The organism is Variovorax sp. P5_A3 (assembly GCF_056400665.1).
Genome location: NZ_JBFUKW010000002.1, coordinates 390660 through 445077 on the forward strand (window position 1 = coordinate 390660; position 54418 = coordinate 445077).

The 54418-nt window shown below is 66.1% G+C and carries 64 protein-coding genes (2 of these 64 only partly in view); 48 read left to right on the plus strand and 16 right to left on the minus strand.

Annotated elements, in window-relative coordinates:
* The 27 genes from AC1D3B_RS04000 to AC1D3B_RS04130 all read left to right on the plus strand — a co-directional run.
* A protein-coding gene (locus AC1D3B_RS04000) for an RluA family pseudouridine synthase (RefSeq protein ID WP_478189359.1) crosses the window boundary here: on the plus strand, positions 1–301 show its 3' end. 725 nt of this gene lie to the left of the window's left edge; the window shows 301 of its 1026 coding nt (coding positions 726–1026); its start codon lies beyond the left edge, outside the window; its stop codon occupies positions 299–301.
* Positions 302–428: 127 nt separating this feature from the next.
* Entirely contained in the window at positions 429–1283 is an 855-nt protein-coding gene (gene scpB / locus AC1D3B_RS04005) for an SMC-Scp complex subunit ScpB (protein ID WP_478189360.1), read from the plus strand.
* Positions 1280–3019: a pseudouridine synthase gene (locus AC1D3B_RS04010; protein ID WP_478189361.1), complete on the plus strand. Its 1740-nt coding sequence runs from the start codon at positions 1280–1282 to the stop codon at positions 3017–3019. Before scpB ends, AC1D3B_RS04010 begins: the two co-directional genes overlap by 4 nt.
* Positions 3020–3169: 150 nt before the next feature.
* The gene (ndk, locus tag AC1D3B_RS04015; RefSeq protein WP_028253692.1) at positions 3170–3595 is read left to right on the plus strand and encodes a nucleoside-diphosphate kinase; all 426 of its coding nucleotides are present in this window, start codon (positions 3170–3172) and stop codon (positions 3593–3595) included.
* A 20-nt stretch (positions 3596–3615) separates the two neighbouring features.
* A complete protein-coding gene (gene rlmN / locus AC1D3B_RS04020) occupies positions 3616–4764 on the plus strand; it encodes a dual-specificity RNA methyltransferase RlmN (RefSeq protein ID WP_478189362.1) in 1149 nt (382 codons plus the stop codon).
* 4 nt (positions 4765–4768) lie between these two features.
* Positions 4769–5599, plus strand: a complete 831-nt coding sequence (pilW, locus tag AC1D3B_RS04025) for a type IV pilus biogenesis/stability protein PilW (RefSeq protein ID WP_478189363.1) — start codon at positions 4769–4771, stop codon at positions 5597–5599.
* Positions 5592–6491 carry a helix-turn-helix domain-containing protein gene (locus tag AC1D3B_RS04030; RefSeq protein WP_478189364.1) on the plus strand — a complete coding sequence of 300 codons (900 nt, stop codon included), beginning with the start codon at positions 5592–5594 and terminating at the stop codon, positions 6489–6491. The genes pilW and AC1D3B_RS04030 overlap by 8 nt, the downstream gene beginning before the upstream one ends.
* An 11-nt stretch (positions 6492–6502) precedes the next feature.
* Complete coding sequence (gene ispG / locus AC1D3B_RS04035) at positions 6503–7795, plus strand: flavodoxin-dependent (E)-4-hydroxy-3-methylbut-2-enyl-diphosphate synthase (protein ID WP_478189365.1); 1293 nt, start codon at positions 6503–6505, stop codon at positions 7793–7795.
* Between the two features lie 8 nt (positions 7796–7803).
* Positions 7804–9102, plus strand: a complete 1299-nt coding sequence (gene hisS / locus AC1D3B_RS04040) for a histidine--tRNA ligase (protein ID WP_478189366.1) — start codon at positions 7804–7806, stop codon at positions 9100–9102.
* A gap of 6 nt (positions 9103–9108) precedes the next feature.
* Positions 9109–9789, plus strand: coding sequence for a YfgM family protein (locus tag AC1D3B_RS04045; protein ID WP_478189367.1), 681 nt, complete (start codon positions 9109–9111; stop codon positions 9787–9789).
* A 2-nt stretch (positions 9790–9791) separates the two neighbouring features.
* Positions 9792–10937: an outer membrane protein assembly factor BamB gene (bamB, locus tag AC1D3B_RS04050; protein WP_478189368.1), complete on the plus strand. Its 1146-nt coding sequence runs from the start codon at positions 9792–9794 to the stop codon at positions 10935–10937.
* 21 nt (positions 10938–10958) lie between these two features.
* Positions 10959–12299 carry a ribosome biogenesis GTPase Der gene (gene der / locus AC1D3B_RS04055; RefSeq protein ID WP_478189369.1) on the plus strand — a complete coding sequence of 447 codons (1341 nt, stop codon included), beginning with the start codon at positions 10959–10961 and terminating at the stop codon, positions 12297–12299.
* Between the two features lie 170 nt (positions 12300–12469).
* On the plus strand, positions 12470–12715 hold the full coding sequence (gene hfq, locus AC1D3B_RS04060; RefSeq protein WP_012747311.1) for an RNA chaperone Hfq: 246 nt from the start codon (positions 12470–12472) through the stop codon (positions 12713–12715).
* A gap of 53 nt (positions 12716–12768) precedes the next feature.
* On the plus strand, positions 12769–13938 hold the full coding sequence (gene hflX, locus AC1D3B_RS04065; protein WP_478189370.1) for a GTPase HflX: 1170 nt from the start codon (positions 12769–12771) through the stop codon (positions 13936–13938).
* Between the two features lie 76 nt (positions 13939–14014).
* On the plus strand, positions 14015–15358 hold the full coding sequence (gene hflK / locus AC1D3B_RS04070; RefSeq protein ID WP_478189371.1) for an FtsH protease activity modulator HflK: 1344 nt from the start codon (positions 14015–14017) through the stop codon (positions 15356–15358).
* 12 nt (positions 15359–15370) lie between these two features.
* Positions 15371–16270, plus strand: coding sequence for a protease modulator HflC (gene hflC / locus AC1D3B_RS04075; RefSeq protein ID WP_478189372.1), 900 nt, complete (start codon positions 15371–15373; stop codon positions 16268–16270).
* 45 nt (positions 16271–16315) lie between these two features.
* Positions 16316–16504 carry a DUF2065 domain-containing protein gene (locus tag AC1D3B_RS04080; protein WP_435518761.1) on the plus strand — a complete coding sequence of 63 codons (189 nt, stop codon included), beginning with the start codon at positions 16316–16318 and terminating at the stop codon, positions 16502–16504.
* Between the two features lie 46 nt (positions 16505–16550).
* Positions 16551–17714 (plus strand): ATP phosphoribosyltransferase regulatory subunit, encoded by a 1164-nt coding sequence (locus AC1D3B_RS04085; protein WP_478189373.1) that lies wholly within the window; start codon positions 16551–16553, stop codon positions 17712–17714.
* A 20-nt stretch (positions 17715–17734) separates the two neighbouring features.
* Positions 17735–19066: an adenylosuccinate synthase gene (locus AC1D3B_RS04090; RefSeq protein ID WP_478189374.1), complete on the plus strand. Its 1332-nt coding sequence runs from the start codon at positions 17735–17737 to the stop codon at positions 19064–19066.
* A 25-nt stretch (positions 19067–19091) separates the two neighbouring features.
* A complete protein-coding gene (locus AC1D3B_RS04095; RefSeq protein ID WP_028253707.1) occupies positions 19092–19616 on the plus strand; it encodes a phosphoribosyltransferase in 525 nt (174 codons plus the stop codon).
* 38 nt (positions 19617–19654) lie between these two features.
* Entirely contained in the window at positions 19655–20395 is a 741-nt protein-coding gene (locus tag AC1D3B_RS04100) for a glutathione S-transferase family protein (RefSeq protein WP_478189375.1), read from the plus strand.
* 4 nt (positions 20396–20399) lie between these two features.
* Positions 20400–20963 (plus strand): methyltransferase family protein, encoded by a 564-nt coding sequence (locus tag AC1D3B_RS04105; protein WP_478189376.1) that lies wholly within the window; start codon positions 20400–20402, stop codon positions 20961–20963.
* 124 nt (positions 20964–21087) lie between these two features.
* Positions 21088–22137: a DMT family transporter gene (locus tag AC1D3B_RS04110; RefSeq protein WP_478189377.1), complete on the plus strand. Its 1050-nt coding sequence runs from the start codon at positions 21088–21090 to the stop codon at positions 22135–22137.
* Between the two features lie 60 nt (positions 22138–22197).
* A complete protein-coding gene (locus tag AC1D3B_RS04115) occupies positions 22198–23142 on the plus strand; it encodes a chromate resistance protein ChrB domain-containing protein (protein ID WP_478189378.1) in 945 nt (314 codons plus the stop codon).
* Positions 23139–24500, plus strand: coding sequence for a chromate efflux transporter (chrA, locus tag AC1D3B_RS04120; RefSeq protein ID WP_478189379.1), 1362 nt, complete (start codon positions 23139–23141; stop codon positions 24498–24500). Before AC1D3B_RS04115 ends, chrA begins: the two co-directional genes overlap by 4 nt.
* A gap of 10 nt (positions 24501–24510) precedes the next feature.
* Positions 24511–24669 (plus strand): hypothetical protein, encoded by a 159-nt coding sequence (locus AC1D3B_RS04125; RefSeq protein ID WP_478189380.1) that lies wholly within the window; start codon positions 24511–24513, stop codon positions 24667–24669.
* The gene (locus tag AC1D3B_RS04130; RefSeq protein ID WP_478189381.1) at positions 24666–25118 is read left to right on the plus strand and encodes a chromate resistance protein ChrB domain-containing protein; all 453 of its coding nucleotides are present in this window, start codon (positions 24666–24668) and stop codon (positions 25116–25118) included. The genes AC1D3B_RS04125 and AC1D3B_RS04130 overlap by 4 nt, the downstream gene beginning before the upstream one ends.
* Positions 25119–25360: 242 nt before the next feature.
* Here the strand turns inward: AC1D3B_RS04130 and AC1D3B_RS04135 are convergent, their stop codons facing one another.
* The gene (locus AC1D3B_RS04135) at positions 25361–25798 is read right to left on the minus strand and encodes a VOC family protein (RefSeq protein ID WP_478189382.1); all 438 of its coding nucleotides are present in this window, start codon (positions 25796–25798) and stop codon (positions 25361–25363) included.
* A 57-nt stretch (positions 25799–25855) separates the two neighbouring features.
* Between AC1D3B_RS04135 and AC1D3B_RS04140 the strand changes: the two genes are divergently transcribed.
* Together AC1D3B_RS04140 and AC1D3B_RS04145 are read left to right on the plus strand one after the other, a co-directional pair.
* Entirely contained in the window at positions 25856–27445 is a 1590-nt protein-coding gene (locus AC1D3B_RS04140; protein ID WP_478189383.1) for a TIR domain-containing protein, read from the plus strand.
* Positions 27446–27585: 140 nt separating this feature from the next.
* Entirely contained in the window at positions 27586–28461 is an 876-nt protein-coding gene (locus AC1D3B_RS04145; RefSeq protein WP_478189384.1) for a 4a-hydroxytetrahydrobiopterin dehydratase, read from the plus strand.
* Positions 28462–28482: 21 nt separating this feature from the next.
* Here AC1D3B_RS04145 and AC1D3B_RS04150 read toward each other — a convergent pair whose 3' ends face one another.
* Positions 28483–28755 carry a helix-turn-helix domain-containing protein gene (locus AC1D3B_RS04150; protein WP_478189385.1) on the minus strand — a complete coding sequence of 91 codons (273 nt, stop codon included), beginning with the start codon at positions 28753–28755 and terminating at the stop codon, positions 28483–28485.
* A 51-nt stretch (positions 28756–28806) separates the two neighbouring features.
* On the opposite strand from AC1D3B_RS04150, the gene AC1D3B_RS04155 reads away from it, so the two are divergent.
* Together AC1D3B_RS04155 and AC1D3B_RS04160 are read left to right on the plus strand one after the other, a co-directional pair.
* Positions 28807–30000, plus strand: coding sequence for a PLP-dependent transferase (locus tag AC1D3B_RS04155; protein WP_478189386.1), 1194 nt, complete (start codon positions 28807–28809; stop codon positions 29998–30000).
* Between the two features lie 70 nt (positions 30001–30070).
* Positions 30071–30274: a hypothetical protein gene (locus tag AC1D3B_RS04160; protein WP_478189387.1), complete on the plus strand. Its 204-nt coding sequence runs from the start codon at positions 30071–30073 to the stop codon at positions 30272–30274.
* A gap of 83 nt (positions 30275–30357) precedes the next feature.
* Here the strand turns inward: AC1D3B_RS04160 and AC1D3B_RS04165 are convergent, their stop codons facing one another.
* Entirely contained in the window at positions 30358–31062 is a 705-nt protein-coding gene (locus AC1D3B_RS04165) for an arylesterase (protein ID WP_478189388.1), read from the minus strand.
* On the opposite strand from AC1D3B_RS04165, the gene AC1D3B_RS04170 reads away from it, so the two are divergent.
* From AC1D3B_RS04170 to AC1D3B_RS04185, 4 genes are read left to right on the plus strand one after another with little or no spacing between them, the layout of a single operon-like run.
* A complete protein-coding gene (locus tag AC1D3B_RS04170; protein WP_478189389.1) occupies positions 31025–31735 on the plus strand; it encodes an ABC transporter ATP-binding protein in 711 nt (236 codons plus the stop codon). The genes AC1D3B_RS04165 and AC1D3B_RS04170 overlap by 38 nt on opposite strands.
* A 58-nt stretch (positions 31736–31793) precedes the next feature.
* Positions 31794–31982 carry a hypothetical protein gene (locus AC1D3B_RS04175; protein WP_478189390.1) on the plus strand — a complete coding sequence of 63 codons (189 nt, stop codon included), beginning with the start codon at positions 31794–31796 and terminating at the stop codon, positions 31980–31982.
* Positions 31983–32019: 37 nt separating this feature from the next.
* On the plus strand, positions 32020–32763 hold the full coding sequence (gene rlmB / locus AC1D3B_RS04180; RefSeq protein WP_478189391.1) for a 23S rRNA (guanosine(2251)-2'-O)-methyltransferase RlmB: 744 nt from the start codon (positions 32020–32022) through the stop codon (positions 32761–32763).
* Entirely contained in the window at positions 32760–33617 is an 858-nt protein-coding gene (locus tag AC1D3B_RS04185; RefSeq protein ID WP_478189392.1) for an amidohydrolase family protein, read from the plus strand. Before rlmB ends, AC1D3B_RS04185 begins: the two co-directional genes overlap by 4 nt.
* Here AC1D3B_RS04185 and AC1D3B_RS04190 read toward each other — a convergent pair.
* The 5 genes from AC1D3B_RS04190 to AC1D3B_RS04210 form a co-directional block, all read right to left on the minus strand.
* A complete protein-coding gene (locus AC1D3B_RS04190) occupies positions 33614–34090 on the minus strand; it encodes a DUF3237 domain-containing protein (protein ID WP_478189393.1) in 477 nt (158 codons plus the stop codon). The genes AC1D3B_RS04185 and AC1D3B_RS04190 overlap by 4 nt on opposite strands.
* A gap of 43 nt (positions 34091–34133) precedes the next feature.
* A complete protein-coding gene (locus tag AC1D3B_RS04195; protein WP_478189394.1) occupies positions 34134–34304 on the minus strand; it encodes a hypothetical protein in 171 nt (56 codons plus the stop codon).
* 91 nt (positions 34305–34395) lie between these two features.
* On the minus strand, positions 34396–35364 hold the full coding sequence (locus tag AC1D3B_RS04200; protein ID WP_478189395.1) for an aldo/keto reductase: 969 nt from the start codon (positions 35362–35364) through the stop codon (positions 34396–34398).
* 19 nt (positions 35365–35383) lie between these two features.
* Entirely contained in the window at positions 35384–35983 is a 600-nt protein-coding gene (locus tag AC1D3B_RS04205) for a chromate transporter (RefSeq protein ID WP_478189396.1), read from the minus strand.
* Positions 35980–36570 carry a chromate transporter gene (locus tag AC1D3B_RS04210; RefSeq protein WP_478189397.1) on the minus strand — a complete coding sequence of 197 codons (591 nt, stop codon included), beginning with the start codon at positions 36568–36570 and terminating at the stop codon, positions 35980–35982. The genes AC1D3B_RS04205 and AC1D3B_RS04210 overlap by 4 nt, the downstream gene beginning before the upstream one ends.
* An 87-nt stretch (positions 36571–36657) precedes the next feature.
* On the opposite strand from AC1D3B_RS04210, the gene AC1D3B_RS04215 reads away from it, so the two are divergent.
* A complete protein-coding gene (locus tag AC1D3B_RS04215) occupies positions 36658–37560 on the plus strand; it encodes a YihY/virulence factor BrkB family protein (RefSeq protein ID WP_478189398.1) in 903 nt (300 codons plus the stop codon).
* Here the strand turns inward: AC1D3B_RS04215 and AC1D3B_RS04220 are convergent, their stop codons facing one another.
* The gene (locus AC1D3B_RS04220) at positions 37561–38106 is read right to left on the minus strand and encodes a DUF924 family protein (RefSeq protein ID WP_478189399.1); all 546 of its coding nucleotides are present in this window, start codon (positions 38104–38106) and stop codon (positions 37561–37563) included.
* 104 nt (positions 38107–38210) lie between these two features.
* Here AC1D3B_RS04220 and AC1D3B_RS04225 point away from each other — a divergent pair, with 104 nt between their 5' ends.
* From AC1D3B_RS04225 to AC1D3B_RS04235, 3 genes are all read left to right on the plus strand, one after another.
* Positions 38211–38660: a CHRD domain-containing protein gene (locus AC1D3B_RS04225; RefSeq protein WP_435518734.1), complete on the plus strand. Its 450-nt coding sequence runs from the start codon at positions 38211–38213 to the stop codon at positions 38658–38660.
* Positions 38661–38708: 48 nt separating this feature from the next.
* The gene (locus tag AC1D3B_RS04230; RefSeq protein ID WP_478189400.1) at positions 38709–39917 is read left to right on the plus strand and encodes a patatin-like phospholipase family protein; all 1209 of its coding nucleotides are present in this window, start codon (positions 38709–38711) and stop codon (positions 39915–39917) included.
* Positions 39918–40017: 100 nt separating this feature from the next.
* On the plus strand, positions 40018–40800 hold the full coding sequence (locus AC1D3B_RS04235; RefSeq protein WP_478189401.1) for a 3-hydroxybutyrate dehydrogenase: 783 nt from the start codon (positions 40018–40020) through the stop codon (positions 40798–40800).
* Here the strand turns inward: AC1D3B_RS04235 and AC1D3B_RS04240 are convergent.
* Positions 40790–41767 (minus strand): bifunctional helix-turn-helix transcriptional regulator/GNAT family N-acetyltransferase, encoded by a 978-nt coding sequence (locus AC1D3B_RS04240; RefSeq protein ID WP_478189402.1) that lies wholly within the window; start codon positions 41765–41767, stop codon positions 40790–40792. The genes AC1D3B_RS04235 and AC1D3B_RS04240 overlap by 11 nt on opposite strands.
* Positions 41768–41928: 161 nt before the next feature.
* On the opposite strand from AC1D3B_RS04240, the gene AC1D3B_RS04245 reads away from it, so the two are divergent.
* Together AC1D3B_RS04245 and AC1D3B_RS04250 are read left to right on the plus strand one after the other, a co-directional pair.
* Positions 41929–44283, plus strand: coding sequence for a YgiQ family radical SAM protein (locus AC1D3B_RS04245; protein ID WP_478189403.1), 2355 nt, complete (start codon positions 41929–41931; stop codon positions 44281–44283).
* A gap of 52 nt (positions 44284–44335) precedes the next feature.
* Entirely contained in the window at positions 44336–45247 is a 912-nt protein-coding gene (locus AC1D3B_RS04250) for a hypothetical protein (RefSeq protein WP_478189404.1), read from the plus strand.
* 1 nt (position 45248) lies between these two features.
* On the opposite strand, the gene AC1D3B_RS04255 is transcribed toward AC1D3B_RS04250, so the two are convergent.
* On the minus strand, positions 45249–45695 hold the full coding sequence (locus AC1D3B_RS04255) for a universal stress protein (protein WP_478189405.1): 447 nt from the start codon (positions 45693–45695) through the stop codon (positions 45249–45251).
* A 172-nt stretch (positions 45696–45867) separates the two neighbouring features.
* Here AC1D3B_RS04255 and AC1D3B_RS04260 point away from each other — a divergent pair, with 172 nt between their 5' ends.
* Positions 45868–46110, plus strand: coding sequence for an AbrB/MazE/SpoVT family DNA-binding domain-containing protein (locus tag AC1D3B_RS04260; protein ID WP_478189406.1), 243 nt, complete (start codon positions 45868–45870; stop codon positions 46108–46110).
* Positions 46110–46451 (plus strand): endoribonuclease MazF, encoded by a 342-nt coding sequence (gene mazF, locus AC1D3B_RS04265; protein ID WP_478189407.1) that lies wholly within the window; start codon positions 46110–46112, stop codon positions 46449–46451. The genes AC1D3B_RS04260 and mazF overlap by 1 nt, the downstream gene beginning before the upstream one ends.
* Before the next feature lie 9 nt (positions 46452–46460).
* Here mazF and AC1D3B_RS04270 read toward each other — a convergent pair whose 3' ends face one another.
* The 4 genes from AC1D3B_RS04270 to AC1D3B_RS04285 form a co-directional block, all read right to left on the minus strand.
* The gene (locus AC1D3B_RS04270; protein ID WP_478189408.1) at positions 46461–47093 is read right to left on the minus strand and encodes a glutathione S-transferase family protein; all 633 of its coding nucleotides are present in this window, start codon (positions 47091–47093) and stop codon (positions 46461–46463) included.
* Between the two features lie 13 nt (positions 47094–47106).
* Complete coding sequence (gene yghU, locus AC1D3B_RS04275; RefSeq protein ID WP_478189409.1) at positions 47107–47982, minus strand: glutathione-dependent disulfide-bond oxidoreductase; 876 nt, start codon at positions 47980–47982, stop codon at positions 47107–47109.
* 40 nt (positions 47983–48022) lie between these two features.
* Positions 48023–48469, minus strand: a complete 447-nt coding sequence (locus tag AC1D3B_RS04280) for a cyclophilin-like fold protein (protein ID WP_478189410.1) — start codon at positions 48467–48469, stop codon at positions 48023–48025.
* Positions 48470–48600: 131 nt separating this feature from the next.
* Positions 48601–49566: an AraC family transcriptional regulator gene (locus AC1D3B_RS04285; protein ID WP_478189411.1), complete on the minus strand. Its 966-nt coding sequence runs from the start codon at positions 49564–49566 to the stop codon at positions 48601–48603.
* A gap of 126 nt (positions 49567–49692) precedes the next feature.
* On the opposite strand from AC1D3B_RS04285, the gene AC1D3B_RS04290 reads away from it, so the two are divergent.
* From AC1D3B_RS04290 to AC1D3B_RS04310, 5 genes are all read left to right on the plus strand, one after another.
* Complete coding sequence (locus AC1D3B_RS04290; RefSeq protein ID WP_478189412.1) at positions 49693–50913, plus strand: helix-turn-helix domain-containing protein; 1221 nt, start codon at positions 49693–49695, stop codon at positions 50911–50913.
* Between the two features lie 49 nt (positions 50914–50962).
* A complete protein-coding gene (locus AC1D3B_RS04295) occupies positions 50963–51640 on the plus strand; it encodes a Vgb family protein (RefSeq protein WP_478189413.1) in 678 nt (225 codons plus the stop codon).
* Entirely contained in the window at positions 51637–52419 is a 783-nt protein-coding gene (locus tag AC1D3B_RS04300; protein WP_478189414.1) for a DUF899 domain-containing protein, read from the plus strand. The genes AC1D3B_RS04295 and AC1D3B_RS04300 overlap by 4 nt, the downstream gene beginning before the upstream one ends.
* Before the next feature lie 15 nt (positions 52420–52434).
* Positions 52435–53118: a hypothetical protein gene (locus AC1D3B_RS04305; protein WP_478189415.1), complete on the plus strand. Its 684-nt coding sequence runs from the start codon at positions 52435–52437 to the stop codon at positions 53116–53118.
* A gap of 64 nt (positions 53119–53182) precedes the next feature.
* On the plus strand, positions 53183–53917 hold the full coding sequence (locus AC1D3B_RS04310; RefSeq protein WP_478189416.1) for a hemerythrin domain-containing protein: 735 nt from the start codon (positions 53183–53185) through the stop codon (positions 53915–53917).
* 21 nt (positions 53918–53938) lie between these two features.
* On the opposite strand, the gene AC1D3B_RS04315 is transcribed toward AC1D3B_RS04310, so the two are convergent.
* A protein-coding gene (locus tag AC1D3B_RS04315) for a GAF domain-containing protein (RefSeq protein WP_478189417.1) crosses the window boundary here: on the minus strand, positions 53939–54418 show its final stretch. Its footprint extends 882 nt past the window's final position; 480 of the gene's 1362 nt are visible here — the last part of the coding sequence; its start codon lies off the right edge, out of view; it ends in the stop codon at positions 53939–53941.

Genomic DNA, 54418 nt, shown 5'->3' on the forward strand with positions numbered 1-54418 from the left:
GGCGCGCACGCTGATCGAGGCGCTCGATACCAACGACCTGGGATGCGCCGTGCGCTGCACGCTGGAGACCGGAAGGACGCACCAGATCCGCGTGCACATGGCCTCCATCGGCCATCCGCTGGTTGGCGACGCACTGTACGGAGGCGCCAATGCTGCCGGCCTGACGCGGCAGGCGCTGCATGCCTTCAGGCTCGGTTTCAAGCATCCCATGACCGGGGAGGCGATGGAGTTCCTGTCCCCGCCGCCACCGGATCTTGCTCAGGGTTTTTCCGAGTGGGGGCTGGATTACAATCGCGCCTGACGGTCCCGAGGGCCGCGCCGGCCATCCGATGCCGGCCTCGCGTTGCATACGCCGCGTGCCTGCAGCGCCTCCTTTCATCCATCTGAACAAGCGTCCCCGAGGCGCCTTTTCCCGGATAACGCGAACCATGAATACGGCGGATGCCAAGCGCATTCTCGAAACCGCCTTGATCTGTTCGACCCAGCCGTTGCCGGTGCGCGAACTGCGCGTGCTGTTCGACGACGAGTTGGGCGCCGACACGATCAAGTCGCTGTTGCTCGAACTGCAGGAAGACTGGTCGCAGCGCGGCCTGGAACTCGTGAGCGTCGGCACCGGCTGGCGCTTCCAGAGTCGCCCCGAACTTCGCGACCACCTCGATCGCCTTCACCCCGAGAAGCCGCCACGCTACACGCGCGCTGCCCTCGAGACGCTGGCGATCATTGCCTATCGGCAACCGGTGACGCGCGGCGACATGGAGGACATCCGTGGCGTCACGATCAATTCGCTCATCCTCAAGCAACTCGAGGACCGCAACTGGGTGGAGGTCATCGGCCATCGCGAGACGGTCGGGCGACCGGCGCTCTATGCGACAACGCGGCAGTTCCTGGACGATCTAGGCCTTGCTTCGCTGGACCAGTTGCCGGTGATCGAGTCGCCATCGCAGCAGGGCGCCCTGATCGACGCGCTGGACCGGGCGGCCGGTCAAGACCAGCCCACGCTGCCGATCGATGAGATCGCTGCAGAGCCCGAGGCGAAGGCTGCCGGGGCGGTCGCCGAAGTCGAGGAACCCACCCTGCAGACTGAAGCCGCCATGAGCGTCGCCGAAGTCAATGAACCCGAGACGGATGCCGAGACGCCGACCGACTTCGCCGCTGCGCCTGCAACCGAAGCCGAAGTCCTTGCTCCGACAGAATCCTCATCTCCTTCTCCCGTCGACGCGGATGCAGATGCATCGCCCGATGAGGCCGACACCACCGCTGTCCCTTCCGGAACCCGACCATGAGCCCCACAGATCCCGATGACGCAGCCACGCTGCCGGCCGAACCTGTTTCCGAGGAGCGCTTGGCGGACGTGCCGGCGCAGTCTGAAGATGACGCCGGTGCCCCGCCGGTCGCCGGCGACGCTGCCGAAGCGCCACGCAAGCGCCGTCCGCGCCGGCGCAAGCCTGCCGCGGAAGTGTCAGCGGAAGCAGCGTCCGATGAGGCCGTCCAGCCTGTCGAGCCGGTTGAGCCGCGGGCTACCGCCGCCGAACACGTGCCGGCGCCTGCCCCGGATGCGCCTCCGGAGGTGAGGGCCTCCGAGGCAGACGAGGACGACGAGGACGAGGAAGAGGAACCGGACGAAGAGGAAGACGACCTCGATCGTGCGCGCCGCGCCGCCGAGCGCGAGCAACGCAACGCTCCACCCCCGGAGCCGATCCGGTTCGCCGACGTCATTTCGGGTCAGTTCGATGCCGACGAGGAAAGTCCGGAAGTTCCACCGCTCAAACGGGTGCTGTTGCCGGAAGCCGATTCGCCGAAGCTGCACAAGGTCCTGGCGCAGGCAGGCCTGGGTTCGCGCCTCGAGATGGAGCAACTCATCCTGCAGGGTCGAATCTCGGTCAACAATGAGCCGGCCCACATCGGGCAACGCATCCAGTTCGGCGATCAGGTCAAGATCAACGGCAAGCCCATCCGCTATCGCATTGCACCGCCACCGGCGCGCGTCATTGCGTATCACAAGCCCGTCGGCGAGGTCGTCACGCACGACGATCCGCAGAACCGGCCGACCGTGTTCCGCAAGCTGCCGCGGCTGCAGCAGGGCAAGTGGCAGTCCGTCGGACGTCTGGACCTGAATACGGAAGGGCTTTTGCTCTTCACGAGTTCCGGCGAACTGGCCAACCAGCTGATGCATCCGCGTTTCGGGCTGGAACGCGAATACGCGGTGCGCGTGCTCGGCGCGCTCAGCAGCGAGGAAAAGCAGCGCCTGCTCGAAGGCGTTCGTCTGGACGACGGGATGGCCCACTTCGGCACCATCGAGGAAGGCGGCGGCGAGGGTTCCAACTGCTGGTATCGCGTCACCATTTCGGAAGGGCGCAACCGCGAAGTTCGCCGCCTCTTCGAGTCGGTGGGACATGCGGTCAGCCGACTGATCCGCATCCGCTACGGCGCCATGGTGCTGCCGCGCGGCCTCAAGCGCGGCGCCTGGATGGAACTCGACGAGCGCGACATCCGGGCGCTGTTCCAGGCGGCGGGCGGTTCCGGCGAGCGGCAGCAGCGCCCCGGCGCGGGTCCGAGGGGCCAACAAGGGCAGGGCCCGGAGGGCGGCGGTCGCAACAACCGCAATCGCAAACGACGCGGCAATCGCAACGGCGGCGGAGGTGGCCTCCAAGGGGAGGAGCGCGAGGCGCCCATCCCGAATCCGCTGGCCCACGGTCCGGGCGCTCGTTCAGACCGGGGCATGGGCGGCGGCAAGGGGCCGTCGCAGGGCCGCCGGAACAACCGTGGCGACCGCCAGGGCCAGGGCCAAGGCCAGGGGCAGGGGCAGGGCGGGCAGCAGGGGCGCAATCGCCAGGGGGACGATCGTCCGCCGGGCGGTGCCAACCAGCCGGACCCGATGAAGACCTCGCTCGGCTATATCGGCGCCGAGAGCTTCTCGCGCCAGCGCAAGGAACAACGCCAGGGCCCGCGGCGCGGCGGGCCGTCCGGCGGCGGCGGCAATTTCGGCGGCCAGGGTGGCGGTCGCCGCCGCGGTCGCTGAAAATCGATGCGACCGGCGGTCTTTCGCTCGCAAATTGCGGGTTGACCCTATCACGCTGGTTAAAATCGAAGGCTTTGTCAAAGACCGCGACGCGTGCGTTGCGGCATTGGCGGAACCCTTCCAGATTCAAGCTCTCAAGAAAGCACTCTCATGGCCATCGAACGCACCCTCTCCATCATCAAGCCCGACGCAGTCGCAAAGAATGTCATCGGCAAGATCGTCTCCCGCTTCGAGGCTGCCGGCCTCAAGATCGTGGCAGCCAAGCTGGTGCACCTGTCGCGCAACGAAGCCGAGCAGTTCTACGCCGTCCACAAGGAGCGCCCCTTCTTCAAGGACCTGGTCGAGTTCATGATCTCCGGCCCGGTGTTCGTGCAAGTGCTCGAAGGTGAAGACGCCATTGCCAAGAACCGCGACCTCATGGGCGCGACCGACCCCAAGAAGGCTGCCGCCGGCACCATCCGCGCCGATTTCGCCGACAGCATCGATGCCAACGCCGTGCACGGGTCGGACGCCCCCGAAACCGCGAAGAACGAAGTCTCCTTCTTCTTCGCCGGCCTCAACGTCTACGCACGCTGAGGTTCAGCCCGACTGACGCAATGACCTCGGCCAACCTGCTCGACTTCGATCTGGAAGGATTGGCCGCGTTCTGCGAACGGCTGGGCGAAAAGCGTTTCCGCGCGACGCAGCTCTTCCGCTGGATCCACCAGCGGGGAGCAAGCGAATTCGCGCACATGACGGATCTGGCGAAGTCGCTGCGCGAAAAGCTCGCGACCACGGCGCGCGTCGAGGCGCTGCCGGTCATCACGCAGCACGAATCCGCCGACGGGACCATCAAGTGGCTGTTCGACGTCGGTGATGGCAATGCGGTCGAGGCCGTGTTCATTCCCGAGGACGATCGCGGCACGCTCTGCGTGTCGTCGCAGGCCGGGTGCGCCGTCGGCTGCCGTTTCTGCTCGACCGGGCATCAGGGCTTCAGCCGCAACCTCACGACCGGCGAAATCATCGCCCAATTGTGGTTTGCCGAGCACTTCCTGCGCAAGCACCTCAAACGCGACGAGCGAATCATTTCCAATGTCGTGATGATGGGCATGGGCGAGCCGTTGCAGAACTATTCGGCCCTGGTGCCGGCGCTGCGCACCATGCTCGACGACAACGCCTACGGCCTTTCGCGTCGACGCGTCACGGTGTCGACGTCCGGCGTCGTTCCGATGATCGACCGCCTGGGCGGCGACTGTCCTGTCGCGCTCGCGGTCTCCCTGCATGCGCCGAACGATGCGCTGCGCGATGACCTCGTGCCGCTCAATCGCAAATACCCGATTGCCGAACTGCTCGAGGCCTGCAAGCGCTACCTTGCGCACGCGCCGCGCGACTTCATCACTTTCGAATACTGCATGCTGGATGGCGTCAACGACCAGCCAGAGCATGCGCGTCAGTTGGTCGAGCTGGTTCGATCGCAGGGCGTGTCCTGCAAGTTCAACCTGATCCCCTTCAATCCATTTCCGGCATCCGGTCTGCTGCGTTCGCCGCAGCCCCGGGTGCTGTCCTTCGCCAAGGTGCTGAGCGAAGCAGGCATTGTCACCACGGTCCGAAAGACACGCGGCGACGACATCGACGCCGCGTGCGGCCAGCTGGCGGGCGATGTCAAGGACCGCACCCACGCGGCCGAACGCATGGCGCAGCGGCGCACCGTCGTTTTGCATCCGGCCCGCACGAAGGTCGTCACATCCAATTCCGAGGAGCAATGATCCGATGAGCAAGGCCTTTCCGACCGCGCAGAAGCTGGTGATGCAGGCGCTCATTGGCGTTGCCGCCGTTTTCCTGCTGGCCTCCTGTGCCAGCAAGAATGCACCCGCACCGAGTTCTGCCGGTAGTGCCGCAGCCATCATGACGGAGTCGGACGAGACGAACGCGCGCATGCGCGCCAAGCTCCGCGTCGAGCTGGCGATCGGCTACTTCCAGGCAGGCCAGACCACGGTCGCGCTCGATGAGGTCAAGCAGGCCCTTGCGGCGGATCCGACCTTTCCGGACGCCTACAACCTCCGCGGGCTCATCTACATGCGGCTCGACGATCCCGCCTCCGCCGAGGACAGCTTCCGCCGAGCGATCGCCTTGAATCCGCGCGAGCCGAACGTCTTGCACAACTACGGCTGGCTCCTGTGCCAGCAGAATCGCTACGCCGACGCGCAGCAGCAGTTCTCCGCGGCGCTGGCCGTGACCAGTTACACCGACCGCGCCAAGACGCTGATGACGCAAGGCATCTGCCAGTTGAAGGCAGGCCAGCGCGCCGAGGCCGAGCGCAGTCTCACGCAGGCCTACGAGATCGACGCCGCAAATCCGGTGATCGGCTACAACCTGGCGTCGATCCTCGCGCAGCGCGAAGAGTGGTCGCGTGCGCAGTTCTACATCCGCCGTGTCAACAACAGTCCGGCGGCCAATGCCGAGACCTTGTGGCTCGGCATCAAGATCGAACGTCAGCTCAACAACCGTGAGGCGATCTCGCAATTGGCGAGCCAGTTGCAGCGGCGCTTCCCCCAGTCGCGGGAGGCGATTGCGTACGAGCGCGGGAATTTCAATGATTGAGCGGGCGAGTGAATTCGGGGCTTCCGCAGCGGTGCCCCTCGTCGGCGGCGACAGCACGCACATGACGGCCGGTGACATGCTGCGCGAAGCGCGCGAAGCGCACGGGCTGCACATCGACATGGTGGCGGCTGCGCTCAAGGTGTCACCGCAGAAACTGGCGGCGCTCGAGGCCGACGACATCGACGCGCTGCCGGACCCGGTGTTTGCGCGTGCGCTGGCCGCGAGCGTGTGCAGGGCGTTGCGTATCGATCCGGCGCCGGTGCTGGCCAAGCTGCCGGGCGCGCTGAAGCCGGGTCTTGCAGATGCCGACCGGACCATCAGCCGGAGCCTGCGTTCGGCTGCGCCGCGATCGGGCGCGGGGTCGAACTGGCTGCCTTCACGGCCTCTCCTGATCGTGGTGCTGTTGCTGTTGGTCGGGGCTGCAGTCCTGTTCTGGCTGCCGCAGTCGATCTTCGACCAGGTCGGTGCTTCGATTGCGCACCTGACGGCTCGCGAACCGAGCGACCAGGCGTCGAAATCGTCCACTGCGCCGTCCGGCGGTCCCGCCGGCACGGTGGCCGAATCCGTTGCGCCCGCGCCCGCATTGCCGCCGCCGGTGGAAGCCGCCCCGGCAGAGCCGGTGGCCGCGGCCCCAGACACGCCCGTCGCCAACGACCTGATCGCTTTCACCGCACGCGAGGACTCGTGGATCACCGTGACCGAGGCGGGCGGCAAGCAATTGCTGCGACGCACTGTCAAGGCGGGCGAGACCGTCGGCCTGACCGGCGCCTTGCCGCTGCAGGTGGTCGTCGGTCGCGCCTCGGGCGTGGACGTGCGGGTTCGCGGCAAGGCCTTCGACCTTGCGCCCCTCACGCGTGCCGGCGGTGTGGCACGCTTCGAGATCAAATCCTGAGGCCCAACACCATGACCGACGTCCCCGGCACCATCGGCTGCCTCCCGATCGAACCTGCCGCTCCCAAAGCGCGCCGCTCCCGTCAGGCGAGCGTGGTCTGGGGGCCTCGCACCGTTACCGTGGGTGGCGATGCGCCGGTGCGTGTGCAGTCGATGACCAACACCGACACGGTGGACGCCATCGGCACGGCCATCCAGGTCAAGGAACTCGCGCTGGCCGGCTCCGAGATGGTGCGAATCACCGTGAACACGCCCGAGGCGGCGGCGCAGGTGCCCTACATTCGCGAGCAACTGGATCGCATGGGCGTCGACGTGCCGCTGATCGGCGACTTCCACTACAACGGCCATCGGCTGCTCACCGACTATCCGGCGTGTGCCGAGGCGCTCAGCAAGTACCGCATCAACCCGGGCAACGTCGGCAAGGGCGACAAGCGCGACCGCCAGTTCGGCCAGATGATCGATGCGGCCATGCGCTGGAACAAGCCGGTGCGCATCGGCGTCAACTGGGGCAGCCTCGACCAGGAACTGCTGGCCAGCCTCATGGACACCAACAGCCAGCGCGCCCAACCCTGGGACGCCAAGCAGGTGATGTACGAGGCGCTGGTGACCTCGGCCATCGATTCCGCGAAGCTTGCCGAGTCGATGGGCATGAACGGCAACCAGATCATCCTGAGCTGCAAGGTCAGCGGTGTGCAGGACCTCATCTCGGTCTACCGCGAGCTTGCGAAGCGCTGCGACTACACCCTTCACCTCGGCCTGACCGAGGCCGGCATGGGGACGAAGGGCACCGTGGCCTCGGCCACTGCGCTGTCGATCCTGTTGCAGGAAGGCATCGGCGACACGATCCGCGTCTCGCTCACGCCACAGCCGGGCGAATCGCGCACCCAGGAAGTGGTGATCGCCAATGAAATCCTGCAGGCGCTGGGGCTTCGCGTGTTCGTGCCGAGCGTCACCGCATGCCCGGGCTGTGGCCGCACCACCAGCACGACCTTCCAGGAACTCGCCAAGCAGATCGACGACTACCTGCGCATGCAGATGCCGGTCTGGCGCACCAAGTACCCAGGCGTCGAGACAATGAAAGTCGCCGTGATGGGCTGCATCGTCAACGGCCCGGGCGAGAGCAAGCATGCCGACATCGGCATCAGCCTGCCGGGCACTGGCGAGGCACCCGCGGCGCCGGTCTTCATCGATGGCCAGAAGGCGCTCACGCTTCGCGGCGACAACATCGCCAACGAGTTCCACCAGTTGGTCGAAAACTACATCGAAAAGCGCTTTGGCAGCGAGTCCGCTGCGCAAGTCGCCTGATTGCATCCATGGCTGAAAAACTCAGTGCCGTCAAAGGCATGAACGACATATTGCCGCCCGAATCGGCGCGGTGGGAGTGGCTCGAAGCCACCGTTCGCGAACTGATGTCGCGTTATGCGTATCGCAACATCCGCACCCCGATCCTCGAACACACGGCATTGTTCGTCCGCGGCATTGGCGAGGTGACGGACATCGTCGAGAAAGAGATGTACTCGTTCGAGGACAAGCTCAACGGCGAGGCGCTGACCCTGCGGCCCGAGAACACTGCGAGCGTGGTGCGCGCCGTCACCGAGCACTCGTTGCTCTACGACGGCGGCAAACGGCTCTGGTACATCGGACCGATGTTCCGCCACGAGCGTCCGCAGCGCGGCCGCTACCGCCAGTTCCACCAGATCGGCGCCGAAGCCCTGGGCTTTGCCGGACCGGACGTCGACGCGGAACTGATCCTGCTGGCGAGCGCGCTCTGGAAGGCGCTCGGCCTGACGGATGTGCGCCTCGAACTCAACAGTCTTGGTCAACCCGCGGAGCGCGCACTGCATCGCGCGCAGCTCATCGCCCACTTCGAGAAGCACTCGGACCAGCTCGACGACGACGCGAAGCGCCGCCTGCACAGCAATCCGTTGCGCATCCTCGACACCAAGAATCCGGCGATGCAGGACATCGTCGAGTCGGCACCGAAGCTGATGGACTTCCTCGGCGCGGAATCCCTGGCGCACTTTGACGGCCTTCGCGCGATCCTGGACGCCAACGGCATCGGCTACACCATCAATCCGCGGCTGGTGCGCGGCCTGGACTACTACAACCTGTCGGTCTTCGAATTCGTGACCGATCGTCTCGGCGCGCAGGGCACCGTTTGCGCCGGCGGCCGCTACGACGATCTCATCGTGCAGATCGGCGGCAAGGCCGCACCGGCGGTGGGTTGGGCGCTCGGCGTGGAACGCGTGCTCGAACTCGTGAAAGAGCAGGGCACGCAGATCCCGTTGCCCGTGCCCGACGTCTACGCCGTGGTGCCGGACGCCGCGGCCATGCCCGTCGCGCTGCGTACCCTGCAGCAATTGCGCGATGCCGGGGTGCGAGCGCAGATGCACGCCGCCACCGCCGACGGGCTGGGCAGCTTCAAGTCGCAGTTCAAGAAGGCCGATGCCAGCGGCGCTTCGTATGCGCTGATTTTCGGCGCCGACGAACTCTCCCGAGGCGAGGTGACCCTCAAGGCGCTGCGCGACGGCAGCGGTGCGCAAACCACCCGCCCGCTCGCCGACGTGGCCGCCTGGGCCGCCACCCTACAATCCTCCGCTCCCAACAACTGACAGCGCATGGCCACCCATCTCGACCTCGAAGAACAGGAACAGCTCGACCAGCTCAAGCATTTCTGGAACACCTACGGCACCCTGATCACCTGGGTCGTGCTGCTTGCAGCCGGCGCTTTCGTGGCATGGAACGGCTGGCAGTATTTCCAACGCACGAAGGCAGTGCAGGCGGCCGCGCTCTATGACGAGGTCGAGCGCAGTGCGCAGTCGGGCGACACCGCCCGCATCGAGCGCGCACTGGCCGACATGAAGGACAAGTTCTCCGGCACGGCCTATGCGCAGCAGGCAGGCCTGCTGGCTGCGAAGACCCTGTTCGAGAAGGGCAATGTCGATGGTTCGCGCGCGGCGCTCGCGTGGGTTGCGGAGCATGCGGTCGACCCTGGTTACCAGGCCGTCGCCAGGCTGCGGCTCTCCGCCGAATTGCTGGAGGCCAAGTCCTACGACGAAGCGCTCAAGCAACTGTCGGGCGAAGTGCCCAAGGAATTCGACGCGCTGGTCGCGGACCGCAAGGGTGACATCTATCTTGCCCAGGGCAAGCGTGAGGAGGCGAAGGCTGAGTACCAGAAGGCGTGGGCTGCCTTCGAGCCGCGCACCGACTACCGCCGCCTCGTCGAGATCAAGCTCAACGCCGTCGGCGTAGACCCGAAGGGCCTGGCTGCTGCCGGCGCTGCATCAGCCAAGAATTGATCATGAATTTCAAGCGTTACCAGCCTTCAGCCTCAGCCTTGCGCATGTGCGCTTCCGTGGTCCTGATCGCCGCTCTGGCGGCCTGCTCTGGAACGTCGAGGCCGAAGCCTGCACAGCTTCCCGCCAACGCGGCGCTGATGGGCGTCCGCCAGGCCTGGACGATCAGCATCCCGAAGGTGGAGTTCCCCTTGTCGACCAACGTGAACGGCGACCTGATCTCGGTCGCCGGCAGCGATGGCACGGTGGCTGTGATCGACGCGCGCGCCGGTCAGGAAGTGTGGCGCGCCAAGGTGGGCGAGCCGCTGGCGGCGGGAGTGGGCAGCGACGGGGCACTGGTCGCGGTGGTCACGACCAACGGTGAACTGGTGGCCCTGCAAGGCGGCAAGGTGCTGTGGAAGCAGCGGCTGAGCGCACAAACCTACACCCCGCCGCTGGTGGCCGGGCGCCGCATCTTCGTGCAGGGTGCCGATCGCACGACCAGCGCCTGGGACGGGCAGAGCGGGCGTCGCCTCTGGGCGCAACAGCGTCCGGCGGAGAACCTGGTTCTGAAGAAGCCCGGCGTGATGCTGGCCGTCGGCGACACACTGGTGACGGGGGTGGGCGGTCGCCTCGTCGGCATCAATCCCGCCAACGGCACCTCGCGCTGGGAGACGCCGATCGCGGCGCCGCGCGGGACGAACGATGTCGAGCGCCTGGTCGATCTCACCGGCGCGGTGAGCCGCGTCGGTGACGTCGTTTGCGCGCGCGCCTATTTTGCGAACGTGGGCTGTGTCGACGCCTCGCGCGGCGCGCTCCTCTGGACCAAGCCGGCCGTGGGCGCGGACGGATTGGGCGGGGACGATCGGTACGTTTTCGGGTCCGAGGACAACGGGGCCGTCGTCGCATGGCGCCGCACCGACGGCGAGCGCGCCTGGCAGCAGGCCGACCTGCTCAAGTACCGCGTGCTGACTGCTCCGCTGGCGGTTGGCCGCTCGGTGATCATCGGCGACAGCACGGGATTGGTGCACATCCTCTCGCGCGACGACGGTTCGCCCCTGAATCGCCTCACGCCCGATGGATCGGCCATCGTCGCGACGCCGGTGCTGGCCGGAAACACGGTCGTGGTCGTCACCCGCAATGGCGGTGTGTTCGGCTATCGGCCCGAGTAATCACGTGAAAGGACGCCTTCCATGAAGCCGGTCATTGCACTGGTCGGGCGTCCCAACGTCGGCAAGTCGACCCTTTTCAATCGCCTGACGCAGACGCGCGACGCCATCGTCGCGGACTTCGCCGGGCTGACGCGCGATCGCCACTACGGCAACGGTCGCCAGGGCAAGCGCGAGTTCATCGTGATCGACACCGGCGGCTTCGAGCCGGACGCAGGCAGCGGCATCTTCAAGGAGATGGCCAAGCAGACGCGCCAGGCGGTGGCAGAGGCCGACGTGGTGATCTTCGTGGTGGATGCGCGCGAGGGCCTTTCGGCGCAGGACCACGACATCGCGAACGAACTCCGCCGCCTCGGCAAGCCGTGCGTGCTCGTCGCGAACAAGGCCGAAGGCATGCACGATGGCACCAAGTTGGTGGATTTCTACGAACTCGGCTTCGGCGAGGTGCACGGCGTCTCCGCGGCGCACGGGCAGGGGATTCGCGGACTGGTCGATCTCGCGCTCGAGCCACTCAACCTCCCCGAAGAAGACGAGGAAGAGGAAGAAGACGCGAACAAGGCGATCAAACTGGCGGTCGCCGGCCGTCCCAACGTTGGCAAGTCGACGCTGATCAATACCTGGCTGGGAGAGGAACGCCTCGTCGCTTTCGACCTGCCGGGCACCACGCGCGACGCCATCATGGTGCCCTTCGAGCGCAACGGCCAGCGCTTCGAACTGATCGACACGGCCGGCCTCCGCCGCAAGGGCAAGGTGTTCGAGGCGATCGAGAAGTTCTCGGTGGTCAAGACGCTGCAGGCCATCGAGTCGGCCAATGTCGTCCTGCTGCTGCTCGACGCAACCCAGGGCGTGACCGACCAGGACGCGCACATCGCGGGCTACATCCTCGAAAGCGGGCGCGCGGTCGTGATCGCCATCAACAAGTGGGACGCGGTGGACAGCTACCAGCGCGAACAGATCCAGCGCCAGATCGAGACGCGCCTGCCATTCCTGAAGTTCGCTTCGCTGCACTTCATCTCGGCCGTCAGGCGACAGGGGCTCGGCCCCGTCTGGCAGGCCATCGTGCAGGCCCACAAATCGGCGACACGCAAGATGTCGACGCCGGTGCTGACGCGACTGCTGCTGGAGGCGGTTCAATTCCAGGCGCCCAAGCGCTCCGGCATGTACAGGCCGAAGATGCGCTATGCGCACCAGGGGGGCATGAATCCGCCCGTGATCGTGATCCACGGCAATTCGCTGGAACACGTCACCGACGCGTACAAGCGCTTTCTGGAAGGGCGCTTTCGCAAGGAATTCGATCTGATCGGCACGCCCTTGCGCATTGAACTCAAGACCTCGCACAATCCGTACGCGGACAAGGACGACTGACTCCGGCATGCGGATTGGCTTCCTTTAGCCGCCGAAGAGCAGCATCCACGTCTGAAGTTCCGACTTTTAACTGCCGTTTTTTTGAAGGCCATTGGACATTCTTGCTGCAGCGCGGAATCGCTGTGTTAAGGTGACCTCTCCAACAACTACTCTTGAACACGGAGAATATCGTGAGCAATAAAGGGCAACTTCTACAAGACCCCTTCCTGAACACCTTGCGTCGTGAGCACGTGCCGGTTTCGATCTATCTGGTCAACGGCATCAAGCTGCAAGGTCAGATCGAGTCGTTTGACCAGTACGTCGTGTTGCTTCGCAATACGGTGACCCAGATGGTCTACAAGCACGCCATCTCCACCATCGTGCCGGGTCGGGCCGTCAACTTCTCGGCTGCCGAGAACGACGACGCCGCTGCCTGAACGGCACGGAGCGCGGCGGTTCATCCGTCGCGCTTTTTCCAATTTGATTCCGCTTGTCTGAACTGATCCCACGCAAGGAAGGCGCCGTCGTTCTTGTCGGCGTGGATTTCGGGCTGCCTCATTTCGACGGTGAACTCGAGGAACTCGGACTGCTCGCGCAGACCGCGGGACTGGAGCCGGTCGCGCGCCTCGTATGCAAACGCAAGGCGCCCGACGCGGCATTGTTTGTCGGAAGCGGCAAGGCCGACGAGATCCGCGAACTCGCCGAATTGCACCGCGCAAGCGAAGTCGTCTTCGACCAGTCGCTGAGTCCGGCGCAACAACGCAATCTCGAGCGCCAACTCGGCGTTGCGGTATATGACCGGACCTTCCTCATTCTCGAAATCTTCGCCCAGCGCGCGCGCTCCCACGAGGGCAAGTTGCAGGTCGAACTGGCACGACTGCAATACCTGAGCACGCGACTCGTGCGCCGGTGGTCCCACCTGGAGCGTCAACGCGGTGGCATCGGTACGCGTGGCGGTCCTGGCGAAACGCAGATCGAACTCGACCGCCGCATGATTGGCGAAGCCATCAAGCGCACGCGCGAGCGACTCGCCAAGGTGCATCGCCAGCGCGGCACCCAGCGTCGTCAGCGCGAGCGCCGCGACACCTTTAACATCTCGCTCGTCGGCTACACGAACGCCGGCAAGTCTTCGCTGTTCAACGCCTTGGTCAAGGCGCGCGCCTATGCGGCCGACCAGCTCTTCGCGACGCTGGACACCACGACACGCCATCTCTACCTCGGTGACGCGCGTCGCAAGGTATCGATCTCCGACACCGTGGGCTTCATCCGCGACCTGCCACACGGCCTGATCGACGCCTTCAAGGCCACCCTGCAGGAGGCCGTCGACGCGGACCTGCTGCTGCACGTGGTCGATGCATCCAACCCCCATCATCCCGAACAGATGGCTGAAGTGCAGGCCGTGCTCAGGGACATCGGCGCCGACAACGTGCCCCAGCTTCTGGTCTTCAACAAGCTCGATGCTCTTGAAAGCACGCAGCACCCCCTGCATCTCCAAGACGAGATCGACGTCGACGGCGTGCAGGTGCCTCGCATCTTCCTGAGCGCCCGCACCGCCGAAGGCGTGCCGGCTCTGCGCGCCGAACTCGCACAACGATCGCGCCTGCCGGCTGAGGACATGTCCCCAGAAGCCAGCCCCGAATTGCACGATGCCGCCAACTGATTGGGCACAATCCCCGTCACTGACTACAGAACAGAATCGAATGAATGCAAAGCCAGTGTGGAGACGGTTCCAGGGCATGTTCAACCTGAACGATGGCCGCTGGGGCCGGGGCGACGATTCCTCGTCGAACGGCGACCGTCCCGCCGCAAACCGACCCGATGGAGAGCCGCCCGCTCCGCCTCCCTCCGGCAACAACAATCGCCCGCGCGGCCAAGGCCCCAACCAAGGGCCGCCGGACCTCGACGAACTCTGGCGTGATTTCAATCGCAAGCTCGGCGGTCTCTTCGGTGGCGGGCGCGGCGGCGGCGACAACAACCGCCCGAACGGCGGCAATGGCGGCGGCCTCAAGCCCGACATGAAGAACGCGGGCTTCGGCCTGGGCCTGGTCGCCGCGGTGGCGGTCCTGATCTGGCTGGGGACCGGCTTCTTCATCGTGAACGAAGGGCAGCAGGCGGTCATCACGCAATTCGGCCGCTACAAGGCGACCGTGGGCGCCGGCTTCAACTGGCGGCTGCCGTATCCGATCCAGCGCCACGAGATCGTCGTGACCACGCAGATCCGCTCCGTCGACGTCGGCCGCGACACCGTCGTGCGGTCGACCGGCCTGCGCGAGTCCGCCATGCTGACCGAGGACGAGAACATCGTCGAGATCAAGTTCGCAGTGCAGTACCGCCTGAGCGACGCGCGCGCCTTCCTCTACGAGAGCAAGTCGCCGGCCGATACGGTCGTACAGGTCGCCGAGACGGCCGTCCGCGAAGTGGTGGGCAAGATGCGCATGGACGCTGCGCTCGCCGACGAACGCGACCAGATCGCTCCGCGCGTGCGCACGCTGATGCAGACCATCCTCGACCGCTACAAGGTCGGCGTCGAGGTCGTCGGCATCAACCTCCAGCAGGGCGGTGTGCGCCCGCCGGAGCAAGTGCAGGCGGCGTTCGACGACGTCCTCAAGGCGGGCCAAGAGCGCGAACGCGCCAAGAACGAGGCGCAGGCCTACGCGAATGACGTCGTGCCGCGCGCGACCGGTACCGGCTCTCGGCTCAAGGAAGAATCCGAAGCCTACAAGGCGAGGATCGTTGCACAGGCCCAGGGTGATGCGCAGCGCTTCAGCTCGGTGCTGAGCGAGTACCAGAAGGCGCCGCAGGTGACGCGCGACCGCATGTACACCGACGCCATGCAGCAGATCTACAGCAGCACGACCAAGGTGCTCATCGACTCGAAGCAGAACTCGAATCTGCTCTACTTGCCGCTCGACAAGCTGATGCAGCTGTCAGGCCAGAACGCTGCCGGCACGCCGGTGGACGCTGCCAATCCCAATGTCGCGGGTACGGCCTCGCCGCAGTCGTCCGTGATTCCGGTCGCTCCCTCAGCAGGCGACGCCCGCGCCCGCGATGGTCGCTCGCGCGACCGCGACGTGCGCTGAGGACACAAGAATATGAACAGAATCGGATTCATCGTCTCGTCGATCCTGGTGGCGCTCGCGCTCCTGAGCTCGACCCTCTTCGTTGTCGACCAGCGCCAGTTCGGCGTGGTCTACGCACTCGGGCAGATCAAGGAAGTGATCACCGAGCCGGGCCTGAACTTCAAGCTCCCGCCGCCGTTCCAGAACGTGTCGTACATCGACAAGCGCCTGCTGACGCTGTCCAGCCTCGATCCCGAGCCCATGCTCACCGCCGAGAAGCAGCGTGTGGTGATCGACTGGTACGTGCGCTGGCGCATTACCAATCCATCGGAGTACATCCGTAACGTCGGCCTCGACGAGAACGCCGGCGCCGTGCAGCTCAACCGCGTGGTGCGCAACGCGTTCCAGGAAAACATCAACAAGCGCACGGTGCGCGACCTGATCTCGGTGCGTCGCGAAGCCGTGATGTCCGATGTCCAGCGTGAGGTGCTGGCGGTGGTCAAGGGTGCCAAGCCGTGGGGTGTCGACGTCGTGGACGTGCGCATCACCCGGGTCGACTATGTCGAGGCGATCACCGAATCGGTCTACCGCCGCATGGAGGCGGAGCGCAAGCGCGTCGCAAACGAACTGCGCTCGACCGGTTTCGCCGAGGGCGAGAAGATCCGCGCCGATGCCGATCGCCAGCGCGAGGTGATCGTGGCGAACGCGTATCGCGACGCCCAGAAGATCAAGGGCGAGGGCGACGGCCGCGCTGCCGGGATCTACGCCGATGCCTTCGGCCGCGATCCGCAGTTCGCGCTGTTCTATCGCAGCCTCGACGCCTACAAGCAGAGCTTCAACAAGAAGAGCGACGTGATGGTCCTGGACCCTTCGTCCGACTTCTTCAGGTCGATGCAGAGCTCCGGGTCGACAAGCAACGCACCCCGTCGCTGACGATGACGATGCGCCGGCCCGCTGCCTGCTGAGATTCGGACCGTCGTGGACATCGATACCTTCTGGAGCGCGCTGGCCCTTGTCCTGGTGATCGAGGGGCTGCTGCCCTTTCTCTTCCCTGGTGGCTGGCGACGCGGCTTCGGCCAGCTCATGCAGTTGCGTGACGGGCAGCTGCGCTTCTTCGGTCTCTGCAGCATTCTTCTGGGCCTCTTCCTGCTCTGGTTATTGGGGTGACGCGGGTGCCCGGTAGAATCCCGGTTTAACCACGCCCCCGCTCCCCATGTCCGCCTGGGTCCTCCCGGATCACATTGCCGATGTGCTGCCTTCCGAGGCTCGCCACATCGAAGAACTTCGACGCGAACTGCTCGACACCGCCCGTGGCTATGGCTACGAGCTGGTGATGCCGCCGCTGCTCGAGCACCTGGAATCCCTGCTCTCCGGCACTGGCGAGGCGCTCGGCCTGCAGACCTTCAAGCTGGTCGACCAGTTGTCCGGGCGAAGCATCGGCTTGCGGGCCGACACCACGCCCCAGGTCGCGCGCATCGACGCCCACCTGCTCAATCGGGCCGGCGTGACCCGGCTCTGCTATTGCGGACCCGTCCTGCACACCCGTCCCGACCGCCCCCACGCGACGCGCGAGCCCCTTCAGTTCGGTGCCGAGATCTATGGCCACGCCGGGCTCGAAGCCGATACCGAAACCCTGCGCCTGGCGCTGGATTGCCTGCGCGCCGCTGGCGTGACCGGCAGCGCCCAGGGCCCGGTCATCGTCGACCTGGCCGACGCGCGCATCGTTCGTTCGCTGTTCGCCGGGGTGCCGATCGACGCCGCCGCCATTGCACGCGTGCACGCGGCCCTGGCGGCCAAGGATGCGAGCGCGCTGCGGGCGCTCACGGTCGACTTCCCGGCATCCTCCCGCGAAGGCCTGCTGGCGCTGGTCCAGTTGTACGGCGACGTGTCGGTGCTCGATGAAGCAGCCAGGGCACTCCCGGATTCGGCGGGCATTCGCGCTGCGCTCTCCGACCTGAAGCAACTGGCCTCCCGTCTCGATGGCGCCCGCGTCAGCTTCGACCTGGCAGACCTCCGCGGCTATGCCTACTACAGCGGCATGCGTTTCGGCATCTACACCGAAGGCGCCAGCGACGCCCTGGTGCGGGGCGGCCGCTACGACGAAGTGGGCGCCGTGTTTGGCCGCAACCGTCCGGCGGTCGGCTTCAGCCTCGACGTCCGCGAATTGGTCGGCGTCCTGCCCGCAAGGCCGCTGCGCGCCGCGATCCGCGCGCCGTGGAGCGACGCGGAAGCCCTCAACAAGACCATCGCCGTGCTGCGCAGCGAAGGCGAAACGGTCGTGTGCGTCCTGCCGGGCCACGACAGCGAGATCGACGAATTCCATTGCGACCGTGAGCTCGTCGAGCGCGACGGCCAATGGCGCGTGCAAGCCATCTGAATCCTGAAAAGCGAAAAATCATGAGCGTAACCACCGGAAGAAACGTGGTCGTCGTCGGAACCCAGTGGGGCGACGAAGGCAAGGGCAAGTTGGTCGACTGGCTGACCGAGAGCGCGCAGGGCGTCGTGCGCTTCCAGGGCGGTCACAACGCCGGCCACACGCTGGTCATCAACGGCGTCAAGACCGCGCTGCACCTGATTCCGAGCGGCATCATGCGGCCCGGCGTCAAGTGCTACATCGGGAACGGCGTGGTGCTGTCGGCCGGCAAGCTGTTCGAGGAGATCGAAGGGCTCGAGAAGGCCGGCGTCGAGGTCCGCTCGCGGCTGCGCATCAGCGAAGCCTGCCCGCTGATCCTGCCGTTCCATGCGGCGCTCGACATCGCGCGCGAGGCCTATCGTGAAAAGGGCGGGATCGAGAAGATCGGCACGACTGGCCGCGGCATCGGCCCGGCCTACGAAGACAAGATCGCGCGCCGCGCCCTGCGCGTGCAGGACCTGAAGCACCCGGAGCGCTTCGCGACCAAGCTGCGCGTGCTGCTCGACCTGCACAACCACGTGCTGACGCAGGTGCTGAGCGCACCGGCCATCGACTTCGACACCGTCTACGACGAAGCGATGCGCCATGCCGAACTGCTCAAGCCGATGATGGCCGACGTCTCGCGCGAGCTCAACGACGCGAACCGCGCCGGCGCCAACTTGCTGTTCGAAGGCGCGCAGGGCACCTTGCTCGATGTCGACCACGGCACCTATCCCTACGTCACCTCCAGCAACTGCGTGGCCGGCAATGCGGCGGCCGGATCGGGCGTCGGCCCCGGGATGCTGCACTATGTCCTGGGCATCACCAAGGCCTACTGCACACGCGTCGGCGGTGGCCCGTTCCCGACCGAACTCGACTGGGAAAAGCCGGGCACCGTGGGCTACCACCTGAGCACCGTCGGCGCCGAGAAGGGCGTGACCACGGGCCGCAGCCGCCGCTGCGGCTGGTTCGACGCCGCATTGCTCAAGCGCTCGGCCCAGGTCAACGGCCTGAGCGGCCTCTGCATCACCAAGCTCGACGTGCTCGACGGCCTCGAGGAACTGCAGCTCTGCACCGGCTACCAGCTCGACGGCGAGTACACCGACATCCTGCCGATGGGCGCCGACGAGATCGAGCGCTGCACGCCGGTCTACGAGAAGCTCGAAGGCTGGAGCGAGAGTACGGTTGGCGTCACCCAATACGACAAGCTCCCGATCAATGCGCGCCTGTACCTGCAGCGCATCGAGCAGGTCACCGGCGTGCCAATCCACATGGTGTCGACCAGCCCCGATCGCGATCACACGATCATGATGCGCCACCCCTACCTCGCAGACTGACCTCACCCGCAGGAGACGAACCTTCATGTTGACCGAAGACGGCAAGCACCTTTACGTCAGCTATGACGAGTACCACAACCTGATCGAGAAACTCGCGATCAAGGTGTACCAGTCGGGCTGGCAGTTCGACACGATCCTGTGCCTGGCGCGCGGTGGCATGCGCCCTGGCGACGTGCTCTCGCGCATCTTCGACAAGCCCCTGGCGATCATGTCGACCAGCTCCTACCGCGCTGACGCCGGCACGATCCAGGGCCATCTCGACATCGCGCGCTACATCACCACGCCCAAGGGCGAGATCGCAGGCAAAGTCCTGCTGGTCGATGACCTCGCGGACTCCGGCCATACGCTCCATGCCGTGGTTGAGAACCTCAAGAGCAGCTACAAGCCCATCACCGAGCTGCGCAGCGCCGTGATCTGGACCAAGGCGCTCTCGACCTTCACGCCGGATTACTCGGTCGAATTCCTGCAGACCAACCCGTGGATCCATCAGCCCTTCGAGGGCTACGACTCGCTCGGCGCCGAAAAGCTGTTGGAGAAGTGGTCGGTCTGAGGCCGCCCCGGGCTTCACGCGCCTGAAGGGACGGCGTCGTGACCTTGTGCATCACGGGCAAGCCGTCCTTCATCGAGATTCGACATCCAATGACTGCGCTCACGCTGCACTACCACCCGCTCTCGTCCTATTGCCACAAGGTATTGATCGCGGTCGACGAGTTGGGCATCGACATCGACAAGCAGGTGCTCGATCTGTCCGATCCCGCGAAACGGGCGGCCTACCTGGCGTTGATTCCCACGGGCAAGATGCCGCTTCTGGTGGACCAGGGCCGGCCCGTCCCCGAGACGAGCATCATCATCGAGCACCTGCAGCGCCACCACGCAGGCCCCGGCCGCACGCTCATCCCGCATGACCCGGACGCCGCGCTCGAAGTGCGCTTGTGGGACCGGCTCTTCGACCTGTACGTGATGACCCCGATGCAGGCCTTCACCGCCGATCTCCTGCGGCCGGAAGGGGATCGAGACGCCATCAATGTGACCCGGGCGCGCGAAGGCCTGTCGTCGGCCTATGCGTTCATCGACCGCCATCTCGAGGGGCGGAGCTGGGTGGCCGGCGATGCGTTCAGCATGGCCGACTGCGCCGCGGCGCCGGCCTTGTTCTATGCCGTGACCTACGTGCCGCTGTCGCCGGAGCACGTGCACCTGAACGTGTACTTCGAGCGATTGATGGACCATCCATCGGTAGCGCGCACGATCGATCAGGCGCGGCCCTGGTTCAAGTTCTATCCTGGCCGTGCCGGCCTGGCGCCGCGTTTTTTCGACGCGAAGGGCTCCTGACGCAATGCTTCTTCCCCTGGCGGCCTACGCGCCAACCTTCGTCGTCGCGAGTTCGGTGCTCCTCTACGCCTCCTGGGGCGCCATCAAGCGCCCGCGATCTCACGGCTTCTACCGGTTCTTCGCGTGGGAATGCATCCTGGGACTCATATGGCTCAACCTGCCCGTCTGGGGCACCGATCCGGTCGTGCTGCGCCAGTCGGTGGCGATGGCGCTGCTCATGACCTCGATCTGGCTACCGGTCCATGCATTTGTCATGTTGCGGCGCCTGGGCCGGCCGAGCGCGGAACGCAAGGATGAGGCGCTGCTCGGATTCGAGCGGACGAGCAAGCTGGTGACCACTGGCGCGTTCCGCTACATCCGCCATCCGATGTACACATCGCTGATCTGCCTGGCCTGGGGCATCTTCCTCCAGCAGTTCACCTGGCTGGGGCTGGTGTTGGCGCTGGCCGCGACGGCGCTCCTCGTCGTTACCGCGATTCGCGAAGAGCAGGAGTGCCTGGCCTACTTCGGCGAGGCCTACCGCGACTACATGCGCCGGTCGCGTCGGTTTGTGCCGTTCTTGTTGTAGCCGCACGCAGCGATGCTGCGTCGCGCGCAACACCGTGGCGACTTGGCAGATGCCCTTCGGGAGGACCAGCCCGAATTCGCGAAGAAGGCTGCGAAATCGCCCGGACAGGGAATACAAAGACGACATGAATGCTCTAACCCATCGCGGCGTTTTGGCGGCAATCGGAGCTGCGGCGCTATTCGGCGCCGGAACGCCCTTCGCCAAACTGCTGCTTGGGCATACGAGTCCCTGGTTGCTGGCAGCATTGCTCTACCTTGGCTCCGGCGCGGGCCTTTGGCTCTGGCGCCTGCTTTCGCGCGCGCCGAGGGTTCGACTCGAGCGTGCCGACGTCGGGTGGCTGGCGGGCGCTATCGTTGCGGGGGGCGCGCTCGGCCCCTTGTTGCTGATGACAGGGTTGGCAGACATGGCCGCAGCCGACGCTTCGCTGCTGCTGAACGCTGAAGGCGTGTTCACCGCACTCCTCGCCTGGTTCGTGTTCAAGGAGAACTTCGACCGGCGCATTGCATTGGGAATGGCTGCCATCGTGGCCGGTGCGGCCATTCTCAGCTGGCCCGGCAGCTCAGGTGTAGGTGCCCTGCGGCCATCGTTGGCCGTGCTGGGGGCTTGCCTGGCTTGGGCGATTGATAACAACCTCACCCGTAAAGTGTCGGTGGCTGACGCGTCCTTCATTGCGATGACCAAGGGCCTGGCGGCCGGTGCAACGAATCTCGCGCTTGCGGTCGCCACGGGCGCGACGTGGCCGCCGACCGCGGTCGTCGCCGGAGCGGGTCTCCTTGGCCTTTTGAGCTACGGAACGAGCTTGGTCCTCTTCGTCATCGCTTTGCGACATTTGGGCACCGCGCGCACTGGCGCCTATTTTTCGGTCGCGCCGTTTTTTGGCGCTGTGTTGGCTATCGGTCTGTTGGGCGAGCCGCTCACGCTTCAACTGGTCATTGCTGGTGTTCTGATGGCCATTGGCGTGTGGCTGCATCTGACAGAGAGCCATGGACATCGTCATGTGCATGAGCCGCTAGAGCACAGCCATGAACATGACCATGACGAGCATCACCAGCACGGTCATGTCGACGGCTTGCCCGCTACGTCCAAACACACGCACTGGCATCGCCATGAGCCGATGGTTCATAGCCACGAACACTATCCAGATATTCATCACCAGCATCCCCACCCACATTGAGTCACCCTCGGGTAAAACCATGTTGTTGTAGCAAATATCACGCAGTGCGATACTTGCTACATGATTGACTGGTTGGTCCTTGCCGCGTCGCTTCCTACGTCTCCCAGCGGCTTGCGCGTCCGAATCTGGCGCTCGCTCAAGTCCGCAGGATGCGGGACCCTGCGGGACGGCGTCTACATCCTTCCCTCTACCGCAACATCAGCGAGCGACCTGTGGGCCATCGAGAAGGCCATCCAGGACGGCGGCGCCGACGCGCACATGCTCGTTCTCAAGGCTCGCGACGAAGCGCAGGAAAAGACTTTCCTCGCGCTGTTCGACCGGTCCGAGCAATATGCCGACTTCGCGCAGGCGCTGAAGGAGACGAGGAAGACCGTCAAGTCAGCCGGGGAAGCAGACTTGCACAAATCCCTTCGCGGGCTTGGCCAACAGTTGCGGGCCCTTCAGGCGACGGACTTCTTTCCTGGCAAGGCGGCCGCTGCGGCGGCGGCTGGCCTCGAGACCTTGCGAGCGGAGATTGAACAGAAGTTGTCCCCCGGGGAGCCGATGGCCGCTTCGGGCTCGATTGAGCGGCTCGAGCGCGAGTCCTTCCAGGGGAGGACGTGGGCCACGCGCAAGCGCCCTTGGGTGGACCGGCTTGCAACGAGTTGGCTGATTCAGCGCTTCGTCGATTCCTCCCCGCGCTTTGTCTGGTTGACAGACCCGAGCACATGTCCGAAAGGCGCTCTTGGATTCGATTTCGACGGCGCGGCATTCACTCACGTGGGTGACAAGGTCAGCTTCGAGGTCGTCGCGCACACTTTCGGTCTGGAAGAGGACCCGGGCATTCGCCGCCTTGGCCAGCTCGTCCACTACATCGACGTGGGTGGCATCCCCGTCGACGAGGCGGCCGGCGTCGAGACCATCGTGCGGGGCCTGCAGGCGCAGCACGACAAGGACGATGCGCTGCTCGCGGCGTCCCTTCCCCTGTTCGACACGCTCTATACCGCAATGAAGGCACGCCAGTGACCACAACCACAACCACAGTCACCGCGGCGCGTGAGCGCCTTGCGTTTGGCGAGGCGTTCGTCTATTGGCTCAAGCTCGGGTTCGTCAGCTTCGGAGGGCCGGCAGGGCAAATTGCCATGATGCATGAGGACCTCGTCGAGCGACGCCGCTGGATTTCCGAGGGCCGATTCCTGCACGCCCTGAACTACTGCATGCTGTTGCCCGGCCCCGAGGCGCAGCAGTTGGCGACGTACATCGGGTGGCTGATGCATCGCACTTGGGGCGGCATCGTCGCGGGCGTCCTGTTCGTGCTGCCATCGCTGTTCATCCTCATCGGCCTGTCGTGGGTCTACATGGCGTACGGCAATGTGCCGGCCATCGCCGGTCTGTTTTATGGCATCAAGCCTGCCGTCACCGCCCTCGTGGTACATGCGGCTTACCGCGTGGGCTCCCGAGCCCTGAAGAACGCGTGGCTTTGGGGCATCGCGGTGGCGGCCTTCCTGGCGATCTTTGCGCTGCGGCTGCCGTTCCCGGTCATCGTTCTGGCTGCGGGAGCCGTCGGGTACTTCGGCGGCCGGTTCGCGCCGGCCAAGTTCATGACCGGGGGTGGCCACGGGAAGGCGGGCAAGTCGCTCGGTCCGGCGCTCATCGACGACCACACACCAACGCCCGAACATGCGCTGTTCACCTGGCGTCGCTTCGGCCGCGTGGTCGTCGCGTGCCTGGCGCTTTGGCTCGCCGGCATGGGAGCCTTGATGGCGCTCTATGGGTGGGACGCCGTTCTGACGCAGATGGCGTGGTTCTTCAGCAAGGCAGCGCTGATGACCTTCGGCGGCGCCTATGCAGTGCTCCCCTATGTGTTCCAGGGTGCCGTCGAACAGCACCAGTGGCTGACAGCTCCGCAGATGATTGACGGACTGGCGCTCGGCGAGACGACACCTGGTCCTCTCATCATGGTGGTGTCGTTCGTCGGGTACGTCGGCGGCTGGACCAAGGCCATCTTCGGACCGGACGCGCTCTTCCTGTCGGGCGCGGTCGCCGCCACAGTGGTGACCTTCTTCACCTTCCTGCCGTCGTTCTTCTTTATCCTGTTGGGAGCGCCGTTCATCGAATCGACCCATGGCAACCTCAAGTTCACCGCGCCTCTGACCGGCATCACGGCCGCGGTGGTCGGCGTCATCGTGAACCTCGCCGTCTTCTTCGCGTATCACGTGCTGTGGCCCGAGGGACTTGGCGGTCGCTTCGACTGGACCTCCGCACTCATCGGCACCGCGGCGGCGATCGCCCTGTTCCGGTTCAAGGTTGGCGTCATTCCCGTGGTCCTGGCTTCCGGCCTGGCCGGGTTGGCGCTGACGTTTCTGCGGCCCTTGTTTGCATGAAAGGTTCCCCATGGAAAGCCGAATCCTGGACCTGCCCTTCGAGCCTGCGGCACTGCACGGTCTGTCCGAGAAGTTGCTTCGCAGCCATCACCAGGACAACTACGGCAGCGCGGTCAAGCGCCTCAGGCTGCCGGTCGAGCGCTGGAATCCCAAGGGAGTGACATCATGAAATGGGTCACCCGCGAACGCCCGAAAATTGACCGTATTGCCTGCCCGTGGCTCATTGCACGGTTCATCGACAAGGACCCCGAGTTCCTCTACGTCCCGCCATCCGAAGTGCGCGCGGTGGCAGAGATGACCGGTGCAGTGCCTTACGACATACCAGGCGTCGAAATGAGCCATGTCGGAGAGTTGTGCAGCTTCGATGCGTTCCTATCGAAGTACAAGTTGACCGACCCTGCTCTCGCGCAACTGGCGGCCATCGTTCGAGGCGCCGACACCTCTCGCTTGGACCTGACGCCTCAGTCGCCGGGCCTGTACGCCATGTCGCTCGGGTTGTCTCAGGTGTTCTGTGACGACCACGAGATGCTGGGCCACGGCCTTGTGATGTACGACGCCCTCTATGCGTGGTGCAAGAACTGCCAAGGTGAGACGCACGCCTGGCCGCCAAGCATGTGAAGCCAGGCGCCCTGCGGCGCTCGATCCCGATGTTCGCGACACCCTGCTATTCGGTAGTCGTGGTGAGCCAGAGCGGCGCCGATGGCCCGCACGCCGCGTCGTGGCGGGAGGCATCGAGTGGTCGTGCGTGGCCAATGGGTCATTGCCGCTCCGGGTTGTTGGTCGAGTTCTGTATCGCCCGGGGGCGACTCCCGCGACCAATGTGGGGCAGCGCCGGAACCTCCGCAAGACGCACCCGTAACTTACTTGAGCGCCTCCGTGTAGCGCCGCTGCATCTCGTCGGTCGGCACGTCCTCGATGCTGTGGCCCACGTTCCAGCGGTGCCCGAAGGGGTCGAAGAACGAGCCTGAACGCTCACCGTAGAACTGGTCCTGCGCGGCCATGTGGAGCGTGGCGCCGGCCTTCAGGGCGCGCTCGATCACCGCGTCGGCATCGTCGACGTGCAGATGCAGCGTGACGGGCGTGGCGCCGATCGTCTTCGCGCCGCGGATGCCGTATTCCGGAAACTCGTCGCAGAGCATCAGCGTCGTGGTTCCAAAGTCGAGTTCGGCATGCCCGATGCGACCGCTGGGCTCGGTCAGCCTGAACTTCTCCTTGGCGCCGAACACCTCGCCATAGAAGCCGATGGCGGCTGCCGTGTCGTGTACGCAGAGATAGGGGAAGAGCTCGTGGATGGTCATTGAAGCGTCCTCATGAAAAGGTCCGAAGGCAATTCTGGCCTCTGCGCGGCGAACGTATTGAATGAATTTGACCGTGCCTTGCGCTCGCACGGGCATGGCTCGGGTTGGCACTTCACGCTGCAGAATGCGGCCTTGGTCCACCACCGGCTCGTCGACGTGACCTCCCTCCGTTTCGCGGCGTTCATCAGCTATCGGCATATCGAGCCGGACCGGGGCGTGGCGCGCTGGCTGCACGGCGCCCTGGAGACTTATCGCCCGCCGCCGACGGTGGGAGTCGCCGGAATTCCGCCGAGGCTCGGACGCGTCTTCCGGGACGAGGAGGAACTCGCCGCATCGCCCGACCTGAGCGAGCGCATCCAGCAGGCGTTGAACGACAGCGATGCCCTGATCGTCATCTGTTCCCCGCGCACCCCGGGTTCGCAATGGGTGAACGCGGAGATCGAACGCTTTCGTGCCCTGGGCAAGGAGGACCGGCTATTCGCGCTCCTGGTGGAGGGCACGCCCGAGGAGTCGTTTCCTCCTGCGCTGGCCTCGTTGGGGCGAGAGCCGCTCGCCGCGGACCTGCGGCTACGCGCCGGCGAATCGCAGCGTTCCCAGCGGCACACGGCGCTCCTGAAGCTGTTGGCCGGGCTGCTGAAGGTGGACTTCGACGCGCTGCGTCGCCGTGACGAGGAGCGGCGCCGCCGTCGCCTGGTCGCTCTCGCGGCGTCCGCGAGCGTCCTGGCCGCCGTCTTGGCGGGGCTCGTGGTCTTCGCCGGACTTCAATGGCGGCGCGCCGAGGATGAACTCGAGCTGGCTCAGGCCCGGCGCCTGGCGACGCTGGCGCAGATGGCGCTCACGGAGTCCCGCCGCGGGCCGGGCTGCGCGGTCTGCCCAGACTCGAACCGTGCGCCGTTGCTCGCGCTGGAGTCGCTTCGATTGCGACCCACCGTCGAAGCGGAAGCGGTCCTGCGGCAGTCGGTCTGGGACCGCCCCGGCCAGTCCTTGCCGATCGACGAGGAGGTGGAGCTCTCCAGCCTGCGCATCGACGACACCGGCAAGCTCGCGCTCGATCAACGCGCGAGCGTGGACAGCGTGTCGCCACAGCCCGATGACGTGCTGGCGACGACGCGCGACGGAAGCCTCGTTGCGCGAAGCGGGGAAGCCTTGGCGGAAGGGGCTGCGCGCGAGGCCGTGGCGATCCAGACGGCGTCGGGACGCGTGGTGCATCTGCTGCCGCATGAATGGGTGGTGGGGCAGGCCGGCTTCAGCGACGACGGCCGATGGCTCGTCACGCTCACCGGCCGCGTGAGTGCCGATGCGCAGGACCCCTCGGCCACGGCCTTGCCGGGTAGCGCGGTTCGTGTGTGGGACGTGGCGCAGGGAACGCTTGTCACCGAAGTGTCCTGGGCAGCATCAGGAGGCCTCGACCATGCCGCGTTCTCGCCATCGGGGCGTTGGCTGGCAACGATCGTGAGGGAGCCGTCCGTCGATGCCGACACGCCTTCCGGCCGTCGCGCGCTCGCGTGGCCTGTGCCGCCCGATTTGCTCCGCGAGCTGGCGTGCGCAGGTCTCGAGCGCAACCTTTCGGAATCCGAGTGGCAGGCTTTCATGCCGCGCGGGCCGTGGCACGAGACGTGTCGGGGGCTGCCCAAGAGCAGTGAGTGAAGGGTAGATGGTCCTACGACGAACGGGCGTTCATTGGCTCCTCCGTCCGCTTGAGGATGGCGCGATGCGGCGCCGGGCGCTATCGTCCATTTAGGGAAACGGCGCCGTCATGGCACCAGCGAACTCATGGAATTCTGCACATGTCCAAATCCAACGTGTTCATCAGCTATCGACGCACGGATGCCAGGAATGCGGTCCGAGGGCTGTACTTTCAATTGCGGCTTCGCTTTGGCTCGGGACAGGTCTTCATGGACGTGTCGTCGATCAAGCCGGGGGATGTCTGGCCGGAACGCTTGAAACGCGCGGTAAACAAGTCGACGGTGGTTCTCGTGGTGGTCGGGCCGGACTGGTTGAAGTCGGCCGATCAATTCGGGCGTCGAAGACTTGATTCGCCCGACGATTGGGTTCGTATCGAGATCGAAGCGGCGCTCGACGAAGGTAAGAACGTCATTCCGCTGTTGATTGGCGGCGAGCAGGAGCTTCCACCGGTCGAAGCACTTCCGCCGAGCTTGACTCGTCTGCACCAACATCAGCATTTCGTGCTAAGCGACAACAACTGGGAAGGCGAAGTTTCGAATCTGGCAAGCATGTTGATCGACTGTCATGGCTTGCGGCCACTCGATCAAGACGTCGTGTTTCCGATCCCCGAAGTGAAGGTTCCACCGCTGACGGAGGACGAACTGGACCAGGCATTGCTTGCCTTGCCCGGCTGGGAGCCAGTGGAAAGTGCGATTCCGAGGGACTATCCCCGCACGAGGCAAGAACTGCGGCGAGGCTATCGGTTTGACAAGTTCAAGAGCGCGATCGAGTTCCTGCAGTCGCTGGTTGCCCCGCTCAACGAGCTCAAGCACCATCCCCGAATCGAGAATCAGTGGCGGACCGTGTTTATTCACTTCACGACGTGGGACATCGGAAACAAGATCTCGCGGCTTGACGTGAAAGCAGCCGCTGTCGTGGATCAACTGTACGAGCAGCGCAAACGCGAGGTGGGCACCTCTGCTGGCCCGGCGCCGTGAGGAACGCCGATGGCAAGACCGTCAGACGCGGACATGATTCGACGAACCGGGCGAAGCCCTGCGATACGTTTCTGGCGTCATGCCGGCGATCTCCAGGAAGTCGCGATTGAAGTGCGGCTGGTCGCTGTAGCCTGACCGGAGCGCGAGATCGACCCAGGACATAGCGCCGGAGGCGGATTCCGCCTCCATCACGCGCTGGAAGCGAAGGACGCGTTTCAGCCGCGTGGGTGCCAGTCCGGCCGCGTCCCTGAACAGCGCAAAGAGCCGAAGCGGCGGACCCGACAGCCGGAACACGAGATGCAGTCGCCCGTCGCCAGGCCGATCCGGTCGACTAGCATGGAGGCCATGCGAAAGCCCATCACCGACCTGATCCACCATCCGTACAGCCCCCCCGTGAACTTCGCGGCGCCCCAGCGCGGCGTGTACAAGGCTTCCACCGTGTTCTTCGCCGACGTCGCCGCGATGCGCGCACGCGACTGGAAGACCAAGGCCGGCTACACCTACGGCCTGCACGGGACGCCGACGACCTTCACCCTCGAAGAGCGCCTCGCCACGCTGGAGGGCGGCACCGAATGCCTGCTCGTGCCCAGCGGGCTCGCGGCGATATCGCTGGTGTCCTTCGCTCTGCTCAAGGTTGGGGACGAAGTGCTGATCCCCGACAACGCCTATGGTCCCAACAAGGCGCTGGCGAATGGGGAGTTGGCGAATTTCGGCATCACCCACCGCCTCTACGACGCCATGAATCCGGCGGACCTTGCCGCCAAGCTATCGGACCGGACCAAGCTGGTGTGGGTCGAAGCCGCCGGTTCCGTCACGATGGAATTCCCGGACCTGCCGGCGCTGGTCGCCGTCTGCCGCGCGCGTGGCGTGATCACCGCGCTCGACAACACCTGGGGGGCGGGACTGGCCTTCGCGCCCTTCGATTTCAACGGCAGCGGGCAGGGGGTCGACGTCTCCATCCACGCGCTCACCAAGTACCCGAGCGGCGGCGGCGACGTGCTGATGGGCAGCGTGGTCACACGCGACGAGCGCCTGCATCGTGCGATCAAGCTCACGCACATGCGCATGGGTTTCGGCATCGGCGTCGGCGACGTCGAAACCCTCCTGCGTTCGCTGCCCAGCATCGAGTTGCGCTACCAGGCCCATGACCGCAGCGCGCGCGAACTCGCTCGCTGGCTCGAAGGGCGCGCGGAGATCGCGCAGGTGCTGCATCCCGCGCTGGAAGGCTCGCCTGGCCATGCGCACTGGCTGCGGCTTTGCGGCGCCAGCGATCTCGCCGCGGGGCTGTTCTCCGTGGTGTTCGACGACCGCTACGGCACTGAACAGGTCGACCGGTTTTGCGACAGCCTGGAACTTTTCCGGCTCGGTTATTCGTGGGGCGGGCCGATCAGCCTGGTGGTGCCTTACGACATCGGCCTGATGCGCGACGCCAGCGTCGCCAGGTGGCCCTACAAGGGTACGCTGGTGCGGTTTTCGATCGGTCTGGAGGACGTCGAGGACCTGCGCGCCGACCTCGAACAGGCTCTCGCGGCACTCTGAGAGCGGGCGGTTATCGCGTACAGTCTGATCACGTGCAGTCACCCTGACTGCCTCGCCCGAAGGAGAAGCAGTGGCAACACCAAATTACGGCTACGAAAAGCGCCAGAAGGAACTGGCCAAGAAGAAGAAGAAGGAAGACAAGCTGAGGGAAAAAGCCAACCGCAAGCTCATGCCCAGCAGCGACGGGCTCGCCCCTGGCGATCCGGAAGACGACGTGGCCTCGCTGGAACGCGACCCGCCGACTGTCCCGGAGCTGCCGACGAAAAACGGCTGAGCCGTTCCAGCATCAGATCAAGCAAAAGCCGCCGCGGGCTTCGGGCCTGCGGCGGCTTTTTGCTTGGGCCATCGCCCGGCGTCTCAGTTGGGCAGCAGCTTGCGCAGTGCCGGCCACACGTTGTCGAGCATGCGCGGCTGCGCAGCTGCGGTTGGATGGATCCGGTCCGCCTGGAAGAGCATCGCCGCATCCGGACTGTCGGCCACGCCCTTGAGCAGGAAGGGCACCACCGGCGCCTTGGTCACACTCGCCACCTTGGCGAAGATCGCCTCGAAGCGCCGCGTGTAGTCGCTGCCGTAGTTCGGCGGCACCTGGATGCCGACGATCAGCACCTGCGCGCCGGCAGCCTGGGCGGCCTTGGTCATCTGCAGCAGGTTGTCCTCGGTGCCGGCGAGCGGCAGGCCGCGCAGCGCGTCGTTCGCGCCCAGTTCGAGCACGACGTGCGTCGGCTGATGCTGAGCGAGCAGGCCGGGCAGGCGCGCCCGGCCTCCGGCCGTGGTGTCGCCGCTGATGCTGGCGTTGATGACCGTGGCCGCGACCTTCTGGTCGCCCAGTCGCTTGTCCAGAAGAGGCACCCAGCCTTCGCCGCGCTTGAGGCCGTATTCGGCCGACAGCGAGTCGCCGACGATCAGGATGACCGGCTTTCTGGCGGTCGCGGCCTGGGCCTGCGCGGCGATCCATGAACCGCCGCTGCCGGCCAGCGCGCCGCACAAGATAAAGTGACGTCGATTCACCACGCGAAACCTTTCAATGTCCTCAATCCAATCCGATGGCCGATCCGAACCCATTGTTGCCGTCGAGCATGTCTTCAAGTCCGTCACGGACTCCACCGGAACGCTGGACATTCTGCAAGACATCGATTTCACGCTGGGCGCGAAGGAGACTGCTGCCATCGTCGGTGCATCAGGGTCGGGGAAGAGCACGCTGCTGTCGATCGTCGCCGGGCTGGACACGCCCACCCGCGGCACCGTGAAGCTTGCCGGCGAGGACCTGTTCGCCATCGACGAAGACGAGCGTGCGGCCCTGCGCGCACAGAAGGTCGGCTTCGTGTTCCAGAGTTTCCAGCTGCTCGGCAACCTGAGCGCGCTCGAGAACGTGATGCTGCCACTCGAACTGGCCGACCGCAAGGACGCCCGCAAGGCCGCGACCGAGATGCTCGGTCGCGTCGGGCTGGGGCAGCGTCTCGGGCACTACCCCAAGGTGTTGTCGGGCGGCGAACAGCAGCGAGTGGCGCTGGCGAGGGCTTTTGTCGTACAACCCGCGTTGTTGCTGGCCGACGAGCCTACAGGCAGTCTCGACTTTGCAACGGGCGAGCAGGTGATGAAACTGATGTTCGATCTCAACCGCGAGTTGGGCACGACGCTGGTGCTCGTCACGCATGACCGCGGCATCGCCGAACGATGCGAGCGGCGGATCACGATCGAGGCTGGCCGCGTGGCGCTCGACGGACACGGTGCCTGAGCGCACTTCGAACGGCGGGCCGTCCGGGCGGCCTCCACGCATAGCAAGGGAGATTGCCGTGCCGAGACCGCGAAACCCTGACGACGACGAGGACGACACCGCCTTCGGCGGCCTGGCGCCTCGAAGCGGGCCGGGGCGCAGCAAGATCGCGGAACCTCGCCGCAGCGGCAGCGCCAAATGGCTGGCGATCGCGGGCGTGGCTCTCCTGGTCGTGCTGGTCCTGCTCTACGTCACCGGGCGGCTCTGACGTCGGTCATGCAGGCCGGGGGCTCGATAATCCCCCGATGTCTTCCCCCAAAGTGATCTTCGGCTTCCACGCCGTGGGCGTGCGTATCAAGACCGCGCCGAAATCGGTGATCGAGGTGCTCTTCGATGCCAGCCGGCGCGACGCGCGCATGCGCCAGTTCATCGCCCGTGCGCAGGAGGCCGGCGTCCGCCTGATCGAGGCCGACGGCCTGCGCCTCGCCAAGCTCGCGGGCAGCCATGGGCACCAGGGCGTGGCGGCACGCGTGGAGCCCATTCCCCAGACCCATTCGCTCGACGAACTGCTTGAAGGACTGGAGGCCGCCGGCACCATGCCACTGCTGCTGGTGCTCGATGGGGTGACCGATCCGCACAACCTCGGCGCGTGCCTGCGGGTGGCCGACGGCGCAGGCGCACACGCTGTGATCGCGCCCAAGGACCACGCGGCCGGCATCAACGCCACGGTGGCCAAGGTCGCGAGCGGGGCGGCCGAGACGGTGCCGTACTTCATGGTGACCAATCTCGCGCGCACGCTCGGCGAACTGAAGGAACGCAACATCTGGTGCGTGGGCACCAGCGACGATGCGCCCGGCACGCTCTACCAATGCGACCTGAAGCGTCCGCTCGCGCTGGTGCTCGGCGCCGAGGGCGAGGGCATGCGGCAGCTCACGCGCAAGACCTGCGACGAACTGGTGAGCATCCCTATGGCGGGTGCGGTGGAAAGCTTGAACGTTTCAGTGGCGAGCGGCGTCTGCCTTTACGAGGCCATGCGTCAGCGGGGATGACGCTCACGTATAACCCGCATCCATCGACGCCGCGGCTCCGGCTGCCGGCCGGTGCCTGCGATGCGCACGTCCACGTGTTCGGCCCGGCCGAGCGGTTTCCGTTCGCGGAGGGCCGGAGCTTCACGCCGGCGGATGCGCCCAAGGAAACGTTGTTCGCGCTGCACCGCCAGATGGGCATCGAGCGTTGCGTGATCGTCCAGTCGCTGTGCCATGGCCTGGACAACCGCGTGGTCGAAGACGCGATCGCGGCGGGTGGCGGCAACTACCTGGGCGTGGCGCTCCTGCCGCTCCATGTTGCCGATGAAGAGCTTTCGAGGCTGGCCTCGAGGGGATTCAGGGGTGTGCGATTCAACTTCACCGGCGCGCCGGGTGTGGCCTTCGATATCGACGGTGTGGTTGCGTTCTCTCGCCGGCTCGCGCCGCTCAGGATGCACTTGCAGGCGCATTTCGAGCGCGGCCTGATCCATTCGCTGGCAGCGCCGCTCGCGCAGAGCGCCGTCCCGGTGGTCATCGACCACATGGCGCGCGTCGACGCATCGGCCGGGACGAAGCACCCGGACTTCATCGCGCTGCATGCGCTGATGAAGAATCCGCTGTTCCGCGTGAAGGTCAGCGGGATCGACCGCATTTCGAGTGGGCCCGGCTATGCCGACGGGATCGAGATCGCGCGCACGCTGGTGCAGGATTTTCCGGACCGCTGTTTCTGGGGCACCGACTGGCCGCACCCATTGCACGACCATGTGCCGGACGACGGCGAACTGGTCGATGCGCTGGCGCAGATCGCGCCCGATGCTGCGTTGCGCGAGCAACTGCTGGTGAGCAACCCGCAGGACTTCTACCGGTTCGGCGCCTAGAGCAGGGCGAAAAAACGCATCACCACCTGCGCAGGGTGACGCACCCCCACTCCGACGAACATGCGCTCGCCGATCCATCGCAAGGAGCGCGAGGAGGTTTCGAAACGTGGATTGCAGCGGAAGTAGATCTGTGACGGATCGACCGGCTCGCCGCGCAACAGCTTCGCCATTGCTTCCGCCGGCGCCGCGCGGACCGCGTGGTTCTGCACGTAGATGAGGTCTCCCGCGTCGGTCTCGAGTCCGTAGCGGGCATCCAACTCCGAAAGGGTGTCGCTCACGATCAGTTGGAAGTCGGTCCCGCCTGGGAGAACTCTCGCGGTCCACCCGTTTCCCTGGACCTTGCCACCGGTGATCGGCACGAGCCTACGCATGCCGCGTGGCCCCTGGCTGAGCACCTGGGGCGCGCCGACTTCGACCTGGAGATCGGCGAAGTAGTCGAGGGAGGGTGGGGCGAGCGGGTCGTTGGCAGTCATCTGCTGAGCGTAACGCCGCTGGTGCCGCGGGGGATACGCTCGATCAGGATGGGTCCTTGCCGCGCGTACGACTCACGGCGCTGAAGATCCCGATGCCCAGCACGATCAGCGTCCCGATGCCGATGTAGAGCGTCGGTACACCCGCGACGGACGCGCCCCAGATGAGGCCGGCCAGGAAGATCAGGAACCCGACCATGTAGAGGGCAAAAGACATGTTCTCTCTCCGATGCTGCGAATCGAGCCAGTCTGCACGGCCCGGGTCGCCGTCGCGGCGGTCTGGGCCGCCAATGCGTGTCGGAGCGAGCCTACCGTTGGTCGGTGGCCTCGTCGCTCGCCGCATCGAGGGCGGCGATGGTCTCGGGGGCCAGCTTGAGCGTGGCGGCGGCGAGCAACTCTTCGAGTTGCTTCATCGACGTCGCGCTGGCGATGGGCGCCGTGATGGAGGGGCGCGCCACCTGCCACGCGATGGCGACCTGGCCGGGCGTGACGCCATGCGCCTTGGCGGCCGCATCCAGCGCGTCGAGGATGCGAAGACCGCGCGGGTTCAGGTACTTCTTCGTCGTGTTTGCGCCGCGCGCGCTTTTCGCCGCATCCGCCTCGGTCCGGTACTTGCCCGTGAGAAAGCCGGCCGCGAGCGCGTAGAAGTTGATGACGCCGATCCCGCGTTCGACGCACAGCGGCTCGAGATCCTTCTCGAACACCGCGCGGTCGTACAGGTTGTAGAGCGGCTGAAGGCTCTCGTAGCGCGGCAAGCCCTGCTTCTCCGCCACATCCAGCGCCTCGGCCAATCGGGGTGCGCTGAAATTCGATGCGCCGATCGCCCGTACTTTGCCGGCCTTGATCAATGCGGCGAAGGCTTCGGCCGTGTCCGACAGCGGCGTCTCGGTATCGTCGTCATGCGATTGGTAGAGGTCGATGTGGTCGGTCTTCAGGCGCTTGAGCGAGGCGTCGACGGCCTCGCGGATGTAGGCAGGGGAGAGTCCCTTCTTGCCTTCGCCCATCGGCTTGCCGAGCTTGGTCGCGAGGACGACGCGATTGCGCTTGCCGGTCTGCCGGAGCCATTTGCCGATGATGGTCTCGGATTCACCTCCGCTGTGGCCGGGCACCCAGCTCGAATAGACGTCCGCCGTGTCGACGAAGTTGAAGCCTGCGTCGAGCCAGGCATCCAGCAGCCGGAACGAGAGCGCCTCGTCGACGGTCCAGCCGAAGACGTTGCCGCCGAAGGCGAGGGGTGAAACTTGCAGGCCGGAGCGGCCGAGGGGACGAAACTGCATGAATTGATTCCTCGAAAGGTCAGACAAAGCCCAGTGCGCCGAGCAGGGCGCCGGCGCCGAGCAGCCACAGCAGATGGATGCGGGTACGCCAGACGATAAACGCCGAGACGCTGGTCAGCAGCCAGAGGTGCCATGCGGGCGCGTCGCCGGAGTGGTTTCCCGAAGCCAGCACCCAGCCGGTCGCGATCAGCAGGCCGACCACGACCGGCGCCATGCCCTGCTTGAAAGCGCGCACCCCGCGCCGCTCGCGGTTGCGATGGCCCCAGCGGGTCGCGAAGTAGGTGAGGGTGGTGCTGGGCAGCATGATGCCGACCATGGTGGTGGCCAGGCCGAGCAGCCCCAGCAGCCAGGCATGCAGGCCGGCGCCGATGCCGCCACCCGCGTTGAGTCCGACGTTCCAGCCCATCAGTGCCACGAAAAGCACGTTGGGCCCGGGTGCCGCCTGGGCGATCGCGACCGACGAGCTGAACTGTGCGTCCGTCAGCCAGTTGTGCTGCGCCACCAGGTAGCGGTGCATGTCGGGCACGGTGGTGATGGCGCCGCTGATCGACAGCAGGGAGAGCATGAGGTACTGCGCGAAGAGGGCCAGCCAGTCGTGCCAGTGCATCACGATCGTCATGCGCGGAGCTTTCGCCAGGTCCAGGCGCAGGTGATGCCGCCGACGGCCAGCAGCACCCATCCGAGGGGGATGCGCGCAAAGGCGATGGCCGTGAACACGAGCGCCACGGTGCCGAGGCAGACGCCGAAGCCCAGCGGATGCTTGCGCAGCGCCGGGATGAGCTTGATGCCGGTGGCAGCGATCAGGCCGCCCGCAACCGCACCCATGCCGCGGAGCGCGCCGGCCACCTGCGGATTGCCGGCGTAGTGGGCGTAGAGCACGGCCAGCGTCAGGATCACGCCGAGCGGCACGGTCAGCATGCCGGCCACCGCGCAAATGGCGCCGCGCAGGCCGAAGTAGCGATCGCCGATCATCAGTGCGAGGTTGACCACGTTCGGCCCCGGCAGCACCTGGGCCACGGCCCAGTCCTCGAGGAACTGATCGGGCGTCAGCCAGCGCTTCTTCTCGACCATTTCGCGCTGCACGACAGCGAGCACGCCGCCGAAGCCTTGCAACGCAAGCCAGGTGAATGAAACGAACAGGTCGCGCGGGGACTGGGGCTGCGGTCGGTCGGGCGCCGTTGCCGCACTGGGAGGGGGCGGATGCATTGCGGACGATTATCGTAGGCAAGTCGCGAGGGCGTCGCAGCGCTCCGTTCGGCTTGCGTGCCCGGCACATGCTGCGACACTGCGCAAATGGTTGCACGCGCGCTCTTCGATCTCTGCAAGCAGTCCTTCGTATCGTGGCGGGCGGACTATGCCCCGAGCATGGGCGCGGCCCTGGCTTACTACACAGTGTTCTCGGTGGCGCCGCTGCTCCTGATCGTGATCTCGGTCGTCGGCCTCGTGTTCGGGCGCGACGAGGCGCGCGGCGAGATCTTCGAGCAGCTTTCGGGCCTGATGGGCGCCGAGGGCGCCCGGGCGATCCAGATCATGCTCGAGGCGCTCAACAAGCCGAGGCAGGGCATCGTTGCGACGGTGATCGGCGTGGCCCTGCTGATCGTCGGCGCGACCACCGTCTTCGGCGAACTCCAGGACGCCTTCGACCGCATCTGGCGCGCGCCGGCGCGACAGGACGTCAACGGCCTGATCGACCTGATGCGCGTGCGCTTGCTCTCGTTCAGCATGATCATGGGCATCGGCTTCCTGCTGATCGTGTCGCTGGTGGTCAACGCGGCGCTGGCGGCGCTCGGCGAATGGTGGGCGCCGGTCTTCGGCCACTGGGCCACGCTGGCGCAGAACGTCAACTCCGTGTTCGGTTTCGCGATCGTGACGGTGGGTTTCGCGATGATCTTCAAGTTCATGCCGCGCGTGAGGGTGCAATGGCGCGACGTGTGGATCGGCGCGGTGGTCACTGCCGTGCTGTTCACCATCGGCAAGTTCCTGATCGGCCTGTACATCGGCAAGACCGGCATCGCCTCGGGCTATGGCGCGGCCGGTTCGCTCGTGGTGCTGCTGGTGTGGGTGTATTACTCCGCGCAGATCTTCCTGCTGGGCGTCGAGTTCACGTGGGTCTATGCCCACGAGTACGGCTCGTTCAAGGGACGTCCTCGGCCGGCGGCAAGCATCTCGCCGACACGCGTGGAGACGACCGGCTGATCAACCCTTGAAGCCGCCGTTGTCGAGGAACTTCTGTTCTTCGGCGGTCGTGCGACGGCCGAGGGCCGCATTGCGATGCGGAAAGCGGCCGAAGCGCGCAATGATGTCGCGATGCAGCACCGCGAAGCGCTGCGTGTTGGCATCGAGCGCGGCATTGAGCTCGACCGATCGCTCCTGGTCCGCCAGCGATTCCGAATGCATGAAGGGCAGATAGAAGAAGGGCCGCAGCGCCGCATCGACCTGCTGGTCGAGGCCAGCATCGACCGCGGAGCGCGCGATGGACTGCGCCTTGCCGTCGGTCGCGAACATGTGGCCGCTCCCGCGCCAGGCATTGCGCGGGAACTGGTCGAGCAGCACGAGCAACGCGAGCGCCCCGTCGGCATCGCGGGCCCACGGATCGAGCACACCGGCGGCGGCGGCGTGGTGGGCGGCTTCGAATTTCGACTTGAACTCGGCGTCGAAGGCGTCGTTCCTGGCGAACCAGTGCTTCGGGCCGGCGTCTCGCCAGAAAGCGACGACGTCATGGGCGGAAGGGAGGGTATTCATGCGTGGAAATCATGCCACTGCGTTCCAAGTCGGGTTCGTCGCCGACAGCGGGCGGTTGCGATGCTGCCTATGCTGGCAGTTTGAAAACTGAAGGAGATCAACTCATGAATCGATACGGCACCACCTTGCGCATGGCCCTCGTGGCCGGCGTCGCGACAGCCGCTCTCGCAGGCTGCGGAATGATGTCGAAGTCCAACACCGCGAGTTTCAGCGGCAGCATGAACGCGGCCAGCGAAGTGCCGCCTAACATGACGCGCGGCAGCGGGCTCGCCGAGGCGACGCTGAACAAGGACACCAACGTCCTGAAATACAAGATCACCTATGACGGCCTGAGCGGGCCGGCCACGGCGGCGCACTTCCATGGCCCCGCCGCGGCGGGTGCGAACGCGGCCGTGGTGCTGCCCTTTGCCAATGCGGCCAGCCCGATCGAGGGGACGGCGACGCTCACCCCGGCGCAGGCGGCGGACCTGATGGCGGGCAAGTGGTACGCCAACGTCCACACGGCCGCCAACCCAGGCGGCGAGATTCGCGGCCAGATGCTGCCCAAGATGTAATCCCTTCGAGGGAAGCCGGCGAGGCGGCGCATGGTGTCAAATGACGTCATGCCCGCTTCCAGAAACGCCAAATCATCCGTCCCGAGCCGCGCGGGAATCACGGTCGATATCACGACAGCAAAGAAGGCCCTGGTGCTGCAGGGGGGCGGTGCGCTGGGTGCCTACCAGGCCGGCGTCTACGCGGGCGTCTTCCAGAAGCACAAGGCTCTCGACTGGGTCGCCGGGGTGTCGATCGGCGCCATCAATGCCGCGCTGATCGCCGGCAACGCACCCGAGATGCGGGTGAAGCGCTTGCGCGAGTTCTGGGACCTCGTCTCCTCGGGCCCGGCGCAGCGCGTGCCGACGTGGTGGAGCGACCGAGTGATGTTCAACCAGTGGAGTGCGACGTCGGCGGCGGTGTTCGGCGTGCCCGGTTTCTTCGAGCCGAGGCGCAGCCCGTCCCTGCTGCTCGGCGGCGCGGCGCCGGTGCTGAGCTACTATGACACCGCGCCGCTCAAGTCGACGCTGGAACGGCTGGTGGATTTCGATCGCATCAACCGCCAGGAGACCCGCTTCAGCGTCGGCGCAGTCAACGTGCGCACGGGCAATTCCATCTACTTCGACAACACGGTCCAGCGCATCGGCCCCGAGCACATCATGGCCAGCGGCGCGCTGCCGCCGGGCTTCGCGCCGGTGCATATCGACGGCGAGGACTACTGGGATGGCGGCATCGTGTCGAACACGCCGCTGCAGTACGTGCTCGATACCCATCCGCGCAGCGAGCCACTGCTCGTGCTGCAGGTCGACCTGTTCAGCGCGCACGGCGCGATGCCGGCCACGATCTCCGAGACCATGGAGCGGCAGAAGGACATCACCTATTCGAGCCGCACCCGCATGAACACCGATGCGCTCGCCTCGAACATGAACCTGCAGCAGGCGATCGCTGACCTGATCAAGAAGCTGCCCGCACCGCTGCGGAAGGACGCCAGCGTGCAGGCGGTGTGCGACCAGCTTTCGCACAAGCCGATCGAGATCGTGCACCTGATCTACCGCGACAAGCCCTACGAACTCGAATCGAAGGACTATGAATTCTCGCGCGCGTCGGTCGACGAACACTGGGAGGCCGGCATGCGCGATATCTGCAACACGCTGGACCATCCGGAATGGCTGAAGAGCGCGGCGCAGGCCAACGGCGTCACGACCTTCGACCTGACTGAACCCAATTCGCGTCGCGTTCGCCGCCCGATGAAGCTTCCGAACATTCCTGTCGGAACCTAGTCACGCGAATCAGGTACGTTTAAGTTTCCCCCGCCAATCTGAGGCCTCGGGCACGCAGATTGCACGCTTCTTCCAACCTCCGTCACGCAAAGGAATCGCCATGCAACTCAAGGACAAGGTCGCATTCATCACCGGCTCGGCCAGCGGTATCGGCAAGGAAATCGCCATCGTGTTCGCCAAGGAAGGCGCCAAGATCGTGATCGCCGACCTCAACAAGGAGGCCGCCGATGCGACCGCCGCCGAACTCAAGGCCACGGGCGCGCAGGCCATCGGCGTCGGGGTCGACGTCACCAGTGAAGACCAGGTCAACGCCTCCGTCGAGGAAGGCGCCAAGGCCTTCGGCGGCATCGACATCCTGATCAGCAACGCGGGCATCCAGATCGTGCACCCGGTCGAGGAGTTCAGCTTCGCGGACTGGAAGAAGATGCTGGCGATCCATCTCGACGGCGCCTTCCTGACCACCAAGGCCTGCCTGAAGCACATGTACGCGCAAGGCCGCGGCGGCAGCGTGATCTACATGGGCTCGGTGCATTCCAAGGAGGCATCGCTGCTCAAGGCGCCCTACGTCACTGCCAAGCATGGCTTGATCGGGCTGGCCAAGACCGTGGCGAAGGAGGGCGCCCAGCACGGCGTGCGGGCCAACGTGATCTGCCCCGGCTTCGTGCGCACGCCGCTGGTCGAGAAGCAGATCCCGGAGCAGGCCAAGACGCTCGGCATCAGCGAGGAGCAGGTGGTCAAGAACGTGATGCTCAAGGAGACGGTGGACGGCGAGTTCACCACCACCGACGACGTGGCACGCGTAGCGCTGCTGTTCGCCGCCTTCCCGACCAATGCGCTCACGGGCCAGTCGCTGGTCGTGAGCCACGGCTGGTTCATGCAGTGAGCTTGAGCTCCCAGGTCTCGCCGACCAACTGCTGGCCGAAGCCCTCGTAGGGCTCCGACTTGACCAGCCGGAAGCCGCGTGCGGCGTAGATGCCGCGAGCGGCGCTGAGGCAGCTGTTGGTCCACAGCACCATCTTCCTGTAGCCCTTGCTGCGCGCGAAGGCGATGCATTCGTCCGTCAGCCGGGCGCCCAGGCCCAGCCCGCGCGCCTTGGGGCTCAGGATCAGCATGCGCAGCTGCGCCGTGCTCGGCGACTTGCGGACCACGAACACGGCTCCGACGCGCTCGCCATCGAACTCGGCGATCCAGCAGCGCTCCCATTCGGGCTGGAACTTGCGCAGGAACTGGCTGGCGATGTCGGCCACCAGCGCTTCGAAATCGCTGTTCCAGCCGTATTCGCGGGCATAGATCTCGCCATGCTGCTGCACGACCCAGCCCATGTCGCCGGGTGCCGGGTCGCGTAGCACGGCGGCCTTCGTCTTCGTCGGAGCGGACGCGGCCGGGTCCAGCAAGGTTTGAACGGTTTGCATGGCTTCGATGAGTTGCAGTCTTTGGGGGGCGGCGAGCGGCGAGAGCAGGGCAGTGGCCTCGTCCCGCGATTTCTGCTGCAGCGGGGCGAAGGCCTGGTAGCCCGCCTCGGTCAGGCGCAAAAGGCTCTGCCGCGCGTCGCGCACGTCGGGTTCGCGGCGCAGCCAACCCTGGGCTTCGAAGCGGCGAAGGATGCGGCTGAGATAGCCGCCGTCGAGATGCAGGTCCTTGGCGATCTCGCTGGCCACGGCGGCCTCGCGGTGGGCCAGTTCGTAGAGCACACGAACGTCGGTCAGCGACAAATCGCTGTCGAGATAGGGGTCGAGCACGCCGATGCGACGGGTGTAGAAGCGATTGAACTGGCGGATCGCCTTGACGGCGGCGACCTCGGGCGAGAGGGGTGAGAGGGCCGAGACAGTCGACATACTTGCCATTGTCATTCAATTAATTGACAGAAGCAATCAAATGCCAATCCTGGCGGTGGGCATCGCCTTGCCCTTTAGGGCGACAGAACCAGTGGAAAACCCTAAAATCGCGGGTTGCCCACAACGGGCCCACCCGGCCCGCAGGCCTGCGCGGCACCCTTGCCGTCCTATCCCCGATGAACGCCCCCGTCGACGTCTCCTTTTTCGCGCGTGCCGCCAAGCCGCTGACCAGCTACCGCAAGTACTGGGCAGCCCGTTTCGGCACGGCCAGGTTCCTGCCCACCTCGAGGGCCGAAATGGACGCGCTCGGCTGGGACAGCTGCGACATCATCGTCGTGACCGGCGACGCCTACGTCGACCACCCCAGCTTCGGCATGGCCGTGATCGGCCGCATGTTGGAGGCGCAGGGCTTCCGGGTCGGCATCATCGCCCAGCCCGACTGGCAGAGCGCCGACCCCTTCAAGGTGCTGGGCAAGCCGAACCTGTTCTTCGGCGTGACCGCCGGCAACATGGATTCGATGATCAATCGCTACACCGCGGACCGGAAGATCCGCAGCGACGACGCCTACACCCCCGGCGATGTCGGCGGCAGCCGGCCGGACCGCGCGGCCATCGTCTACTCGCAGCGCTGCAAGGAAGCCTGGAGCGACGTGCCGATCGTGCTCGGCGGCATCGAAGGCTCGCTGCGCCGCATCGCGCATTACGACTACTGGCAGGACAAGGTGCGGCGATCGATCGTGGTCGACGCCAAGTGCGACCTGCTGCTCTACGGCAACGCCGAGCGCGCCATCGTCGAGATCGCCCACCGTCTCGCGGCGAAAGAGCCGGTTCACCAGATCACCGACGTGCGGGGCACCGCCTTCGTGCGCCGCGAGACGCCGGAAGGCTGGTTCGAGATCAATTCGACCAGCGTGGACGAACCCGGCCGCGTCGAGGCCCACGTCAACCCGTACCTGATGGTGTCGGAGCAGGCGAAGGCCAACGGCGCAACCTGTGCCAAGGAAGACGAGGCGCAGGCCGTCGCGCAGGCGGCCGAGGCTGCCGGAGGATCGGTCAACCCCGCGATCAAGCCGCTGAAATTCGTTCCCAATCCGGCGCTGCAAAGTCGCGAACGCATCAAGGTGCCGCCGCGCGACCGCTCGGTGATTCGCCTGCCGTCGTACGAGCAGGTGCGCGCCGACCCGGTGCTGTACGCCCATGCCAACCGGGTGCTCCACCTGGAAACCAACCCCGGCAACGCGCGTGCACTGGTGCAGGCGCACGGCGAAGGCACGACCGCCCGGGACGTCTGGATCAACCCGCCGCCGATCCCGCTCACCACGGCCGAGATGGACCACGTGTTCGACCTGCCGTACGCGCGCAGCCCACATCCGCGCTACGCCGACGAGAACGGCAGCCATGACGGTGCGACCAAGATCCCGGCGTGGGAAATGATCCGCTTCAGCGTCAACATCATGCGCGGTTGCTTCGGCGGCTGCACCTTCTGCTCGATCACCGAGCACGAGGGCCGCATCATCCAGAGTCGGTCGGAAGACTCGATCATCAAGGAGGTCGAGGCGATCCGCGACAGCGTGAAGGGCTTCACCGGCACCATCTCCGACCTCGGCGGCCCGACCGCCAACATGTACCGCATCGGCTGCAAGTCGCCCGAGATCGAGCAGGCCTGTCGAAAGCCGAGTTGCGTGTACCCGGGCATCTGCCCGAACCTGAACACCAACCACGATCCGCTGATCAAGATCTATCGCCGTGCGCGGGCGCTCAAGGGCATCAAGAAGATCCTGATCGGCTCGGGCCTGCGCTACGACCTGGCGGTGCAATCGCCCGAGTACGTGAAGGAACTCGTGCAGCACCACGTCGGCGGCTATCTCAAGATCGCGCCCGAGCACACCGAGCAGGGCCCGCTCACCAAGATGATGAAGCCGGGCATCGGCAGCTATGACAAGTTCAAGCAGATGTTCGAGAAGTTCAGCGCCGAGGCCGGCAAGAAGCAGTACCTGATCCCGTACTTCATCGCGGCGCATCCGGGCACGAGCGACGAGGACATGATGAACCTCGCGATCTGGCTCAAGAAGAACGGCTTCCGCGCCGACCAGGTGCAGACCTTCTACCCGTCGCCGATGGCCACGGCCACGACGATGTACCACACCAGCAAGAACCCGCTGCGCAAGATCACGCGCGAGAGCGAGACGGTGGACATCGTGCGCGGCGACAAGCGCCGCCGCCTGCACAAGGCCTTCCTGCGCTACCACGACGCCAACAATTGGCCGCTGCTGCGCGAGGCGCTCAAGTCCATGGGCCGCGCCGACCTGATCGGCAACGGCAAGCACCACCTGATCCCGACCTGGCAGCCGCTGACCGACGGCAGCTACCAGAGCGCGCGCCGCAAGAACTCGACGACCGTTGCGCTCACGCCGGTGAAGCCTGCGAAGGGCCGCATCCTCACCCAGCACACTGGCCTGCCACCGCGCGACACCGGGGCCGCGCCCGCCGCCCGGCCCTCGGGCGGCAAGCCCATCCGCAAGGGCCGCTGAGCCGCGCCGTACGCCGCGACGGACCAGCGTCCTCGCGGTGTATCGTGTCGGCATGAAGAAGCTGCTGGGCGGGGTTTGGCGTGGATGCCGCATCGGCGTCTGCCTCTGGATCGGCGCGATGGCCTTGGGTGCCCAAGCCGCGACGCTCGAAGCCGGCTCGGCGCAGGCCATGCGGGAGCTGCATCGCAAGCTCGACGACCAGCTCGCCAACAGCCCCTTGCGTCGCCCCGTCGTGCTCGACTCGACCGAGACCGATGGCGGGTTGCAGGGCGATGTCTATGCGGTCGTCAATCACTCGATCGAGGACGTGCGCCGCGCGCTCGAGCGATCGTCGCAATGGTGCGAGATGCTGATCCTGCACATCAACAACCGCCGTTGCCGCGCCGAGCATGACCCGAACGGCGAGAAGCTTACGCTCAGCGTCGTGCCTCGCTACGACAAGCCGATCGACCAGGCCTTCGAACTGACCTTCATCCACCGCGTTGCCAGCGCCACGCGCGACTACCTGCTGGTCGACCTGTCCGCCGAATCGGGTCCGATGGGCACCAGCCAGTACCGCGTACTGCTCGAAGCCGTGCCGCTCGGCGATCGCCAGACCTTCCTGCACTTCGCGTATGCATACGACCACAACATGGTCGCGCGGCTCGCGACGATGGCTTACCTCGCGACCTTCGGCAGCGACAAGGTGGGCTTCACGGTGGTCGGCAAGACGCCGGACGGCGCCCCCGAATACATCCGCGGCCTGCGCGGGCTGGTGGAGCGCAACGCGATGCGCTACTTCCTCACGCTGGAGGCCTATCTCGACGGCTTTGCGGTGCCGCCGCCGGAGCGCGCCGACAAGCGCCTGAACAGTTGGTTCCAGTCCATCGAGAAATACCCGACGCAACTGCACGAGGTCGATCTCGCGACCTATCTCGCGGTCAAGCGCGAAGACCGGCAGCGCGACGGCATCATGGCGCGCTGAACTAGCGCAGCACCAGCACCGGCGTGTGCGAATGCGTCAGCACGTGCAGCGTCTCGCTGCCCATCAGCAGGCGCCTGATGCCACGGCGCCCGTGCGAGGCCATCACGATCAGATCGCACTTGTGCACTCGGGCCGCCTCGATGATGGCTTCGGACACCAGCTCCGATTGCATGACGATCGCCCGGGCGCTCTTCACGCCCTTCGCTTCCGCAGCGGCCTTGACGGCATCGACCACGCGCTGGGACTCGGCATCGGCCTGCTCGCGCAGGCGCGACACCTCCATCTGGCTGAGCAGCATCGAGCCTTCGAAGTAGCTGGCGGGGTAGTGATGGACCACCTTGACGGCGATCAGCTCCGCCTGTGTCAGCAGGGCCAGGTCAATGGCGCTGGTCACGGCCAGTTCCGACAGTTCGGAGCCATCGGTGGCGACGAGGATGCGTTCATACATGGCGACGCTCCCGGGCGGGTGAGGGCCCGCCCCGCTTCAGATTAGTGCGCAAACTGGCGCGGGGCAAGGTGCGCGCGAGCGTCTAGGCGGGGTTGCCTAGGCTGTGCGGAGGCAGCATCTCCGAGTTCGAGATAAAGTATCGACTTTGTCGATACAAAAAGGGGAGTGGACGATGCATGTAGTCATCAAGAAATGGGGCAACAGCGCCTCGGTGCGGATTCCGGCCGCCGTCATGAAATCCGTCGATTTGCACCTCGACGACATTGTGGACGTGCGTGACGAAGGAGGTCGCATCGTCATCGAGCCGGTGCAGCCCAGGAACGTCGATCTGGCGCAACTGCTGGCCGGCATCACGCCTGGCAACCTGCATGCCGAAGTCGACTTCGGTCCGACCGTGGGCAAGGAAAAGCTCTGATGGCGAGTCGCTATGTGCCCGAGGCTGGCGACATCGTGTGGCTCCACTTCGATCCTCAGGCGGGCCATGAGCAGGCGGGCCATCGCCCGGCATTGGTACTGAGCCCGGCCGCCTACAACGGAAAGACCGGCCTGATGCTGTGCTGCCCCCTGACAACGCAGATCAAGGGCTATCCGTTCGAGGTCTTGATCGCCGGCGCCCGGGCGAGTGCGGTCCTCGCCGATCAGGTCAAGAGTCTCGATTGGGCGGTGCGCAAGGCGAGTCGCAAGGGTCGAGTGAACGCGATCGAACTGGCCGAGGTGAGGGCCAAGGTCATTGCACTGGTGGGCGACCCGACCTGACCCAATCGATCAGAGCAACATCGCCGGCCGTTGCGCCATCGCGAGTCGCCAGCGTTGCAGGTGAGGGTGCTGCTCTCCCGGCTTCACCTTGACCACGCGCGCAAAGTCGACCGCCACCACCGCGGTGATGTCCGCAATGCTGAATCGATCCGCCGCGATGAAGTCGCGGCCCGCCAGGCGTTCGTCGAGCGTGACGAAGAACTTCTGCAATCGTGCCAAGCCGCGCTGGGCCAGTTCGGGAATCTGCGCATAGTCCACCGGGCCGGGCAGGGCGCGGTTGGCCATGGCAGGGGTGCCGTTGCGCAAGGCCTCGGCGATGGGCAGCAGTCCCTCGAACTCGATGCGCCAGTTCCAGCTCGCGATTTCCGCCTTCTCCTGCGGCGAACTGCCCAGAACGGGCGGCTCCGGATAGCGGGCTTCGAGGTAGGCGGTGATCGCGGCGTTGTCCGTCAACAGCAGCCCTTCCTCGGTGTGCAGGACCGGCACGGTGCATTGCGGATTCACTTTCCGGAAGGCGTCGCTCAGTTGCTCGCCGGTCCTCAGGTCCACCTGGACCGTTTCATGGGCGATTCCCTTCTCGGCAAGCAGGATGCGGGCGCGGCGCGGGCTCGGTGCAGTCGCGCAGTCGTAGAGGGTGATCATGATCGGAGCCCTGTCAGGCCGCGGCGGCCAGCTTGTCCTGCGTCTGCGTGTCGAAGTCGGCGGCGTCATGGCGTTCGTGCAACTGGCTGGACGGCTGGCCCCAGGTGCGGTTCACCATGCGGCCGCGCTGCACGGCCGGTCGCTTGGCGACCTCGTCCGTCCAGCGCAGGACGTGGGTGTATTCCTGCACCTGCAGGAACTCGCCCGCCTCATAGAGCTGTCCCCTGACGAGGGTGCCATACCAGGGCCAGACCGCCATGTCCGCGATCGAATAGTCGTTGCCCGCCAGGTACGGCCTGTCGGCGAGGTGGCGATCGAGCACGTCGAGCTGGCGCTTGACCTCCATCGCGTAGCGGTCGATGGCGTATTCGATCTTGGTCGGGGCGTAGGCATAGAAGTGGCCGAAGCCGCCGCCGAGGAATGGCGCGCTGCCCATCTGCCAGAAAAGCCACGACAGGCACTCGGCGCGCTCGGCGCCCCCCGCAGGAAGGAACGCGCCGAACTTCTCGGCCAGGTACAGCAGGATCGCGCCGGACTCGAACACGCGCACCGGCGTCGGCCCGCTGCGGTCCCACAGGGCCGGGATCTTGGAGTTCGGATTGGCCGCGACAAAGCCGCTGCCGAACTGTTCGCCTTCGTTGATGCGGATCAGCCAGGCGTCGTATTCCGCGCCCCGATGGCCCAGTGCCAAAAGCTCTTCCAGCATCACCGTCACCTTGACGCCGTTCGGCGTAGCCAGCGAATACACCTGCATCGGATGGCGGCCCACGGGCAGGTCCTTGTCGTGGGTCGGGCCCGCGATCGGACGGTTGATGTTCGCGAAGCGGCCGCCGTTGTCCTTGTTCCAGGTCCAGACGGCGGGCGGCGTGTAGGGGGACGCGTCGTTCATTCGATGATCTCCAGGCGACGTGCCGGAAGCGGCACGCCGATCACCCGCGAGCGTAACCGCTCATGAGGCCATCGCACGAGCGGCTTCCGAAGCGCGCGAGCTGGCGAGTGCGACGGCACGTCGGCCGGATGTCCCGGGCGGGCACCTCGATCCGCACCTCGATGGGATCGGGGCCGGCGAATTCCTCGGCCCCGAAATCGAGCTTGCCCAGGACGTGGATGCCGCCGCTGACCGATTGCCCGTCATGGCGGTAGAAGACGGTCAGGTCGGGCCCCGGACCCCAGCAGATGATGTCCCCGATCTCGCAGGCCCGCGTGCGCGTGCCCTTGCCCGAGATGGCCTGGGGCAGCGGGCCGAACTTCTCCCGCTTGAAGAGGTCGTGCATCGTGATCGTCAGCGGCAGCATGGCGACGAACTCCCGCGCCGTCCTGTTGTTCGCCAAGGTGGCTGCAATCACCTTGCCATTCAGTTTCAGATGGATCTTCATGGTGGACCTTTCCGTAAAACTCATCGGTGGGACGAACGTCCCCTGCGGTGCGCCACAGGGCGGCACCGCTGACATTGCGATTGGATTTGCGACGCGGGACGCCGCGCGCGGGCAGCGCCTCGAACGCTTCGTCAGTCGTTCACGCGACCCAGCTGGAGTTCACGCAGGCGCTTGACGTCGCGCGCGGGCGGCAGGCCGAAGAAACGGCTGTACTCGCGGTTGAACTGCGACTGGCTCTCGTAGCCCACGCGGTGTCCCGCGGTGGCGGCATCCACGTGTTCGCTGATCATGATGCGCCGCGACTCCTGCAGCCGGAGCTGCTTCTGGAACTGCAGCGGGCTCATCGCCGTGACGGCCTTGAAGTGCTGGTGCAGCGACGACACACTCATGTGAACTTCATCCGCCAGGTCTTCGACCCGCAAGGGCTCCTGGAAGCGCTGCGAGAGCATGCTGATGGCCTGCGCGATACGCTGGCTGTGGCTGTCCACCACGGCCATCTGCGCCAGCCGCCAACCATCGTCCGACCTCAGCAGGCGGTACAGGATCTCGCGGGTGATCAGCGGCGCCAGGGCCGATACATCTTCGGGCGTGTCGAGCAGCTTGGCCAGCCGCAGCAGCGGTTCCAGCAGCGTCGTGGACAGCTCGCCGGTGAAGATGCCGCGTTGCGACGGCGCCTTCGGCAATGTCTCTCCCAGCTTGAGATCCAAGGCAAGCGCCGCGATGTCCTTGACGTCGAAGCTCAGCCGCAATCCCAGGTACGGTGCTTCCGGCGACGCGTCGATCACCTGGCCCGACACGGGGAGGTTCTGCGACACCACAAGGTACTGGCTGCTGTCGTAGACGTAGACCTCGTCACCGAGCAGGACCCGCTTGCTGCCTTGCGCCAACACGCAGAGGGCGGGTTCGTGCATCGTGTGAACCGGGTGCTGCATGTGCGAAGCCCGCCCGAGCACGAAGCGCGGGATCGGCGTCTCATGGGCGCCGTCGGTGACGGTGATGCGATCGATCATCGCGGCGAGCTCGGCCCGCATCATGGTGGTCTGAAGCTGGTCGACGGGACGGTCGCTGCGCAGTGCGGTGGGGGTGGATGTCAACATGGATTGAAGCTTAGGCATCTCGCCGCCACTTGTCTCGCCTCTTGCGGGCCGGGCGGAGGATCGTGCAAACATCTTCAACGATTCTGCAAGTGCGGCGTCGTGTGCGCGCTCGGGTAGTCTGTCGCCATGGATTCACTGATCGCCGCCTCCGCGCGCGCCCTTGCCGCGGGTGACGCACTCGGCGCCCTCAAGCGCGTCGCCCTGCGTGAAGACCCGCCGGCGCTGGCCCTGCGCGGCATCGCCATGGCCCAGCTCGGCGAGCATCCGCGCGCGCGTGAACTCCTGCGGCGCGCCGCCAGCGGCTTCGGCGCCCACGAGGAGCTGTCGCGTGCGCGCTGCGTCGTGGCCGAGGCGGAAGTGGCGCTGGCCATGCGTGACCTCGGTGGCTCGCCGCGTTCGCTGGCGGCCGCATCGGCGACGCTGGAGGCGCATGCGGATCGCGCGAATGCACTGCAGGCGCGATTGATCGCGGCGCGCCGACTCCTGTTGCTCGGTCGTCTCGACGAGGCCGATGCTGCGCTGGAGCAAGTCGACACGAATGGCCTGTCGCCGGCGCTGGTGGCCGTCGCCGAACTGACTGCCGCCGAGCTGGCGCTGCGCTCGCTGCGCACCGGACCGGCGCATGAAGCGCTCGTCCGGGCGAAGCAGGCGGCAGAGCGTGCGCGCGTGCCGGCGCTGCTGGCCGAGGTGGCGGAGGCGCGGGCCGCCTTCGAACGTCCGGCGGCGCGGCGACTGCTGGCCGGCAAGGAGCAGGTGCTGCACCTCGACGAGTTCGCGGCGCTCCTGGCCTCCGGCGCATTGGTCGTCGACGCCTGTCGTCACGGCGTGCGCGCCGATGGCACATGGCTGCCGCTGGCACGCAGGCCCGTGCTCTTCGCGTTGGCGCGCACCCTGGCCGAGGCCTGGCCGGGGGATGTGGATCGCGAAGCCCTGATCGCCTCTACGTTCCGGACACGCGACCCCGACGAGACGCATCGGGCGCGCCTGCGGGTCGAGATCGGCCGGCTGCGCGCGCTCGTCAAGCCCCTGGCGGACATCGAGGCCACCGCACGAGGCTTCGTCCTTCGTCCGGTCGGCGAGCGCGACGTCGTCGTGGTGGCGCCGCCCATCGATGGCGACCAGGCGTCGCTGGTGGCGCTGATGTCCGACGGCGCGGCGTGGTCGACCTCGGCCCTGGCGCTGGCTCTCGGCGACAGCCAGCGGACGGTGCAGCGCGCGCTGGCCGAACTCGAAGCCGCCGGACGGGTGCGCTCGATCGGCCAGGCGAGGGCGCGCCGCTGGCTGGCGCCGCCGCTGGCGGGATTCACGACGATCTTGTTACTCCCCGCTGCGCTGCCGATTGAATAGAGTTGTCTCACGGCGCCGATCCGAGCCGCGCCACCAGCAAGGAGCAGTGATGACCAGCAAGACCAAGGACAGACCCCAGGCCGCGGCGCATGCGGCAGAGATCGTGCGCGAGTACGGTCCCTTCGCCGGTGTCGAGGCCATCCACGGCGTGACCCACGACGGCCGCCGCGTCTGGGCCGCCACCGGCGGCCGCTTGCTCGCCTTCGACCCCGGGAGTGGCGAACCCACCGACACGCTCGCCTGTGCCTGCGACGCCGGCACGGCTTTCGATGGCACCTACTTCTATCAAATCGCCGAAGCACGCATCGACAAGATCGACCCGTCCACAGGCAAGGTGCTTTCGTCGATCCCGGCACCGGGCCATGGGCGCGACTCGGGGCTCACCTGGGCCGAGGGCAGCCTCTGGGTGGGGCAGTTCCGCGATCGCAAGATCCACCAGATCGATCCCGAGACCGGCAAGATCACCCGCACCATCGAATCCAACCGCTTCGTCACCGGCGTGACCTGGGTCGACGGCGAGCTGTGGCACGCGACCTGGGAGGCCGACGAGAGCGAACTTCGCCGGGTCGACCCCGAGAGCGGCGCCGTGATCGAGCGTCTGGAGATGCCGCCTGGCATCGGCGTCAGCGGCCTCGAATCCGACGGGGCCGATCTCTTCTACTGCGGCGGCGGCGAGAGCGGCAAGGTCCGCGCCGTGCGGCGCCCGAACCCCAGGAGCACATCATGAAGACCGCCATGGCCGAAGCAGGCACGACGAACCATCCCGTCGTGTCGATGGACCAATGGGTGACCGAGCGCAAGGCGCTGCTGGCGCGCGAAAAGGAACTGACGCGCCTGCAGGACCAGATCGCCAGCGAGCGCCGTGCACTGCCCTGGGTGCGCATCGACAAGGCCTACGCGTTCGACGCGCCGGAAGGCCGGCGCACGCTCGCCGACCTGTTCGAAGGCCGGCGCCAGTTGCTGGTGCAGCACTTCATGCTCGGGCCGGGATGGGAAGAGGGCTGCAAGAGCTGCTCGTACATGGCCGACCACATCGACGGCATGAAGCTGCACCTGGAGCATCGCGACATCACGATGCTGGTCATCTCACGCGCGCCGCTGATCGAGATCGAGCGCTTTCGCGAGCGCATGGGCTGGAAGTTCAAGTGGGTGTCCTCGTACGGCACGGAGTTCAACCACGACTTCGGCGTCAGCTTCACGAAGGACGAATTGGCGCAGGACGAGGTCTACTACAACTTCGACATGCAGCCCTTCCCGCACGAGGAGGCGCCGGGGGTCAGCGTGTTCTACAGGAACGAGGCGGGCGAAGTCTTCCGCACTTTCTCGACCTATGGGCGCGGCGTGGAAGTGATGATGGGCACCTACAGGATGGTGGATCTCACGCCGAAGGGGCGCGACGAGCGCAACCGGTTCGACACCATGGATTGGGTGCGCCACCATGACCGGTACGAGGCGGAGGCGCCTGCCAAGGCCGCTGCCCATGCCTGCTGCGGCGCGCACGTCTGACCCGTTGCACATGTCATGGCAAGCCTCTGGCCGTGGCTGGTGGTTGCGGGGGTCGGGGCCCTTCACGGGCTGAACCCTGCCTCCGGCTGGATGTTCGCGGCGGCCTGGGGCGTGCGTTCGCACGACCGGGCGCAGGCGCTGCGGGCGCTGGTGCCGATCGCGATCGGGCATGCGGCATCGGTCGCGCTGGTGGCTGCCGCGGTGGCCTACGGCTTGTCGATGGATCGCATCGTGCTGCAGGCGCTGGCGGGCGGGCTGCTGGTCATCGCCGCGTTCGCGCACCTGTCGGGCCGAACGCCGAAGGCAATGCGCGCTCCGGCAGGGCACGCCGGGCTGGCGCTCTGGTCCTTCATCATGTCCACCGCCCATGGGGCCGGGCTGATGCTGGTGCCTGCGCTGATCCCGCTTTGCATGGGCGATGCGGCGGGCAGGGAGGTCTCCGCATCAGGTTCGTTGATGGTGGCGCTGGCGGGCGTCGGTGTGCACACTGCGGCGATGCTCGTTGTCACCGGGATGGTCGCGATCGGGGCCTGTCGCGGCTTCGACGTCGGCGCTCGATGGTTTCGAGACCTGGGTCGCGGCGGGCCCTGGCTCATCTCCCCAATGGAGGGGAGGTTTGCCATGCGCCGACTCAATTTAAGGTTTGGTGAGGGATTGCTTAAGCAATTCTTAGCGGCGCGCGAAGGCGTGGATTCCTAGACTTCATTCACAGCAGGAGGGTGCACGGTGCGCTTTCCGCTGGACCGAAACGAGGACACCCGCAATGAACATCGATCAGCGCGAAATGCGCCAGGTCGCGGAGGCCGCAGCGCCCCGCGTGGATATGTACGTCGGCATCCACAAGGCGCTGCGCGCGCTCATGGCCGACAACCTGCTCGTCGTCGGACGCATGGACGTCGACGATTCGCTGGAACTGGCCCAGGTCACCCAGCGCGTGCTGGAACTGCTGGACTTCTGCCGCTCGCACCTGCAGCACGAGAACGACTTCGTGCATACCGCGATGGAGGCCCGCGCGCCCGGTGCCAGCGGCCAGATCGCGCACGAACACGAGGAGCACGTGGCGGCCATCACCGCGCTGGCGAACCAGACCACGGCGCTGCTGCAATGCGAGCCCGAGGCGCGCGCGGCTGGCGCACTGGCGCTGTACAGGGCGCTGTCGCTGTTCATCGCCCACAACTTCGAGCACATGCATGTCGAGGAAACGGCGCACAACGCGGTGCTCTGGGCGCGCTATACCGATGCCGAGCTGATCGAGATCCACAACGCGCTGGTCGCCTCGATCCCGCCGCACGAAATGATGTTCGTGGTGCGCTGGATGGTGCCCTTCATGAACCCGGCCGAGCGCGCCGCAATGATGGGCGACATGCGCGCGCATGCGCCCGCGCCGGCCTTCGCGGCGGCGCTCGACGTGGTGCGCCCGCACCTGACCGAGCGGGAATGGGCCAAGCTCAGTGCAAGCCTGAAGCTGCCGACCGCGCCGGGACTGGCGCAGGGCTGAAGCGCCGGGGGCCGGTCGGGCTCAGCCCGTGATCTCGGTGAGCGCGACCGGCCGCTCCATCCGCAGGCGGAAGCGGCCGCGCCCGGTCTTCTCCAGCCGGATGTGAGGGCAGTTCTCCAGCAGCCGCCTCTGAAGGAGCACCAGCCGGGCTTCGAGGTTGTCCGCGAGGTCGGGCAGGCGGATGGCAGGGTCCAGCCGCAACTCGCGATTGGTGAACTCGCTGCGGCCTTGTTCCGAGTACTCGCGCAGCAGCTTCCCGAGGATGGCACCCGCCACGCCCTTGATCAGGTAGCTGTCGCCGATGAAGACGCTGTTGTTCGCGAGGTAGTGCCGTACCGGCACTGGCGCGCCGGTGGCCGACGGCGCACCGGCTGGAGCAGGCTCCTCCGCGGGAGCCGCAGGTTCGTCACCGGCGCGCAACAGTTCCAGCGCCGCGCCCAGGTGGCCGGCGATCGCGACCAGCGCATCCTCGTCTTCGAAGCCGAATCGCATGTCCTGCGG

Coding starts and splice junctions, on each gene's coding strand:
- AC1D3B_RS04200 (WP_478189395.1), bottom strand. CDS start 35,364: ATGCAGTTTCGTCCCCTCGGCCGCTCCGGCCTGCAAGTTTCACCCCTC.
- AC1D3B_RS04285 (WP_478189411.1), bottom strand. CDS start 49,566: ATGTTGACATCCACCCCCACCGCACTGCGCAGCGACCGTCCCGTCGAC.
- AC1D3B_RS04185 (WP_478189392.1), top strand. CDS start 32,760: ATGACGCTCACGTATAACCCGCATCCATCGACGCCGCGGCTCCGGCTG.
- AC1D3B_RS04165 (WP_478189388.1), bottom strand. CDS start 31,062: ATGGGTTCGGATCGGCCATCGGATTGGATTGAGGACATTGAAAGGTTT.
- pilW (WP_478189363.1), top strand. CDS start 4,769: ATGAGCAAGGCCTTTCCGACCGCGCAGAAGCTGGTGATGCAGGCGCTC.
- AC1D3B_RS04090 (WP_478189374.1), top strand. CDS start 17,735: ATGAGCGTAACCACCGGAAGAAACGTGGTCGTCGTCGGAACCCAGTGG.
- yghU (WP_478189409.1), bottom strand. CDS start 47,982: ATGAACGACGCGTCCCCCTACACGCCGCCCGCCGTCTGGACCTGGAAC.
- bamB (WP_478189368.1), top strand. CDS start 9,792: ATGAATTTCAAGCGTTACCAGCCTTCAGCCTCAGCCTTGCGCATGTGC.
- ndk (WP_028253692.1), top strand. CDS start 3,170: ATGGCCATCGAACGCACCCTCTCCATCATCAAGCCCGACGCAGTCGCA.
- AC1D3B_RS04205 (WP_478189396.1), bottom strand. CDS start 35,983: ATGACGATCGTGATGCACTGGCACGACTGGCTGGCCCTCTTCGCGCAG.
- AC1D3B_RS04295 (WP_478189413.1), top strand. CDS start 50,963: ATGACCAGCAAGACCAAGGACAGACCCCAGGCCGCGGCGCATGCGGCA.
- mazF (WP_478189407.1), top strand. CDS start 46,110: ATGGCGAGTCGCTATGTGCCCGAGGCTGGCGACATCGTGTGGCTCCAC.
- AC1D3B_RS04030 (WP_478189364.1), top strand. CDS start 5,592: ATGATTGAGCGGGCGAGTGAATTCGGGGCTTCCGCAGCGGTGCCCCTC.
- AC1D3B_RS04240 (WP_478189402.1), bottom strand. CDS start 41,767: ATGACAATGGCAAGTATGTCGACTGTCTCGGCCCTCTCACCCCTCTCG.
- AC1D3B_RS04250 (WP_478189404.1), top strand. CDS start 44,336: ATGAAGAAGCTGCTGGGCGGGGTTTGGCGTGGATGCCGCATCGGCGTC.
- AC1D3B_RS04105 (WP_478189376.1), top strand. CDS start 20,400: ATGCTTCTTCCCCTGGCGGCCTACGCGCCAACCTTCGTCGTCGCGAGT.
- AC1D3B_RS04170 (WP_478189389.1), top strand. CDS start 31,025: ATGTCCTCAATCCAATCCGATGGCCGATCCGAACCCATTGTTGCCGTC.
- AC1D3B_RS04110 (WP_478189377.1), top strand. CDS start 21,088: ATGAATGCTCTAACCCATCGCGGCGTTTTGGCGGCAATCGGAGCTGCG.
- AC1D3B_RS04085 (WP_478189373.1), top strand. CDS start 16,551: ATGTCCGCCTGGGTCCTCCCGGATCACATTGCCGATGTGCTGCCTTCC.
- AC1D3B_RS04215 (WP_478189398.1), top strand. CDS start 36,658: ATGGTTGCACGCGCGCTCTTCGATCTCTGCAAGCAGTCCTTCGTATCG.
- AC1D3B_RS04305 (WP_478189415.1), top strand. CDS start 52,435: ATGGCAAGCCTCTGGCCGTGGCTGGTGGTTGCGGGGGTCGGGGCCCTT.
- rlmN (WP_478189362.1), top strand. CDS start 3,616: ATGACCTCGGCCAACCTGCTCGACTTCGATCTGGAAGGATTGGCCGCG.
- AC1D3B_RS04195 (WP_478189394.1), bottom strand. CDS start 34,304: ATGTCTTTTGCCCTCTACATGGTCGGGTTCCTGATCTTCCTGGCCGGC.
- AC1D3B_RS04010 (WP_478189361.1), top strand. CDS start 1,280: ATGAGCCCCACAGATCCCGATGACGCAGCCACGCTGCCGGCCGAACCT.
- AC1D3B_RS04155 (WP_478189386.1), top strand. CDS start 28,807: ATGCGAAAGCCCATCACCGACCTGATCCACCATCCGTACAGCCCCCCC.
- AC1D3B_RS04260 (WP_478189406.1), top strand. CDS start 45,868: ATGCATGTAGTCATCAAGAAATGGGGCAACAGCGCCTCGGTGCGGATT.
- AC1D3B_RS04270 (WP_478189408.1), bottom strand. CDS start 47,093: ATGATCACCCTCTACGACTGCGCGACTGCACCGAGCCCGCGCCGCGCC.
- scpB (WP_478189360.1), top strand. CDS start 429: ATGAATACGGCGGATGCCAAGCGCATTCTCGAAACCGCCTTGATCTGT.
- AC1D3B_RS04095 (WP_028253707.1), top strand. CDS start 19,092: ATGTTGACCGAAGACGGCAAGCACCTTTACGTCAGCTATGACGAGTAC.
- AC1D3B_RS04135 (WP_478189382.1), bottom strand. CDS start 25,798: ATGACCATCCACGAGCTCTTCCCCTATCTCTGCGTACACGACACGGCA.
- AC1D3B_RS04300 (WP_478189414.1), top strand. CDS start 51,637: ATGAAGACCGCCATGGCCGAAGCAGGCACGACGAACCATCCCGTCGTG.
- AC1D3B_RS04235 (WP_478189401.1), top strand. CDS start 40,018: ATGCAACTCAAGGACAAGGTCGCATTCATCACCGGCTCGGCCAGCGGT.
- AC1D3B_RS04145 (WP_478189384.1), top strand. CDS start 27,586: ATGTCCAAATCCAACGTGTTCATCAGCTATCGACGCACGGATGCCAGG.
- AC1D3B_RS04190 (WP_478189393.1), bottom strand. CDS start 34,090: ATGACTGCCAACGACCCGCTCGCCCCACCCTCCCTCGACTACTTCGCC.
- AC1D3B_RS04045 (WP_478189367.1), top strand. CDS start 9,109: ATGGCCACCCATCTCGACCTCGAAGAACAGGAACAGCTCGACCAGCTC.
- AC1D3B_RS04125 (WP_478189380.1), top strand. CDS start 24,511: ATGGAAAGCCGAATCCTGGACCTGCCCTTCGAGCCTGCGGCACTGCAC.
- AC1D3B_RS04210 (WP_478189397.1), bottom strand. CDS start 36,570: ATGCATCCGCCCCCTCCCAGTGCGGCAACGGCGCCCGACCGACCGCAG.
- AC1D3B_RS04220 (WP_478189399.1), bottom strand. CDS start 38,106: ATGAATACCCTCCCTTCCGCCCATGACGTCGTCGCTTTCTGGCGAGAC.
- AC1D3B_RS04115 (WP_478189378.1), top strand. CDS start 22,198: ATGATTGACTGGTTGGTCCTTGCCGCGTCGCTTCCTACGTCTCCCAGC.
- AC1D3B_RS04310 (WP_478189416.1), top strand. CDS start 53,183: ATGAACATCGATCAGCGCGAAATGCGCCAGGTCGCGGAGGCCGCAGCG.
- AC1D3B_RS04255 (WP_478189405.1), bottom strand. CDS start 45,695: ATGTATGAACGCATCCTCGTCGCCACCGATGGCTCCGAACTGTCGGAA.
- hflC (WP_478189372.1), top strand. CDS start 15,371: ATGAACAGAATCGGATTCATCGTCTCGTCGATCCTGGTGGCGCTCGCG.
- rlmB (WP_478189391.1), top strand. CDS start 32,020: ATGTCTTCCCCCAAAGTGATCTTCGGCTTCCACGCCGTGGGCGTGCGT.
- AC1D3B_RS04290 (WP_478189412.1), top strand. CDS start 49,693: ATGGATTCACTGATCGCCGCCTCCGCGCGCGCCCTTGCCGCGGGTGAC.
- AC1D3B_RS04225 (WP_435518734.1), top strand. CDS start 38,211: ATGAATCGATACGGCACCACCTTGCGCATGGCCCTCGTGGCCGGCGTC.
- hisS (WP_478189366.1), top strand. CDS start 7,804: ATGGCTGAAAAACTCAGTGCCGTCAAAGGCATGAACGACATATTGCCG.
- AC1D3B_RS04130 (WP_478189381.1), top strand. CDS start 24,666: ATGAAATGGGTCACCCGCGAACGCCCGAAAATTGACCGTATTGCCTGC.
- ispG (WP_478189365.1), top strand. CDS start 6,503: ATGACCGACGTCCCCGGCACCATCGGCTGCCTCCCGATCGAACCTGCC.
- der (WP_478189369.1), top strand. CDS start 10,959: ATGAAGCCGGTCATTGCACTGGTCGGGCGTCCCAACGTCGGCAAGTCG.
- AC1D3B_RS04245 (WP_478189403.1), top strand. CDS start 41,929: ATGAACGCCCCCGTCGACGTCTCCTTTTTCGCGCGTGCCGCCAAGCCG.
- hflK (WP_478189371.1), top strand. CDS start 14,015: ATGTTCAACCTGAACGATGGCCGCTGGGGCCGGGGCGACGATTCCTCG.
- AC1D3B_RS04230 (WP_478189400.1), top strand. CDS start 38,709: ATGCCCGCTTCCAGAAACGCCAAATCATCCGTCCCGAGCCGCGCGGGA.
- AC1D3B_RS04280 (WP_478189410.1), bottom strand. CDS start 48,469: ATGAAGATCCATCTGAAACTGAATGGCAAGGTGATTGCAGCCACCTTG.